Raw genomic sequence first — 49,186 nt, forward strand, 5'->3', positions numbered from 1 at the left:
GTTCGCCTTCCCGGCCCGCGCGGTCGTGCTGCTCGCCCCGCGCTCCCGGGCCCGCCGGAGCGCGCGGCGCGGCGGCGCACGCCGGGTGGTCGGCGAGCTCGCCCTGCTCGCCGTCACCGCCGCCGCCGTCGTCGAGGTCCGCCGGCGCGGCGCCGCCCCGCCCGGCGCCGGGATCGACCCGCTGCTGGTCGCCGCCCCCCTGCTGATCGCGCTCGGCACCGGCCTGCTGCTGGCCCGCCTCCGGCCGCCCCTGGTCGGCGCCCTCGCCCGGGCGGTCGGCCGGCGGCGCGGCGCGGTCGGCTTCCTCGGGCTGGCCGGTGCCGCCCGCGGCACCGGCGCCCGCCCCCGCCCCTCCGTGCTGCCGATGCTCGCGCTGCTGCTCGCCGTCACCACCGCCGGGTTCGGCGCCACCGTGCTCGACGCCGTCGGCACCGGCCGTACCCGCGAGGCCAGGACCGCCACCGGCGGCGACGTCATGGTCAGCGCCCCCAAGGGCTTCGGCCTGGCCGCGTCCTTCGTCGAGGCCGCCGGCCGGCTGCCCGGCGTCCGGGCCGCCACCGCCGTCACGCTGCTGACCGACGCGGCGGTGCTGCGCCCCGGCCGACGCCACCTCACCATCAGCCTGGTGGTCGCCGACCCGGCGGCCTACGCCGAGATCTCCCGCTCGGTCGGCCGCGGCGCCTTCGACCCGGCCCTGCTCGCCGCGGACCCCGCCCCCGGCGGCCCCGTCCCGGCGCTCTACTCCCGCGGGCTCGTGGAACAACTCGGCGGCCACGCCGGGTCCGAACGGATCTACCTCACCAGCACCGGCGAACTGCGCGCCCGGTACGCGGGCACCGTCGACGCGACCCCCGCACTGCGCGACTCCACCCAGCCGTTCATCGTCCTGCCGGCCGGACCGGCCACCGCCGAGGTCCCCGGACTGGCCGACCACGGCCACTGGTTCGCCGTCGGAGACCCCGACGGGACGGCCGTCCGCGCACTGCTGCACGACCTGCCGGTGCACCCGTTGCTCGCCGACACCGCCCGTCTCACCGGCATCCCGGTCGTCGGCCCGGGGCCGGCGGACATCCCGGACGGCTATCTGGTGAACACCTCCGACGCCCTCGTCCGCTCGCTCGCCGACGACCCGCTCCAGCAGGCCGCCGTCCGGATCTTCCGGGCCGGCACGGTCGGCGCCGGCGTGTTCGCCCTGCTCGCCGCCCTGCTCACCCTGCTGCGCGCCGCCCCCGACCGCGCCGCCGCGCTCGCCCGGCTGCGCACCATGGGCCTGCGTCCGCGCCAGGGACTGGCACTCATCCTGGTCGAGGCCCTGCCGCAGACCCTGCTCGCGGCAGCCGGCGGCGCCCTAGCCTCGCTCGCGGCCGTCGCCCTGCTGGGCCCGGCCCTCGATCTGTCCGCCCTGCTCGGCACCCCAGTGCCGCGGGGACTGCCGCCGCGCCCCGCCGCCGTCCTGCCGCCGGCCCTCGGCCTCACCGCCCTGGTCGCGGCCGGCGTCCTCGCCGAGGCCCTGCTGACCGGCCGCCGCCGGATCGCCACCGCCCTGCGGATCGGCGACGCACCCTGACGGCGGCCGGGTGTCTCAGCCGACCGTGGCGAGGTACGCGCCGACCAGCTCGGGTGTGGCGAGCCAGGCGGCGTAGTCGACGGGATCGGCATAGGTGTTGGCGAGCCGGCGGGCCACCGACTCGTGCTCGCCGGCGGCCGCGAACACGGCGTGGAGGTGGTCGGGCATCGTCAGCAGCGCGGCCGTCAGTTCCACGCCGTGGCGGGCGTGGCACTCCCAGAACTCCTCGAACACACCGGCCATCCACTCCGCGGTGAACGGCCGCTCCCCGCGCTCGACGATCGCCCGCAGGTAGGCGTCCGCCGCCCGCGCCGCGCTGTTCGCGCCCTGGCCGGTGATCGGGTCGTTCACCACCACCGCGTCCGCGATCCCCAGCACCGCGATCCCGCCGCCCAGTTCCGCCACCGGCCGCCGCACCACCGGCGCCAGCGCGCCGTACAGCGAGCCGCCGGGGTCGGTGGGCTCGGCGCCGGCCCACAACTCCGCCTCCCAGGGCAGGTAGTGCGCCATCAACTCGCGCATCCTCTTCAGCTGTTCGCCCGCATCCGGCCGGTCCGCGAAACAGTCGAACGGGCTCCCCGGCAGCGCCTCCCAGAGCAGGATGTCGCACGGGCCGGACAGCGTCAGCGCCGGCTGGAGGTACAACTCCCCCACCCCGGGCACCGCGTGCATCCGCGCCCGCGGCCCGGCCGCCGGGTCGGGCGCGCCCACCCCGTGCGCGTACAGCGCCGACAACCGCCGCTGCGGCGCGTCGAACGGCGAACGGGCGGCGTCCCGTTCGAAGATCCCGGCCAAATCGCCCCGCCCCGCGGCAACCACCGTCAGGTCGTTCGCCGCCGCCAACTCCCGCAGCCCGGCGAGGTCCAGCTCCCGGTACTCCACCCGCCCGCCGCGCTCCTCCAGCAGCTCCAGCCAGCGCGCCATCTTCACCCGCTGGTCCACCGACTGCGCCGGCTCGTCCAGCGTCATGGTGAACTCCAGTGCCCGGACCCCCGGTTCGGGCACCAGCGCCGCGTCCACCGACCGCACCCCGGGCGCCTCCCCCTCCCACAGATCCAGCCCCGCCGCCCGCTCCACCCGCAACGCCGGCCCGAACATCGCCTGCGTCGACATCACCCGGCCACCCCGCACCTCCCCCGGCCGCCGCGCCGCCACCACCGTCACCGCGTACCCGCCCGCCGCCACCAGCCCCAGCCCCAGCTGCAACCCCGCCTGCCCCGCCCCCACCACCGCGATCCGCCGCACAGCACGCACCTCCATGTCGGTCACCGGGCGAGCAGCTTCCGCCGGACGCTCCCCCCATGTCCAGCCCCCGGCATGCCCGCACCGTCCGACCCGCCCGGCACACCGCCACCCGTGGGCGGACGGCCACCGTCGAAGAAACCTGTCACAGTTGGGTCAAGTGGTCCCCCGCCGGAGAGAGCGTGGAAACACTGGCAGCCATGCATCCCTCATTCGGGCGCAGGGCGGGCACCGTCCTGCGCGGACCCACCCGCCCGGCGGCTGTCCTGCTCGTCCTGGCGGCCGTCACCGCGTGCTCCGGTCAGGGCGCCACGAAGACCACCGCCACCGGCGCCACCACACGGACCGCCGTCACCCTCACCGCGGGTGCCACCGCCACCAAGGAGAACCTGGAACAGAGCGCCTCCCAGCTCCGCGCGCGGGCGGCCGCCCTGGGCCTGACCGACGTCACGACCACGATCCAGGGCACCACCATCACCGTGACCGCACCCGGCGACGCGGGCGAGAAGCTCACCGCCGTCACCAAGCCCGGGCGGCTGCTCATCCGCCCCGTCCTGGCGCTGGCACCGTGCCCGACGGCACCCGCTCCGACCGTCTCCCCGGGCAGCCCGTCCGCCGCCGCACCCGCTCCCTCCGACCCGACGGACGCGCTCCCCCAAGGCACCGTCCCGCCCGAACTGGCCGCCCGGTTCGCCGCCCTCGACTGCGCCGGCGACCGGAACCTCCCGGACCTCCGGGTCGCCGCCTCCGCACCCGCCCTCGCCTTCGGCTCCGCAGCGGAACACGATGTCCGGTACAAGTTCGCGCTGGGTCCCGCCTCCGTGAACAGTGCCGACATCGTCGGCGCGGAAGCGGCTTTCGCCCCGCAGGAATCCGCCAGCTGGCAGGTGCGGCTGTCCTTCAACGACGCGGGCACCAAGGAATTCGCCGCCAGCACCGGCAGGCTCGCCGCCCTGCCCGGCCCCGGCAACGAGTTCGCGATCGTGGTGGACGGGGAGGTGGTGTCCCACCCCTACGTGAGAGAGGCCATCACCGGGGGCGAGGCGGTCATCAGCGGCTCCTTGACCCGCGAGGTCGCCGAGCAGCTCGCTTCGGCGCTGGCCCATCAGCTGCCGATCGAACTCGACCGATCGACCGTCACCACGCTGCCGCCCGCCGGAGCGACCCCGTAAGACCTTGCCGCGGCCGCGCCGGGCCCGTTCCGTCGGCCGGGCACCGGCTCCGCCGAGCGCCGACCGCGGCGAACGGACGGCAGGACGCGCACGCTCCGCATGACGGTGCGGAGGCCGGGTGGACGTCACCCGGCCGCCGGCACCGGGATCTTCACCGGTGCGGCCCGCGCTCGGCCCGGCACCTGCCCGGCCGCCGGAGCCCGCGGCTCCCCTTCCAGGACCGGGACCTTCCCGCCCGGAGGGGGAACCGCGGGTTACGTGACCGTCCTGCCGGCGTACGCCGCCGTCGGCCGGGAACGGTCGGCGCTTCCGGCCCCGCGCGGACCGTCGCCATGACGAGGCGCACCGCTGGGTGTCGCACACGGCGGCCGGGTGCCGGTGGGCGTGGGGCGCGCCCCCGCACAGGGGGTCGGACGAACGGGCAGGGAGTCCATGCGGCCGGGGCCCCTCCCGGCCGCCGGGCCGGGGGCCATCGGCGACCGACGACAAGCCGTCGCGGCACGTGCTCCGGGGATCGGGTCAGGGGGACGGCGGGTGGTGGGCGGAGCTGGGGCGGACGACGAGCTCCGCGGGGAGTTCGAGGCCGTGGTCGGGGGTGGGGTCGCCGCGGAGTTGGGCGAGGAGACGGGTGACCAGGGCGGTGGCGATGGGGCGCAGGGGGAGGCGCAGGGAGGTGAGGGGTGGGCGGAGGTGGCGGGCGAGCGGGGTGTCGTGGAAGCCGGTGACGGCGAGGTCGCGGCCGACGTGGAGGCCCTCGGTGCGGGCGGCCTCGTAGATGTCGAGGGCGGCGAGGTCGTTGTCGGCGGCGAGGGCGGTGGGGCGGCCGGGGGAACGCAGCAGGGTGCGGAGGTCGCCGTCGGCGGGCGGGGGGACGAGGGTGAGGCCGAGGCGGGCGGCCTCGCGGTGGAAGCCCTCGCGGCGGGCGGCGAGCCACGGCAGGGGCGAGGCGGAGCCGACGAAGGCGACCCGGCGGTGGCCGCGTTCGGCGAGGTGGCGGGCGGCCTCGGCGGTGGCGGCGGCGTTGTCGATGTCGGCCCAGTGCTGCGGGAGCCCGGGACCGGTGCGGCCGAAGGCGGCGAAGGGGATGCCGAGGCGGGCGGCGTGGTCGGCGCGCGGGTCGTCGGGGAGGACGTCGGCGAGGACGAGTCCGTCGACCTGCCGGGCCGCCACCACCGCGTCGATCGCCGCCCGGGCGTGCTGCTCCCCCGCCGCCGGGCGCAGCAGCAGCACGTGGTGGCCCTCGGCCCCGGCGGCGTCGACGAGGGCTTCGAGGAAGCCGGCCATCAGCGGGTTGGGGTCGTGCGGGTCGTCGACCGGGGCGAGGTAGCCGACGGTGCGGCGTTCGCCGGTGCGCAGCGAGCGGGCGGACTGGTCGGGCCGGTAGCCGAGCCGTTCGATGGCGGCGGTGACCCGGGCGAGGGTGTCGGGGTGGACGCGGTGCGGGGCGTTGAGCGTGTTGGAGACGGTCTGCCGGGACACCCCGGCCTCGCGGGCGACGTCCGCGACGGTGGTGGCGCGGCGGGCCGGACGCGGTGCCGGGGTGGTCATCGGCGCTCCTCGGGCGGGGGCGGGGCCCTCAGACCCGGCGCAGGGTCAGCAGGCCGCCCCGGGGGACGTGGACGGTGGCCCCGCCGTCGAGGCGGACCGTCGTGGTGCCGACGGTGCGGCCCCGGGCGTCCTGGACGGTGACCTCCACGATGCCGAGCCCGCCGGCCAGGCGGACGTCCGGGTCGGCGTCGGCGTTGGCGACCAGCAGGGTACGCCACTGCCCCGCCGCGGCGACCGGCAGCGCCGCGTAGCGGGCGACGATCACCTCGTCGTCGCCGATCGCGGTCACCATCGGGTAGCCGAGGTCGGGCCGGGCCGGGAGCAGTGCGCCGAGCTGCAGGGTGTCGAGGTGGGTGCGGGCGATGCCCAGCCAGAAGGCGAGCGCCTCCCGCTGCCCGGGGTTCTGCGCGGCGAGGTCGACGGAGATCTGCGGCACGCCGAACAGGACGTTGATCAGGTGGCAGGCGACCTGTTCGGCCGGTTCGGCGGGGTGCCACATCAGCATGTCGGCGTGGACCGCGAGCGGTCCGGCGGTCAGCCGGGTGTCCACGATCCGCTGCCGGTTCTCGTGCGGGCTGAGCGGGCAGTCGGTGGCCCGGACCATGGTGGCGTAGGGCCACAGGCCGGGGCTGACGTAGGGCTGGCGGTGTTCGATCATCGCCTCGGGGCGCGCGGCGTCGATCCGGCGGCGGATCTCGCCGAGCAGCAGGTGCACGCCCTCGTCGACGGTGGCGCAGTCGGCCTCGGGGCCGGGTGCGGGCGGGTCCTGGACGCCGAACCAGTCGACGAAGTCGACCTTCAGCCCGTCCATGCCCCACTCCTCGGCGGCGCGGGCGAGCCGGTCGGCGAGGTGGGCGCGGACCTGCGGGTAGCGGGGGTCGACGACGACGGCGCCGAGGTGGCCGGCGTCGGCGAGCGCGAACCGGGAGAGGGTGTCCCAGGCGGCGCTGTCCTTGCCGACGAAGGGCAGGGCGTACCAGAGGAGGTAGCGCACGCCGAGGTCGTGGACGCGGGCGACGTGGGCGGCGGTGTCGGGCAGCGAGTGGGGTTCCCAGTCGCCGCAGTGGGCGTAGCCGCGGGTGCGGTCGGTGGTCATCCAGCCGTCGTCGACGATGATCGTGTCGAGGCCGAGGTCCTTGCCGAGCGCGGCCTGGCGTTCGACGGCCTCGGGGGTGATGTTCTGGTGGAGCGCGTACCAGGTGGAGTAGGCGGGCAGGCGGGCGGCGTCGGGGACGCGTGCCGGGCGTCCGGCGAGGGCGGCCCACCAGTCGGCGAGGTCGGCGAGACTGTACGCGAAGTGCCGGCCGGAGGTGTCGATGCGCACGGTCAGCCGGCCGGCGGCCTGGACCCAGAAGCGGAACTCCCCGCTCTCCTCGACGACGCCGGCGCTGGCCAGGGCGTCCTCGCGGTCGGCGGCGAACGCGCAGAGCGTGGTGTCGCCGGTGCCGACCAGGGCGGCGACGGGGGCGCCGCGGGAGAGGGTGGTGCGGCGCGGGGCGCTCCAGGCGGCGGGCAGCCAGCCGGTGCCGCGCGGTTCGGGGGTCCAGAAGGAGGTGGCGTCGGTGCAGGGGACGCGCCATTCGATCCGGACGTCGCCGGTGCCGTCGGGGCCCGGGTCCTCGGCGGTGATCTCGACGACGTCCGCGGCGACGGCGCGCACGCCCGGGGTGCCGGCGACCAGCAGTTCCAGCCGGCCGGGGGCGAGGCCGGGCACGGCGAGCGGACGCGGGCGGGCGGTGGTGGCGGTGGCGGCGTGCGGCTCCCAGACCTCCGCGGCCGCCGCGGCTTCGGCGTTCTCCGTCATGGTTCGGTTCAGCCCTTCGTGGCGCCGGCCAGCAGGCCGGAGATGAACTGCCGTTGGAGGACCAGGAAGAGGACCATCATCGGCAGGGTGGACAGCGCGGTTCCGGCGAGGATCAGGCCGTAGTCGGTGTTGGTCTTCATGCCCTGGAGGGTGGCGAGGGCGACCGGCAGGGTGTGCATCGCGGGGGTGCGCAGGGCGATCAGTGGCCAGACGAAGTTGTTCCACGAGCCGAGGAACAGGAAGATCCCGAGCGCGGCGAGCACCGGCCGCATGACGGGGACCACCACGCCGAACAGCACCCGCAGTTCGCCGGCGCCGTCGACCCGGGCGGCGTCGAGCAGTTCGTCGGGCATGCTGCTGAGCGCCTGGCGCATCAGGAAGATGGCGAACGGCACGCACAGGCCGGGCAGGATCAGGCCCTGGTAGCTGTCGAGCAGGCCGAAGGACATCATCATCCGGAACAGCGGGACGAGCATCACCTGGTCGGGCACGACCAGGGTGGAGAGCAGCACGGCGAACAGCACCGTGCGGCCGCGGAAGCGGAACTTGGCGAAGGCGTAGCCGGCGAGCAGCGCCACGACGAGTGCGCCGACGGTCTGGATCCCGGACACCAGCAGGGAGTTGAGCACGACGCGGCCGAGGCCCACGCGTTCCTGGAGGTGCGAGAGGTTCTCGCCGAGGTGGGAGCCGGGCAGCAGGTGGGGCGGCCAGTCGAAGATCTCGGTGTCGCTGTGGGTGGCGGAGACCACCAGCCAGTAGAAGGGGGCGACGGACAGGCCGGTGACGGCGGCGAGCAGCAGGGTCATCGGCCAGCCGCGCAGCCGGCGGCGTCCCGGCCGGGCGGCGGGGGCGGCGGGGACACCGGGGGCCGTGGGCGTGACGGGCGTCATTCGCGTTCTCCCATCAGACGCATCTGGAGGGCCCCGAGCACCGCGACGATCAGGGTGAGCGCGTAGGCGATGGCGGAGGCGTAGCCGAAGTCGAAGTAGCGGAAACCGTTGTCGTACAGGTACATGGAGACCGTGAGGGTCGCGTTGTCGGGGCCGCCGCGGGTCAGCACATAGGGCTCGTCGAAGAGCTGGAGGGTGCCGATGGTGGAGAGCACCACGGTGAACAGCACCACCGGCCGCAGTGCGGGCAGGGTGACGGAGAGGAACCGGCGCACCGGTCCGGCGCCGTCGACCATCGCGGCCTCGTACAACTCCCGGGGGATTCCCTGGAGTCCGGCCAGGTAGATGACCGCGTTGTAGCCGGTGTAGTGCCAGGTCAGCACGAGGACGATCGCCATGCGGGACCAGAAGCCGCTGCCGAACCAGTCGACGGCGGGCAGGCCGATCGCCTGGAGCGCCTTGTTGACGGCGCCGTTGTCCGTGTTGAGCAGGAAGGAGAACAGGATGCCGGTGGCGACCAGGCCGGTGACGGTGGGCATGAAGACGCCGAGCCGCCACACGGCGCGCCAGCGGACCAGGGCCGTGTTGAGGCCGACCGCCAGCAGCAGGGCGAGCGCGAGCATCACCGGGACCTGCACGACGAGGATCCGGGCGGTGTTGCCGAGCGCCGTCCAGAACAGCGGATCGTCCAGCAGCCGACGGTAGTTGGCGAGTCCGGTGCCGTGGGTGACGCTGCCCGAGCCGGGGGTCAGCGACAGCAGCATCGAGGAGACGACGGGATAGGCCTTGAAGAGTCCGAAGAGCGTCAGCGCGGGTGCCAGCAGCAGGTAGGGCACGGCCCGGCGGCGCAGCCGGGCGCGCCGGACCGGTCCGCCCGGTCGCGCGGGCCGGGCGGCCGCGCTCGCGGCGGGGGCCACCGAGGGGGCGGTGGTGGTCACTTGATCTTGCGCCCGGTCTGCTGGGCGAGCTGCTTGGCGGCCTCCTGGAGGGCGTCGGCCGGGTCGGCGCCCTTGGTGAGCACCCTGGCCTGGGCGTCGCTGACGAGCTTGAGCGCGCGGGCGTAATCGCCGGAGTAGTTGGTGGCGTCGCCGCCCTCGGCGAGCAGGTCGGTGAAGGTCTTCAGGACCGGCTGGCCGCCGTAGTAGGCGCTCGGCTCGCTGTAGACCGGGTCCTGGTAGGCGGCGGTGAGCGCGGGGAAGACGCTGCCGGCCTTGAACATGGTGTTGACGGCGTCGGGCCGGGTGAGCGCGTACTCGACGAACCTCCAGGCGGCGGCGCGGCGCGGGCTGGAGGCGGAGACGGCGAGGTGGGTGGAGTTGACCAGGGCGGTGCGCTTGCCGCCGGGGGTGACCGCCGGCGGCCGGGTGAGCCGCCAGTTGCCGCTGAGGTCGGGGAACTTGCTCTCGATGAAGTGCGCGGCCCAGGAAGGCTGCGGTCCGGCGCCGAGCTTGCCCTCCTTCATCTGGGAACGCCAGACGGTGGCGCCGGGCGTCTCGACGACGACGCCCGCCTCGTCGAGGCGCTTGAGCAGGGTGAGGGCGCGCACGCACTCGGGGGAGGTGAGGGTGATGTCGCCCTGGAGGTCGAAGAAGAAGGCGCCCTGCTGCTGCATGAGGGACTGCAGGAAGTCCAGGTCGGGGCCGGGGGTGCCGGTCCGGTTGATGCCGACCAGGCCGACGCCGGGGTTGGCGGCCTTGAAGGCCCCGGCGGCGGCGATCACGTCGTCCCAGGTGGCGAAGGTGGTGGGGTCGAGCCCGGCCTTGTCGAACATGTCCTTGCGGTAGAAGAAGCCCTGGGCGTTGACCTCCCAGGGCAGGGCTCGGGCGCGTCCCGCCTTGTCGGTGACGACCGGCCACAGGCCGGGGGTGAACTGGTCCTTGTGGGCGTCGGCGCCGAGGGCGGAGAGGTCGGCGAAGCCGGAGGGGAATTTCTCCAGGTAGCCGGGCAGGTAGTCGCAGCCGATGTGGAGGACGTCGGCGAGGCCCTTGCCGCCGGCCGCGAGGCCCACGGTGATCTTGTCCCAGATGGCCGGGTTGCCGACGTCCTGGACGTCGACCTTGATGCCGGGGTTGTCCTTCTCGAAGACGGGGACCACCCCGCGCAGCGCCTCGGCGGCGTTGGTCCAGGACCAGACGGTGACGGTCCCGGTGGCGGCGTCCCCGCCGGAGGAGCCGGCGCCGTCGGAGCCGCCGCAGGCGGCGAGGGCGCCGCCCGCGGACAGCGCCAGCAGGCCGGCGCCGGAGGCGCGCAGCAGGTCGCGGCGGGTGAGGTGTGACATGGCAGGCCTTTCCGAGGGGGGGTGAAGGGCTGGACGGAGGATCGGCGCGGCGGTCCGCTCAGGCGGCGCGGACGCCCCGCCGGAGGTGGTCGAGGGCCTCGGCGAGCGGCTCGGCGGCCGAGGGGTCGGTGCTGGCGTGCGGCGACAGCCGGATCCAGCCGCCGCGCAGGGTGGTGGCCAGACCGGCGGCGGTCAGCGCCCGGTGGACGGCGGCGGGGTCGGCGCCGGGCAGCCGCAGCCGGCCGATGCCGCTGCCGGACGCGCCCGGCTCCCCCGGTCCGCCGGCGGTCTCGGCCCCGGCGGCGCGGGCCGCGGCGAGCAGCCCGCCGAGCACCTCCCCGATCCGGGCCTCGATCCGGGCGGCCCCGGTGTCCCGCACCAGACCGAGCGCCGCGCCCAGGGCGGCGACGGCGGGTCCGTCCGGGTTGGTGAGGGTGTGGGCGACGGCGCCGGGCCGGGGCGGGCACGGGTGGTCCGGCGCCTCCAGCGGGTCGAGGACGCCGGACCAGCCGCCGAGCCCGGGCCCGAGCCGCCCGGCGACCCGGTCACGGACCATCAGCACGGCCGCGCCCCAGCCCGCCCGCAGCCACTTCTGGCCGCCGGCGGCGAGCACGTCGGCCGCGTCGACGGCGAGGTCGACGGCGCCGAGGGCCTGGACGGCGTCGACCACCAGCACCCGGTCCGGGCCGATCAGCTCCTTGAGCGCGGCCAGCGGCGCCCGGTAGCCGGTCGCGGCGTCCACGGCGCAGACCGCGACGGCGCGCACCCGGTCGTCGAGGTGGGCCCGGACGGTGTCGGCGGTGAGCGGCCCGTCGAGCAGGCGGACGGTCAGTCCCCCGTGGTCCTCGGCGCGCAGCCACGGGTAGAGCGCGCCGGGGAAGTCCGTCCGCGCCATCAGCACGGTCCCGTCCGCGCGGCCGGCCCGGTGCGGGAACGCCGGGCCGGCCGGCCGCGCGGGAGCCCCGGCGGGCGGCCGTGCGAACGCGTGGGCGGCGGCGAAGAGCCCGTGCGAGGTGGAGCTCACGAAGGCGACCTCGTGCGGGGCGCAGCCCAGCAGGTCGCCCGCCGTCCGGGCGGCCGCGTCCGCCTCCGCGTCGAGGCGGTCGAGCGCGGCCCAGCCGCGCCGGTGGAGCCGGTCGGCCTCGCGGACGAGCACCCGGCGGACCGGGTCCGAGACCGGTCCGAACCGGGCGAAGTCCAGATAGCCGAACGGTTCGGCGAACTGCGCCAGGTAGTCATGCATGACCATCCCCCACCTCTGGGGCGATTTGAACGTTCAAATCACACACAAATCAACAGAAGGGATCAACATCGAACGAGCGGGAGCCAGCAAACGCCCCTGGTCGAGTGCGCGTCAAGACCCGTGCAGCCGGAAGGCCCGGTCGAGACCCTCTCGTTACCCGCGCCCGGAGCCCCGGGCGACCACCTCTTGCGCAATGCAATTTGACATTACTATTTTACTGAACGACGGGCCAGAGAACCCCTGCCGGAAACCCACGCCGGTCCCGTCGCCCCCGCAACCGCCGTGCGACTCCGCGGTCCTGGCGCTCCCCCACGCCCTCGGCCGGCACCACGCCCAGCGCCGTGCACCCCCACACCCTCACTGGAGAACCGGTGTCAGCCACCCCACGTCTGCGCACAGTCCTGCTCTCGGCGGCCCTCGCCGTCACCCTCGCGGCCCCGCTCGTGCAGAGCGCCCAGGCCGCCACGCCCGACCCGCTCCCCACCGCCCCGGCCGCCGCCCCCGCTTCCACGTTCGGCACCACCGGCGACGTCGCCCACGGCACCACCGGCGCCGGAATCCCCGGCCCCGAGGGCGCGCCGGGCAACGAGACCCGCCGGCCGACGACGACCGCCGGGCAGCCGGTCGCCGACCCGTCCGACCTCACCACCGCGACCGCGGCCCCGGCCCCGCCCGCCGCCGACGCCCACGCCGCGTGCTCCGTCGCCTCCTTCGCCGCCCTCTCCCCCACCGCGCTGGCCGACTTCCTCGCGGACGGCTCGCACGGCTACGAGAGCTGCCTGCTGCCGCTGCTGCGCACCTGGAGCCCCGAACTCGCCAAGGTCCTCACCCCGGCCCACGTGCAGGCGGTCGCCGAGCGGATCACCGCCCTCGCGCCGCGCTTCGACAGCGCCAACACCCTCAACCAGCAGCAGCTCTGGTACTTCCTGCACGTCGCCGTCCTGTTCGACTTCGACCACGCCGAACTCGACCTCAACGACGACGCCACCAAGGCCGCGATCGAGCGCGCGATCGCCGCGTACACCGCCAACCCCCGGGTCTTCGACCCCACCGAGGCGGCCGGCAACGCCATGGGCGAGCTGCTGCAGACCTCCACCGCCCCCCGGCTGCGCCCCGGCCGCCTCCCGCTCACCGAACGGGTGCTGCGCCAGTACGCCTCCGCCACCAGCCCGTACATCGGCAACCGCGGCTGGAACTGGGCGCTGCAGAGCGCGCTGCAGATCAACTTCCAGGGCGTCAACAACGTCAGCGAGGACGGCGGAGCCTTCCGGACCGCCGCCGTCGACAACCCGGGCTACCGCCACGCCATCCGCGACTTCGCCGGCTACACCCACCTCAAGGGCACCGACACCGAGTGGGCCGTCGGCGACGCCATGAACGAGTACGCCCGGCTGGCCACCGTCGAGGCGCTCAAGCCGGAGATGAAGGCCGAGGTCGGCGGGGTCATCACCACCCTCCGCGACAACTTCGGCCGGCTCAGCCGCCCGTGGATCAACGTGGCCGTCCCGGTGAACGACTTCGGCCTCTGCCAGGCCTACGAGGCCTGCCGGGCCGACCTCGTCCGGCAGTACTTCCCCCACACCTTCAGCTACGACAACGGCACCCTGGTCATCCGCACCGTCCTCGACAAGGCCACCGCCGACCAGCTCTACTACGCCACCAAGCAGGTCAAGGCGCAGTTCTTCCGCACCATCGGCACCGACCAGCCGCTCGCCGACGACACCCACCCCGTCCTCACCGTGCAGCTGTACGACACCAAGACCAACTACAAGTGGCTGCAGTACCTGCTGTTCGGGATCGGCGACGTCGAGAACGGCGGCATGTTCATCGAGCAGGACTCCACCTTCTACACCTACCAGCGCACCAGCGCCGAGTCGTACTTCAGCCTGGAGGAGCTCTTCCGGCACGAGTACACCCACTACCTCAACGCCCGCTGGGCCATCCCGGAGACCGGGTACACCACGCGCTGGCCGAGCGACGCCACCTTCGCGATGAACGAGGGCACCGCCGAGTACTTCGCCGGCGCGACCGCCAAGGACGGCGTGAAGGCCCGCAAGTACATGGTCGGCCAGGTCGCCTCGGACGTCCGCGACGGCAACGCGCGGCTGACCGTCGACCAGATCCTGCACGCCACCTGGCGCGGCCTCGGCTTCCGGGCCTACCCGTACGCGGCCACCTTCTTCAACCTGCTCGGCGAGCGTCACCCCGACCAGCTCGCCGAGATGTACCGGCTGCTGCGCGCCGACGACCTCGACGGCTACAACGCCTGGCGGGACCGCCTCGGCCGGGACGCCGGACTCCAGCGCGAGTACGACGCCCACCTCGACGCCGAGATCCCGCGCGCCGAGGACCTCTACGTGCCGGCCACCACCTACACCCCCAACGGGCAGCTGCGCTTCGCCTACGCCCACGAGGTTCAGGACGCCTTCGCCCGCGCCACCCAGAACACCCCGGTCTGCAAGGACAACGCCGACTGGAACAACGCCGTGCGCTTCACCTGCACCGGCCGGATCACCGCCAACCTCACCAACTCCCTGAGCGCCGGACAGGTGCGCGAGTCGATGGCCGACACCGTCGACTACTTCCTGCTCACCCGGGCCGGGGCCGCCGCCAACAACCTCGCCGACATGACCTGCTGGTTCGGCAAGGTCGACGTCTGGCCCGACGGCCGGGCCGGCAGCGCCGACTACACCTGCGAGGGGCCGCTGCGCCGCTGACCCCCCGCGGGCGGGAGGACCGGGTGGTACACCACCGGCCCGGTCCTCCCGCCCGGCGGGGTGCCCCGGGACGCCCCGCCGGGCTCAGAGCGCGAGGCCCGTGGCCCACACCGAGACGCCGCAGCCGGGGGCCGGGAGCGGGAGGAACCCGCGGGCGACGGTCGCGGCCGGGTGGCCGCAGATCCAGCCGGAGGAGTTGAAGACGGAACGCAGCGCGACGCCGCGGCTGTTGGCGGCGGAGTAGTCGGCGGTGCGGAAGGCGTGCCAGAGCTGGTGGCCGTAGGCGGTGGCGACGAACGAGGAGCTGATGTTGTTCGAGGCGTCGACCGGCGCGATGCCGTCGATGCGGCGCAGGGCCAGCGGGCCGGGCGACTCCACCGCGGTGCCGTGGCCCCGGTACACCTGGTCGACGTAGAGGCCGACCGAGTACGGGAACACCACGTCGTCGTCGTTGAGCAGCGGGTCGGTGCCGCGGTCGCCGCGCGGGCCCGTGGTCACGCAGGCGCCCGGGGTGAGCAGCGCCGAACCGCCGCCGAGCGCCTTCAGGAAGGCGTGGCGGGAGTCCGAGGTCGCCTGCGGCAGCACGGGCTTGATGGTGGCGTTGGCCAGGGCCGGGTCGATCTGGTTCCACGTGGTGACCACGCACTGGTAGATGTCCCTGAGCTGCGCCGTGGTCAGGTTGGCGGGCGCGTGGCCGCCGGGCTTGGCCGCCCAGCTCACCGCGTCGCGCGCGAACGCCACGAAGGTGTACGGCTGGGGGTTGATGTTGGACACCGGCCCGCGCGAGGTGCGGGCGTAGTCCAGGGTCGCGGCGGTGGTGGCCACCAGTGCGTTGAAGCCGGCCAGGCTGCCGTCCGGCCGCGCGATGGGCGTCGCCCCGGTCTTGGTGGTGATCGGGCCGGCTCCGGTCGCGTCGATGCTGTAGAGCCGGGGCTGCGTCCCGATGATGGCCGCGTCGTAGTCGGCGGACGTCTGGTTCATGAATCCCTGCGTGGTGTCCGCCCCGGCCCCCACCAGGTCGGTGGCGGCCGGGATGGTCCCGGGCGGCGGATCGGCCGCCGCCGCCGGCGCCAGCAGTCCCGCCGCGCACACCGCGGCCGCGAGTCCCGTCGTCACACGGGCAGCCATCGAACGCATCGAAGATCCCTCCCGGGTATCAGCCCGCCCGGCCCCACCGGCCGACAGGCCCGCCCATCTTCACGGCCGGGCCACCGGCCGAACAGCCGCCGGTCCGTCAAGTCGTGTCTCCGCCAAGCGCATTGGGGCGCACGACCAGCCGACATCCGGGCCTGCTCCGGCCTCCGACCCCAAGAGTTCTTCCCCCGGCCACCCCTCCCTTCCGGCGGCCCGGGCCGGCCGCGGGGCGGCGGTGAACTCCGGGCCCGCGACCGCCACCGCGTCTCCCGGACGCCTCAGACGCCGGAGAGCGCTTCCAGCAGGTCCTGGAGCAGGGTGTCGTCGAGGGGTGTGCGGTGGGCGAGTTTGTTGCGGGCCCGCCGGAGCGTGCGCAGCCGGCCGAACTGCTCCTCGGTCAAGGCAATGTCCCGGTGCACCGCCGCGGCGTAGAGCTCGCCCAGTTCCATCGAGGCCGGATCCGCAGCCGCACCCCTGGCCTCGCGCAGCGACTGCCGGACGTAGGTGTCGACGAGCCGGGTGACGCCGCGCACCGCTATCTGCGGAAGGATCTCGACGAAGCCGAGGCGGGCGTCGTCGATGAGGGGCAGCAGGATGCGGTTCTGGGCCTGCCAGACCAGCTTGTCGAGTTCGGGGCCCCCGGTCGGCCACCCACCGGAGCGGGGGCTGTGGCGGACCTGCCCCTCCCAGCTGTCGACCAGCCCGGCCGACCACGCCTCGCGCAGGCCGCTCTCGGGGAGCGGCGCGTACGCCGCACCGGGTGCGCCCCGGCCCTGGGAGCCCTGCGCGACGGCGGCGTCCACGGAACGGCACGCGTGCAGGGCGGACGCCAGCTCACCGACCCGGCCGCTCCAGACCCGGCCCAGTTCCACCGCGAGACCGAGGTCCGGCCCGGCCGTCTGCACCACGGTCTCGCGGCGCAGGGCGTGCCGGATGAGCTTCGTCGGCGTCATGCGGCTGTGGGCCTGCCCGAAGCCCGCCCGCGGCATCGCGTCGGCCACCACGGTCGCCGTGTCGAGGTGGCTCCAGACGCCCCACCACCAGTGCGGCCGCGACACCGTTCCGTCGAGGAGGCCCACGGTGTCGGCCTCCAGGTCCTGGAGGCGGGAGGCCACCAGCAACCGCGGACGGTCGCCCGGCCGGAGGCCGGCCTCCTTCACGGCCGCCTGGAAGCGGCGGACCAGCCGGGACACCGCGTGCGGGTCCGCCTCCGTCCAGGCGCGCACGACGAGCACGGGCGTGCGGCGCTCCGCGGCGCCGGTCAGCTCGGCGACCAGGTCGCCGTCCAGGCCGAGACTGCGGGCCAGGCGTGCGGCGATGTCGCCGTCCCCGCCGTCCCGGCCGTCACCGTCCCCGCCGTCGCCGACCCGGCCCCCGGGGAACCGGGCGTCGGCGGCGGCTGCGAGCGACGGTCCCCCGGCCCCCGGGAAGCCCCCGTTGCCGGAGACGCCGAACGGGTCCCAGCCCCCGAAACCGTCGTCGATCTCCAACGCGTCCTCGGAGCCGTGGACCGCCGCCCCGCCCCCGCCGCCGGGTTGCTCCCAGAAGCCCCGCACCTCCGGCGCGGCCCCGACCGGCACCGGCCGGTGAGCCGTCTCCTTGCCCGGCACCTCCACGGCGTCGTCCAGACCGTGGACCACCTCCGCGACGGCCCGGTCGGCGCGGTCCGACTCCACCTCGGCGTCCGGGAACAGCCAGACGCAGCTCAACCCGGCACGCAGGTCGGCGAGCACCCCGGCGCAGTGGCGCCGGGCGCCCGGCAGGTGGCGGACCGCCTCCGGCGACAGCACGCCCGCCGGATCGAGGATCTCGGTCACACCGCCCTGCCCTGCGCGCCCGCCACGGTCCTGAGCGCCAGGAAGGTGACGCTGTCCACGGTGAGGACCTCGCCGTCGTCGTCGAGGACCCCGAGCGCCTCCAGGTCCGCCAGCAGAGCCTCGGCCTCGTCCAGGTCGTCGTCCAGCACCACGGCCAGGTCCTGGGGGACGGCGTGGGCCCTGCCCTGCCGGTGCTCCTCCGGACTGAACATGTCGGCCCAACCGGCCATCTGCTCGACCCGGCGGTCGGACAGACCGACCCGCCGCAGGTGCGCACGGGCGAACTCCGGGTCGTCCGTGCGGGACCGCAGCACCGCGAAGAGCCGCTCCCGGGGAGCGCCCTGGAGGTACTGGGCGATGGCCCGTTCGACGAAGCCGGGCCAGCCCCCGGTCGCCTCGATCAGGTTGCGGCGCTCCTGGACCGAGACGAAGGGCTGCTCCGGCCAGGCCCGCAGGCTGGTCGTGTTCCAGCGCTGCGGCTGCGCCCGGAACACCGCCGGGAAGTCGGGACGCAGCGCGGTCAGCGGGTCGACGACGACCAGCGCGCGCCGGCGCGGGATCTCCTTGCCCTCCTCCTCCGAGGCCGAGGTGTACTTGGCGAGCCGCTCGACGTCGGCCCGCACCTGCTCGGCGGGCACGCCCCGGAGGTCGGCGAGGAGCAGGTGCGGCGAGCGCTCCCGGGCCCACCGGGTGACCGTCTGGGTCAGCTCCGCGGGCGCCACGGGCACGACCTGGCGCGCCCGTCCGACGTGCTGCTCGGCCGCCTTGGCCAGGAGGTCGGCACCGAGCGCCGCCGTGGCCGTGATCACCGCCGTGCGCCGGGACAACGCGTCGTGCCACTGCTCGTCGGTCAGCGGGCTCATCCGCATGACCCGTTCGCGGTCGACGCCGATGGAGCGACGGGCGACGCGCGGGTTGTAGTCGTACTTCTGGGTGAACTCGCTGGTGCGCAGCTCCGCCTTGAGTTCGTCGCGGGTGCCGAGCATGTTGACGAGGTTCGGGCTGCGCATGACGAAGCTGTTGCTCCGGCCCGGGAGCGGGAGGACCAGTCCGAGGCCCTCCATCTCCACCAGGTCGGTGCGGACCTCGTCCACGCCGTTCTGCTCCGGGAACCCGTCGGGCCAGATCCGGTGGGCCTCCTCCTGCAGTTCCTGGGGCGTGTAGCCGCGGGCGTAGCCGTCCGTGAGGCTGCGCAGGGCCAGGATCAGCGTCAGGACCCGGTAGCGGTCCTCCAGGTCGATGGTCAGGCGGAGCCGGTCGCGGATCTTGTCCCGGATGCCTCCGTTCTCGACGACCTTCTGCACGTCGGCGTTGGTGATCCGGGGGCGCCCGCCCTCCGGGGACAGGGCCCGGCCCTGCATCTCCTCGACCAGTCCCTCGCAGACGATCTGGACCAGGTTGGCCTGGTTGTTGGTCAGGGCCAGGATGCTCCAGACCAGGTCGGGGTTCTCGAAGAAGAGCCCGGTCGCGGCCAGCGGCTCGACGACCAGGTCGATCGCGGCCTTCGCCCGCAGCGGACCGACCAGGACCGGTTCGCCGCCGTGCCCGGTGATGGAGTTGGTCAGCCGGTTGTAGCGCTGCACCTGGTGCAGACCCGCGAACACGATCTTGAAGCGGCGTTCGGTGTCGGCCATCAGCTTCATCAGGCCGGTGAGGGTGCGGAAGGTCGACTGCGCCCCCGCCGTCTCGACCGGCCGGGCGTCCGCGTTGAGGAAGGCGTCCGCCTCGTCGGCGAGGAAGAGGATGCGGCGCTCCTCGCTCTCGTTCAGCCACTGCTGGACCTGGTCGCCGATGGCGGTGGCGCTGGCGTGCTCCGAGACGCTGCGGTCGAGCACCCCGGCGGCCTTCAGCTGCTGGGCCAGCACGCTCCAGATCTCCTGCGGGAGCCGGCTGAGCCCGATCTCGGCGAACCGCAGATCGGTGTAGACCGCGACCTGGTTGCCGCCGTGCCCGGTCCGGAAGCTGTCGGCCACCTGCTGGAGCAGCGAGGACTTGCCCAACTGCCGTCCGCCGTACAGGAAGAGGCCGCCCTCGCGGGCCATGATCGTGCGCTTCTCGTCGTCGCGGCCCTTGAACACCTCGGCGGCGACCTGGCCGGCCTGGAACGGCTCGTACGGCCGGTACGCGGCCCAGGGCAGCGTCACTCGCTGCACCGCGCGGAAGGAGCGGGCCTCACCGGCGGCGATCCAGCCGAACACCGCCGGGTCGACGACGATGGCCTGCTGCGGCTTCTGGTGGGAGGCCTGGGCGAGCCGCCGCCGCCCGGCGATGCCGAGCGGCTGCAGGTAGAGGATGATGTTGGCCCCGAGCGCGGACTCGGGGAGGTGGCGCAGCAGGGCGTCCGGGCCGACCTCCTCGGTGCCGACGATGAGGACCCGGTAGACGCCCTTGGCGCGGGAGCCGATCCGGGACACGTAGCCCGGGACGTTGTCGCTGATCTCCGCGGTGATCGAGAGCGTCATCACCTGCCAGTCCTTGCGGTCCTGGTCCACCAGCCGGACCGGTCCCTTGACGCTCAGGCCGAGCATCCGCAGCACGCTGGGGACGTGCTTCTGGAAGGAGTTGCGGCGCTCGTTCAGCCGCCCGAGCGACTCCCAGGCGGCCAGGGCGACGGTGACCGCGTCGGTCTCCGCCTGACCGGAACGCCCGCGCGCGTAGTGGTCGAACCACCAGCGCGCGTCGGCCCCGGTGCTGCCGGCCCTGGGCGAGTCCGGGTGGCGCACGCCCTCCAGGAAGGCCGCCAGCTCGGTGCCGGTCTCGACGACCTGTTCCGGAATGCGCTCGCCCTTGCGGGCGAAGGAGAGCAGTTCCTCGGCGGTGGCGACGTCGCCGCCGTCGATCAGGGCGCTGACCCGGACGAGGTCCGCCCCTTCGAGCTTCAGCTCGACCAGTTGCGCGCGGAGCTGGTCCGTCTTCTCCAGCATCCTGGCGTTCAGCTGGGCGACGACGCCCCGCACCTGCTCCAGGAGCGGGCGGAACCGCAGGCCGCGGTCCGAGGTCTTGAGGTCGAGGAGCTGGGCCGCCAGTTCGCTCTCCTGCTCGGGGGTGAGCAGGTTCTGCAGGCGGACCTGGGCGAAGAGGATGTCGGCCCGGTTCAGGGCCGTGCCGGCCTTCTCGCGCCAGTGGGCCTCGGCGTCGGCGAGCCTGCGCCGCCACGCGTCCAGCTGGTTCGCCTCGGGTGCGGGGGCGGAGCCCGGCCGGCCGGTGGCCACGAGGTCGAGCAGTCGCCCGGCGATGTGCAGGTCACCGCGGTCGAGGTGGGCGGCGAAGGCCGTCCCCGGGTCGGCCGGCTGCAGGACCTCCAGCAGGGCGTCCAGGGCATCCGGGGCGTCGAGGTCCGGCACGTCCTGGCCGTCGGCCGTCGCGGTCCAGGCCAGGCGCGGCAGGACGAGCAGCGGGTCGGTGCCGGGCGGACCGGCCGGCACCCTGGAGACGCCCGGGGCCGCCCCGTCGTCGATCCAGTCGAGCAGCAGCCGGACCGCCTCCCCGCCGGGGCCCGGGAGCAGCGCCTCCTGGCGCGCCGCCCGGCGGGCGGCGAGCAGTTCGCTCCCGAGGCGGCGGCTGTCGCCGCGCGGCGGCATCTCGGCGACCTGGACCGCCTCGCGCAGCAGCGTCATCACCTCGCCGATGCGCCCGCGCAGCTGGTCCAGGGCGGTGGCGATGATCTTGGTCTTCCGCTGGTTGGGCGAGCTGACCCGGCGCGTGGTCTCCCGGATGATCCGGTCGATCGCGTCGTCCTCCCCGTAGGTGTCCTCCAGGTCCTGGCGGAGCTGTTCCGCGGTGGCGAGGCCGGTCGACCAGGCCACGATCAGGTTGAGGCTGTGCCCGAGCTCGGCGTCGTCCTTGAGCATGGTCTGCAGGACGCGCGAGGCGAGCTGGTACGCCGTCTTGCTGGTCCCCAGCCGGGCCTTGAGCGCCTCCGCGCGGTCCCGCAGGTCCGCCGGGTCGACGGTGTCGTCCGGTCCGAGCCTGGCTTCGTCGCCCGGCTGGAAGGGGACCCCCTTGCGGATCTCCAGGGCCAGCGTCCGGAAGAGCTCGTTCCAGACCTCGGGCAGCCCGGGGAGCTGGGCGAAGTCGTTGACGATCGGGAGCGCCCACCCCGCCTGCAGCCCGCTGCGGACCGCGGCCGCCAGCGCGATGAGGTAGCCGTCCCGGTCGTCCGCGGCCGGCAGCGCGCGGTCCTCGACGCCGACTTGCAGGGATATCGCCGCCTGCTGCCCGGGGGCCAGCCCGAACGCCGACGAGGCGAAGGCCAGGGACCGGCACCGCTCCCGGCGGTCCCGAGCGGCGCGGGTCAGCCAGTACGCCTCGGTCAGCCTGCCCCCGGCGATCAGCTGCTCGACCGGCGAGGCCGTCGCGCCGGTCCGGGTCCAGACGTCGGTCGGCTCGACGGCGACCGGTGCTTCGACCGCCTCCACGGCCTCGGCCGCGGAGGCGGCCGCGGAGGCGGCCGACGTCTGCTTCGGGACGCCGGGCCGGTGGAGGGGCCGCGCCACCGGCTCCGGTGCGGCCGGCGGCCGGCCGGCCTCGGCCGGGGCTCCGGCCGCACCGGCGGGCCCCGGCTCCAGTCCGGTCGTGCCGTCGACCACGGCGGGCTCCGCCGGTCCGGCCTCCGGGGCCGCACACGCGCGCTCGGAAGACTCGGAGGGCTCGGAGGGCTCGGCGCCCTCGGAGACCGGCGCGCAGGGGGCGTCCTCGACGGGCGGCACGGGCGACTCGACCGTGGCCTCCGGCGGCGGCACCTCCCGCTCGGCCACGGGCCGGGGGGCTTCCGCGGCCACCGGACGCGGCCGCTCCTCCGGACGGGCGGCGTCGAGGGGGCCGCGTCCCGGCTGCCGCTCCTTCAGCGCCCGCAGCTCGCCGATCCGGGCGTTCTTGGCGTCGACCTCCACCTGCAGTGCGCTGCGCACCGCCGGGTAGCTCACCGCCGCGGCCGCCATGGCGACGAGTTCCTCGCGCTCGGCCTCGACCCTCGCGATCTCCTCGTCGACCCTGGCCGAGCGGACCTCCGCCAGGATGCGGTCGAGGTCGTCATGGGTCTGGGCGGGCTCCCACCGGACGCCACCGCCGAGGCCGAGCGCCAGCTCGGCCGTGGCGGTCCGCCGGCCGAACCAGGCGTCCACCGCGGCGGCCAGATCGGCGTCGCGCCGCCCGGCTCCTCGCCGGACGTCCGCCGCCAGGCCCTCCAGCCGGCCGGCCAGCACCTCGCCCTCGCCGCGCAGCCGGTGCGCGGCTGCTTCGAGCTGCTCCGCCAGGTCGTCGGACACCGCGTTCCCCCCGTCCGCGGCGTCGGGCCGCGTGCTGTGCTGATCTCCGTACGGAGCCTCCTGCGAGGCCGTGCCGAGCGCCGGCGCCTCCGCCCGGCTCCCCCGGAGGCGCCGCTTCGGCTCGGGCCAGTCCGCCGAGGTCGCGGCGGCCTCCCACAGGGAGTCCCAGTGCTCCAGGACCCGGCCGCGTTCGGGTGCGTCCTCACCGGCCAGCGGATACCAGTGGAGCGCGAGGCAGGCGAGCGAGGGCGGCAGGGTCGTCAACGCCCCCCGCAGGCACTCGGTGTCCGCGCCCTGCAGCCCCTGCTTCGCGGAGCCGTGCTGACGGGCCATCCGGTCGGCCACCTCGTGCCCGACCTCGGCGATGCGCAGCAGCATGTCCGAGGGTGCCCTGGCGACCCAGGAACGCATCCCGGCCGCACTGGCGCGGGCCTGCCTCGTCGGCTCGCCCTTGTAGGCGAAGGGGTGGCCGTGCACGACGGCCAGGAAGGCGAGCAGGTGCTGAAGGGCGTCCGGTGGCTGACTGGAGAGCCACCGGCGGAGTTCGGGAGCTGACGACACGCCGGACATCTTCACACGGCCCGGAACCCGCCCGCAGCGGAATCGACCAGTTCAGCAGCAGTTCCCGGATTTCAAACATCGAAATTGACAAGAGATCGAACGGAGCTTGACAACGGCCGCCGGGCGCCGGCCGCGCGCAGGTTCCGGGGCTCCGCGACAGGGAAAAATTGGTCTACTCCAATTCTGTCCGGAATACGTCGTCACAACAGGCGTTGGTGTGCCGTTCACTGTTGCCCCCGAGCGGCCGGGTTCACCGGCCGCACGACTGCAGGGTGGAGAAGTCATGCGAAGGGCCGTACGTGGTCTCATCGTTGGGATCGCGGCCGTGATCGGTGCCGGTGTGGTGACGGCCGTGCACGCCGGTGACGGGATGCCGCTGGTCCCCGCCCTGTGTGTGGACGGGTTCGTGCTGGTGAGCTGGTTGTCGATCGCCGCGATGGCCTTCCCGCGCCGACAGCCGCCGGTCGACCCGGTGGACGACTGCGCGGCTCCGCCGCTGCTCGCCGCCCTCCCCTACCGGGCGGAGAACGAGCCGCGCATCGCCGCGCGCTGGAGAGGGCGCCACTGGCCCTGAGCCCGACGTCGGTAACCGGCCGAGATCACTCCGCGCCCTTCCGGCGGCGGGGCGGCGCCTGCCACGATGGCGCGAGACCCCAGAAGCGAGGGAGAGCCACGGTGCGTACGGTGCGCGTGAGTTCGGCGGTCATGACCCACCCGGTGCGCCTGGTCCAGGCCCGTGAGCTGGCCGAGCGCCTCGGGCTGGACGGGCTGGCGCTCGACCCGGAGCCGGACGGTCCGCCCTCGGCCCTCCGGACGGCCCTGGTGGCCTGGGCGGCGGCGGAGACCGGCGGGAGCCACCACCTCGTCGTCCAGGACGACGTGTCCGCCCCGGAGAACCTGGTGGCGCTGGTCGGCCGCGCGGCCGCCCGGTTCCCCGACGAGGCCCTGGTGTTCTACACCAACTGGCACGCGCGCAACGGCGGCGCCTCCCGGCTCGCCGCGCTCGCCGGCGCCTCCTGGGTGCGGGCCGTGCCCGACGAGTTCACGCCGTCGCTGGCCGTCTGCCTGCCGCTCGGCACCGCGGAGGAGTTCCGCCGGTTCGCCACCGGCAGCGCCGAGCGCCACGACGACGAGCTCTTCTCCGTCTTCTTCCGCGCCCGCGGGCGGATGGCCCTGATCGCCGTGCCCAACGTGGTGGAGCACATCGGCACCAGCAGCATCAACGGCCACGCCACCCAGGGGATCCGGCTCGCCGTCTGCCCCACCGACGCCGCCGACGCCGAACCGCTCCTGGAGCACGGGCGCGTCCTGGAGGAGCCGGGCTGGATCCCGTACATGCGCTACGGCGAGGGCTACATCCGGCTGGTCGGCCAGGAGCACGGCGCGGACGGCGGGCGCGGCCACCACCGGTGGCGCGACGCCCTGCCGGCGACCGGCCTCACGGAGCGCGCGGTGCTCGACGCGGTGGCCGAGGGCATGCCGGAGGACCTGGCGGCGCAGGTGGCCGGGCGGTTCGGCCGCGACTTCGCCGAGGAGCTGTGGATCCACTGCCTGCTGCTCGGCCGGCAGGCGGCCGAGGCCGCCCGCCGGCTGGGCGACGGCCCCGGCGACGTACCGCCGGCCGTCCTCGCCCGGCTGCGGGACGCGGCGGTGTCCACCGCCGGTCCCGCCGGCCTTCCGCCGGAGCGCCGCCCGGAGGCCGGGCCGGACGAGGTGCGGCTGATGTCGGCCTTCGCCTGGACCGCCGTCAGGGCCGGGGAGAAGTGGCCCCCCGCGTGACCCGGACGGCGGCCCCCGGGCGACCCACCGGGTGGCCGCCGGCGCGGCCCACCCGGTGACCTCCGGCGTGACCTACCCGGTGACGTCCGGGGTGACCGGGTGGGTGATCCACACCGCGGGCTCCCAGTAGGAGCCGAGGTCCCGCTCGCGCTCGATCCGCAGGGTGGACAGGCCCGCCGGGAAGACGTAGTCGCCGTCCTCCGGGTAGGCGAGGCCGGTCCAGCGCTCCCATTCGGCCACCGTGCCGGTGATCCGCGAGGAACGCTCGGAGGCGCCGGCGATCGCGCCGCCGGCGCCCACCTGGGTACGGATCCACGGGTCGAACGGAGCCCCGTCCTCACGCCGCCAGGCCGCGTAGCGCTCGATCGGCACCAGCGGGTAGCGGTCCTTCCAGGTGGGCCGCACGGGCACCAGCACCGTCGACAGGCCGGCCCGCCGCGCGACCTCGCGCATCCCGCCGAGGAGCAGGCTGGACAGGCCCCGGCGCTGGTAGTCCTCCGCGACCTCGATGCCCAGCGCGCACAGGGCGCCGGGGGTCCGGCCCGCCTCGCGGTCCGCGAAGGCCCGGGCGATCGAGTCGTCCAGCCCGGGGCCGAGGTCGGCCCCGGTGCCGTCCCAGGTGCGCGGCAGCGAGCGGCCGGCGCCCGCCACCTCCTCGCGCTCGTCGTCGTACAGGACGAACTGGCACTCCGGGAAGTCCGCGAACAGCCGGTCCCAGTAGCCGTCGTTGACGTCGCCGTGCAGGTTGTACTCGGGCACGATGCCGGCGAACCGTTCCGGCATGCGGTCCCACAGTTCGGGCTTCTCCGCGTGGGTCACCACGACCAGGGCCATCTCGTCGTCCTCCTCTTCTCTTCTCGTGTTCCTAGGCCGGGACTTCGACGTCCCAGACGATGACGATCGGCAGCCCGTCCCAGGCCGCGCGGGCCGCGTCCGCGATGAACTCCTCGTAACCCCCGGGTGCCAGGCGGCCGTTGAAGAGCGGCTCGTGACAGGCCCGGACCCGCAGCCCGGCCGACGTGAACGCCTCCAGGTACGCCCCGGGCAGATGGACGTGGTTGCGCACGAACGCGAGCTGGTCGGAGCCGTGCACGAAGACGCACTGCCCCTGGAGGGCGATGACGAACGGGTGCAGGTCCGAGACCAGGATCCGCCCGCCCGGGCGGACCACCCGGGCCAGCTCGGCCACGCCTGCCGCGAGGTCCGGCAGATGGGTCATGGCCAGCGAGCAGACGGCCAGGTCGACCGAGTCGTCGTCGAGCGGCAGGCTCTCCAGGCGCCCGGTGCGGAACTCGGCCTGCGGGGCGTGCTCAGCGGCCTTGGCCAGCATCTCGGGCGACTGGTCCACGCCGATGGTGCGGTGTCCCCGCGCGACCAGCGCGCCGGCCTGGCGCCCGGTGCCGCAGGCGGCGTCCAGGGCGGTGCCCACGGGGAGGGTGTCGACGATCCCGTGCAGCACGGGCTCCTCGACCTCGATGAACGAGTTGGGCAGCGAGTCGTAGATCGTCGACCAGGACGCGTAGCCCTCGGACAGGCCCAGCTCGCTGACGTCGGTGCCCCCGGCCGGCAGCTCGGCGTCACCGGCCACGAAGCGCCGGATGTCCTCGACGCGTTCCTTGAGGAACTTCTCGTCCCCGTCCATGGCGTGGCGCAGCAGCGCCAGGCCCTCGATTCCGAGGACGAGTTCCCTCACCCGGAATTCATTGCTCATGCGAAGCCTCGTTCCTGGCCTGAGCCGAAGGATTTGCGACAGCCGGGCCGGCCCGGCTGAATTCCGGTTACCCGGCCGGGCCGTAGAGGATTCTCCCGGTCCGCTTCGCTGTCCGAAAGGCGGCGCTGAATGTCCGGTTCCACGGCACCGATTGCCGGGAATTCCCGGCACCGCCTACGATGGCGGGCCGAAGCCGCCGGACACCTATTCACCGGCCGCTCGCTCTGCTGGGAGGCGGAATGACAGAGGGATATCTCGGCAGGGAAAGCGTCGTCCCCGGGGAGGAGCTGACCGTCCACGTCTCCACCGACGCCGCGCGGTTCCGGCTGAGGTTCTACCGGCTGGGCGAGGGCGTGGAACTGCTCGCGGAGAGCGGCCCGTACCCGGGGTCGCGGCACCCGGCGCCCCCGCACCCCGACGGCGTGCCCGGCCGGGTCTCGCCCGCCCACGACTGGGACTGGCCGCCGCTGACCGTGCCCGTGCCGGAGCACTGGACGCCCGGCATGCACCTGGTCCAGTTCGTCGAGGACGGCGAGGACCCGCCGCTGCTGGACGCCGCGAGCATCGAGGGCCCCGCCCGCGAGTTCTTCGTCGTACGGCCCCGGCGGGCCGGCAGCGGCTCGCGCATCCTCTACAAGAAGTCGACGTACACCCGGCACGCCTACAACCGCTCCGACCGCCCGGGCGAGGAACGCGCCGTCAGCCTCTACGACCACCCGGTGTACCTGCCGGACGGCGATCCCCCCGGGCACAAAGTGAGCCTGCACCGGCCCGGCGGAATCATCGACCTGGCCTACTGGGACGCCCCTTTCATCGCCTGGCTGGAGCGCAACGGCTACCCGGTGGAATTCTGCACGGATCTCGATCTGCACGAGGATCCGGAGCTGCTGTCGTCGTACGATCTGCTGCTCAGCGTCGGCCATGACGAATACTGGAGCGAGGCGATGCGCGACCAGGCCGAGCGATTCGTCCGGGGCGGCGGGAACATCGCTTTCCTGAGCGCCAACACCTGTTGGTGGCGCATTCATCCGACCGACCGGAACACCGCTTTCGTCTCGGACACCGACCACCACGTCGGGGACGCGTATCCGCACCTTCCGGCGACCGACCAGTGGTGGCCGGAGCCGCCGAACGGCGTGGGCCGCCCGGAGAACTCCCTCACCGGCGTGAGTTTCCGCAACGGCGGCATGTGGGCGAGCGCCGGGGGGTGGCCCGGGGACCGTCCGCGCGAGGGGTACACCGTGCAGCACGCCGACCACTGGGTCTTCGCCGGCACCGGGCTGCGCGACGGCTCCGACGGCGGTGAGCCCGACCGGCTCGGCGCGGGCACCACGCTGATCGGGTACGAGTGCGACGGCGCCGCCTACGCCCGGGACGAGCACGGCGTCGCCCGCGCCACCGGCGAGGACGGCACCCCGGACTCCTTCCTCATCCTGGGCATCCACGTGCTCGAACCGGTCCACGAGGACTTCCACGACTTCAAGTGGAGCCACTGGAACGGTCCGGCCCGGGAGGCCGGCATCACCAGCCCCCGGGCCGCGACCATGGGCGTCTACACCGCCGGCGGCACCGTGTTCTCCGCGGGCACCACCGACTGGCCGGTGGTCTGCGGGAACGACCAGGACGCCGGCGTCGTCCGGGTCACCCGCAACCTGCTGGACCGGCTGCGGCACCGCTCGGCACGAGACTGAGCAACTCGTCCAGCCCGCGGATCCGGGCCGCCCCGTCCGGCAGGGGCGGCTCGGAGCCGAGCACCGCCGGGTCGGGCCGGCACAGGTGAACGGCCCGCATCCCGGCCCCGACCGGGCCGAGCACATCGGGCGCCCACATGTCGCCGACGAACAGCACCTGCCGGGCCGGCAGGGCGCACCGCTCCAGCAGCACCCGGTAGATCAGCGGATGCGGCTTGCGCGCGCCCGCCCGGGCGGAGCCCACCACGACGTCGGCCGCCCCGCCGAGGCCGACCTCCTCCAGGCAGTCCTCCAGGTTCCAGAACCAGTTGGAGCAGATGCCGACCAGCAGCCCCCGGGCGCGGAGCTCCCCGAGGACACGGCGGGTGTCCTCGAAGAGCTCCAGCCGGACGGCCTTCATGGCGCGGTCGAGCTCCCCGACCAGTCCCTCCAGTTCCCGCTCCGGCACCCCACAACCGCGGGCCCTGCGCCGGAGCCGGTCCAACTCCCAATGGTGGTAGGCGGATTGGCTGACCGAGTGGGCCGCGTGATGCTCGCCCTCGGCGGGGCCCACCGTCCACTGGTCGCCCCAGCGGGCGCCCTGGGCGGACAGGCCCCGGCGGTCGAAGATCGCACGGTGTTCGGGCGGCAGCGGCTCGACCATCCGCGCCAGCGTCCCGTAGAAGTCGAAGACGACGGCGCGGACCTGCGGCGGCGCGTCCGGAGACGCCCCGGGCGGCACGACGGGCCGGGCGGGAACCGGAGGCACGGACGGCACCGGCCCGGCCTCAGTACCGGCCGTGCCGGCGCGGGAAGTAGTCCTGCAGCGTGCCTTCCCGTTCGATGTCGACGGTCGCACAGTGCAGCCCGCCGCCGAACGGCCCGACCGCCCGGAACGGCACCGGCACGATCTCGAAGCCGTAGGAGGACAGCTGCTCCGAGAGCCGGACCTCCTTCTCCTCGATGCACAGGGTGTTCTCGTCGATGTTCAGCATGTTCCCGGCGAGCCACGGGCTGCAGAACGACAGCTTCGGCGGGTGGTCCCAACTCGCCGGCTGCACCGCCTCGATGATCTCCCAGTCGTTGAGCCGGAAGAACTCCATCAGCTCGGCGTCCGCCAGGCGCTCGCCGCAGTGCAGCACCAGGCCGGGGCGCAGCGGCACCCAGGTCGCGTCGATGTGCAGCGGGTGGGTGTTGGTGGAGGTGACCGCGTGCACCCGGTGGTCGGGGAAGTGGCGCTTGAGCCACTGGTAGCCGCTGCGGTTGGTGACGAAGGACAGCTGGACGAAGAGGTCCTTGCCGAAGCGGGCGACGTCGGCGGCGTCGAACAGCGGCTCGGCCTCGGTCAGCACCAGGTCGTAGTCGCGGACCCGGGCCAGCTGCTCCTCGGTCGGCAGGTCGTTGTAGGTGTCCCAGAACTTGGTGTTGTAGGAGGCGTCGGTGAGCCGCGGCTTGGGTGCGGCCTCCCAGCGCATGTGCTCGTCGGAGTCGAACAGGTTCTGCAGCAGGGGCCGGTAGGCGAGGTACTCGTGCCAGCGGCTGCGGTAGGACATGGTCGCTTCCAGGACCTCGTTGCCGACGGTCAGCAGCAGGTCGCGGGGCGGCATGCAGCCGAACATGGAGTCCTGGCTCCACTCGGGCGTGGACACCTTCTGGTTGAAGTCGATCGGGGTGGGGCGGTCCACCCGGATGCCGCGGCGGGTCAGCATCCCGGCGAAGTTGTCGAGCTGCTCCTCCGCCTCGGCCACCATGTCCTCGGGCATCGGGCCGAAGGTGCCCAGGGGGAAGCCGTCCTCGGGGTAGTCCCGGCGCACCGCGGGCTCGGGGGCCTGGACCACGGTGCCCTCGGCGCGTCCGACGATCACGTGGCGCAGCGGGTCCCAGCCGTTCCAGGCGTTGACCCGGATCGGTCGGGCGGCGGCGTCGGGGGTCTCTTCGGGGGAAGTCGTCTGCTCGGACACGTAACAGGCCCTTCGTATCGGGATCACGTGGGTGCAGAGGCCTAACCTGCGGGTACCGCCCGGGAGGCGTCAAGGGTTGATCTCTATGCGGGACACTGAACGTCATCTTCCGGCCGAATGTCTGGACCTCTGCGAGTCTTGGCGATCAGACGGGTAATCAGATGGGTACCCCCATAGCGAACTTGGAGACCTCATGGCCATTCGCATGTCCTATCGCCCCCTTGTGCTCACGTTTCTCCTGTCCCTCGCCGCCACCGGCTGCAGCTCCGGGTCGGGTGGCGGAGGCGATGAGGGCGGCAAACTGACGGTGTGGCTGGCGGTGGACGCGCAGGAGAGTTGGCCGCAATTGGTCCAGTCCACCAATGACCGGTTCACCCAGGCCCACCCCGGGGTGCAGGTCGATGTCCAGTACCAGCAGTGGACGACCAAGAACCAGAAGCTGGACGCCGTCCTCGCCGGGAAGAACGTTCCCGACGTGGTCGAGATGGGCAACAGCGAGACCACCAACTACATCGTCAACAACGCCTTCGCCCCGGTGGACCCGGCGCGCTTCGACCACTCGGCCGAGTGGCTGCCGGCGCTCGCCGACGCCTGTCGTGCCAACGGCAAGACCTACTGCGTGCCGTACTACGTCGGGGCCCGGATCGGCATCTACCGCACCGACCAGTTCGCCCGCGCGGGTGTCGCCGGAGCCCCGAAGACCTACCCCGAGCTGCTCTCCGCGCTCGACAAGCTGAAGGCCACCCTGGGCCCCGAGGACCCCAACTACTCGGCGCTCTACATGCCCGGCCGCTACTGGTACGCCGCCATGGCCTTCGTGAAGGACGCCGGCGGCGAGATCGCCGTGAAGGAGGGCGACAAGTGGAAGAGCTCGCTGGCCTCCCCCAAGTCCGTGGCCGGGCTCACCGAGTGGAAGCGGCTGATCGACACCTACTACGTCGGTGACCGGGCCAAGGACAACTCCGACCAGCCGGCCGTGGTCGGCCAGGGCCGGGTGGGCGTCTTCTACGGCAACACCTGGGAGTCCGCCATGGCCACCGACGAGCGCTCCGGCGGCGACCCGAAGCTGAAGGACAAGTTCGGCACCTTCCCCTTCCCCGGCCCGTCCGGCAACCTCCTGCCGCCGTTCCTCGGCGGTTCCACCCTGGCGGTGCCGGCCAAGTCGAACCGCAAGGACCTGGCCTCCGACTGGATCAAGATGTTCACCGACACGCAGTCGCAGAAGACCCTGATCGAGGTGGACACCCTGCCCAACAACACCGTCCAGCTGGCCGAGGTCGCGGCGGGCGGCATCAACGGCCCGGCGGCCCAGGCCGCGGCCACCGGGGGCTGGATGACGCCGTTCGCGCCCGGCTGGACGTCGGTGGAGAAGTCCAACATCCTGCCCGAGATGCTGGAGCGCATCGCCAACAACAAGCAGTCCGTCGAGGAGGCCGCGCGTGAGGCCGACCAGCGGATCAACGAAGTGATCAATGAGCGCTGACCGGCGCCGGCAGCAGCGGCGTCGCCCGCTGCTGCCGTACCTGCTGATCGCCCCCACCGTCCTGGCGCTCGTCCTGGTCCTCGGCTACCCGCTGGTGGACATGGTCGTGCTCTCCTTCCAGGACATGACCCGTGAGCAGCTCTTCAGCGGCGAGGCGCCGCCGTGGGCCGGGCTCGACCAGTTCACCAAGATCCTCGGGGACGGCTTCTTCTGGACGGTGGTGGGCCGCACGGTGCTCTTCACCGCGGTGACCGTGGTGGTCACCGTGGCCCTCGGGCTGTTCACGGCGCAGCTGATGCACCGGGTCTCCCCCTGGGTGCGCGCCGTCATGGCCGGGGTGCTGGTCACCGTGTGGGCGATGCCCGCGATGGTCGCGGCGTCGATCTTCCGCTGGCTGTTCGACACCGACTACGGCGTCACGAACTGGGTGCTGTCCAAACTGCCGGGGGTCGACATGACCCACCACAACTGGTTCATCGACCCCTGGCAGGGTTTCACCGTGATCGTCGCGGTGGTGGTGTGGGGCTCGCTGCCGTTCGCCGCCATCACGCTGCGGGCCGCGCTGGCGCAGGTCCCGCACGAACTGGAGGAGTCCGCGATCCTGGACGGCGCCCGGCCGTTCCAGGTCTTCCGGCACGTCACCCTCCCGGTGATCAGACCGGTGCTGCTCATGGTCACCACGCTGAACGCCATCTGGAACTTCGGGGTCTTCAACCAGATCTGGCTGATGCGCGGCGGCCAGCCCGAGCGGGAGTACTACCTTCTCGGCGTGTACTCCTTCATCGAGTCCTTCGCGGTCAACCGGTACAGCACCGGAGCCGCGATCGCGCTCGTGACCGTCGTGCTGCTGCTCGCCGGATCGGTCGTCTACCTGCGTCAGATGCTCAGGACGGGAGAGCTCGAATGAGGCGTCAACGGTCGCTCGGCCGCGACCTCCTCGGGCTGCTCGTCGCCGCGGTGATCGGCTTCCCCATCTACTGGATGGTGCTCACCGCCTTCCGGCCGGCCTCCGAGATCCTGAGCATGCCGCCGAAGTTCTGGCCGGGCCGCCCCTCCTGGGACAACTTCTCCCGGGCCCTGGGGTCGGAGCTCTTCTGGGACAACGTCCGCTCCAGCGTCGTCATCGGCGTCGGCACCGTCGTGGTGTCGCTGATCGTCGGCACGCTGGCCGCGTTCGCCCTCTCCCGGTTCCGCTTCACGGGCCGCAAGGCCTTCGTCGTGGTGATCCTCGTCGTCCAGATGGTGCCGCTGACGGCCCTGATCATCCCGCTGTACCTGCTGCTGAACGACGCCGGGCTGACCGACAGCCTCAGCGGGGTGATCCTCACCTACCTGGTGTTCACCCTGCCGTTCACGGTGTGGATGCTGCGCGGGTTCATCGACGGGGTCCCGGTGGAGCTGGAGGAGGCGGCCATGGTCGACGGCTGCGGCCGCCTCGGCGCGTTCCGCCGGGTCGTGCTCCCGCTGCTCGCCCCCGGCATCGTGGCCACCTCGGTCTTCGCACTCGTCCAGGCCTGGAACGAGTACGTCCTCGTCTACATCCTGTTGTCCACTCCCGAGAAGCAGACCGTCAGCATCTGGCTGGTCTCCTTCACGACCAGCCGCGGGACCGACTACGGCGGCCTGATGGCGGGAGCCACGCTCACCGCCCTGCCCGTCGTGGTCTTCTTCCTCGTCATCCAGCGCAGGATCGCCTCCGGCCTCGCGGCCGGGGCGGTCAAGGGCTGACCCCTCACGACGAACACCCTGCCCCGGTCGCACCCCGTTCACGTCCACAGGAGGACTCCGTGACGCACGACCGTCTCGATCTCGTCTCCAAGCTCTACCAGCCCTCCGGCTGGCCCCGCATCCTTCAGGCGGCCGAAGGGGCCGCCTCCGACGCCCCGCTCGTCGTGGACCTCGACCCGACGACCTTCTGCGACCTCGCCTGCCCCGAGTGCATCAGCGGCAAGCTGCTCAACCAGGGCCGGTTCACCCCCGAGCGGCTGGCCGCGCTCGCGGAGGAGCTGGTCTCCATGTCCGTCCGGGCGGTGGTCCTCATCGGGGGCGGCGAACCGCTCGCCCACCGGGGCACCCGCCAGGTCCTGCGCATCCTCGGCGGGGCCGGCATCGCCGTCGGGGTCGTCACCAACGGCACCATGATCGACAAGAACCTCGACGAACTGGCCACCTACGCCTCCTGGGTCCGCGTCTCCATGGACGCCGGCACCTCCGGCACGTACGGCCTCTTCCGCCCCGACCGCAAGGGCCGCAGCGTCTTCGACAAGGTCGTCGCGAACATGCGGCTGCTCGCCGGGGCGAAGACCGGCGCGCTCGGCTACTCCTTCCTCGTCATGACCCGCCAGGAGCCGGACGGCCGGCTCGTCAGCAACCACACGGAGGTCCTGCAGGCCGCCGAACTCGCCCACGACATCGGCTGCGACTACTTCGAGACCAAGGCGATGTTCGACGACGACCACCACGTCATCCAGGTCTCCCAGGAGATCCTCGACTCGGTCGACGACCAGCTCGCGCAGGCCGCGCGGCTGGAGAGCGACACCTTCCAGCTCATCAACTCCTCGACGCTCACCTCGCTGCGCCGGCACACCGGGCCGGTCCAGCCCAAGGACTACCACCGCTGCGCGGTCGCCGAACTGCGCACCCTGGTCACCCCGTCCGGGGTGTACATCTGCTCCTACCACCGGGGCAACCCGCTGGCCCGGATCGGCGACGCCGTCACCGACAGCCTGGCCGACATCTGGAAGACCTCGGACCGCGGCATCGTCGACCCGAGCCGCGACTGCCGCTTCCACTGCGCGCGGCACCGCTCCAACCTGGAGCTGGAGCTGATAGGACAGGGAACGGGCGCAGTCCCCCCGGGGGAGGACTACGACCCGTTCCTGTGACCGTCAGTCGGCGCTGACGCCGACCCGCTCCCCCGTCCGGGCACTCCGGCTCCCCGGAGCCGCCCGGGCGGGGATCACGCGTGCCCCGGGGAAGGGGCCGCGCAGGGCGTCGGCCAGCCGCGCCACCACGGCGGGCAGCTCGGCCGACGGGCACACGCCGACCAGCGAACCGCCGCCGCCGGCCCCGCTGAGCTTCAGCGGCAGGCCGGCGGCGTGCAGCGCCAGCGTCCGCAGCTCCTCCAGGAGCGGGGTCGACATGCCCTGGAAGTCGCGCATCGCCACGTGCGCCCGGCTCATCGCCGCCCCCAGGGCCTCGTGGTCGTGCCCGCGCAGCGCCGCCCAGGCGGCCTCCGAGGCCCGGTCGGCCTCGGCCCGGTACGCCGCGAGGGCCGGATCACCGGCCGCCAGCTGCGCCCGCACCGTGCGGATGTGGTCGGCGGTGTTCTTCCGGGTGCCCGAGTCCACCACGACCACCCCCCAGTCGTCCGGGAGCTCCAGCCGTTCCCGGACGAGCGGCAGTCCGCGCTCCCGGCCCTCGATCAGCAGCGCCCCGCCCTCGGCGACGGCCAGGTGGTCCATGCCGCCGCCGTTGAACCGGGCGAACTCGAACTCGTACGCCCACTGGACCACCGAGGCGTCCGGCACCGGCACGCCGTCCGGCGTCCCGGCCACCCGGGCGAACGCCCGGAACAGCGCCACGATCAGCGCCGTGGAGGAGGACAGGCCGCTCGCGGAGGGCGCCTCGCTGCCGACGCGCACGGCCGGCGCAGGGCCGTGCACGTCGGGGAGCCGCTCGCCCAGGAACGCCCACACCTGCTCCGGCCAGCCGTCCTCGGCCGGCGGCCGCGCCCCGGGCGTTCCGGCGGGCACCACCTCGACCGTGGTCGGCAGGTCCAGGGCCAGGCTGACCGAGCGGCCGTCGCCCAGCCAGTCCAGGTCCTCCCCCGACAGACACGCCCGGCACGGCACCGCCACCCGGATCACTTGCTCTTCGTTCACCTTGCCCGGAACCTCCCGTCCGTGAGGAACGCGCGGTACATCTCCAGTACGACCCGCGTGGGCGGGTGCAGCGGCTCCGGCGGATCGTCGAGCGGCCGGAACCGCGCCCGGACCACCTCGTCCGCCCCCGGGGAGAGCTCCCCGGACCAGCGCCGGGCCGCGAAGCACAGCGCGAAGCAGTGGTTGACGTCCCCGTTCGGGTAGGTCACGGTGTGCACGGCCGGGTCGGACAGCGAGCCGAAGGCGACCAGGTCCTCCTTGTCGACCCGCAGCCCGGTCTCCTCCGCCAGCTCCCGGACGGCGGCGTCGGCGAAGCCGCCGTCCTCCTCGCAGGCACCCGCGGGCAGCTCCCACAGACCGTTGTCGGCCCGCTGCTGGAACAGCACGCGGCCCTCCCCGTCGATCAGCAGGACCTGCGCCCCCGGGACCAGCAGCCGTCTGCCGCCCACCTTCTGACGCAGCGACCAGACGTAGGACCCGACGTAGCCCATGCGCGCACCACCTCCCTCGGCGTCCGCCCCGCGGCGGACGTCCACGAGGTCGCAGACTGTCACGCGCCGTCCTCGGTGAGCCAGCGCGGCACCGCCTCGGGCGTGCTCTCCAGCCACCGCACATAGCGGTCGACGCCCTCCGCGACGTCGATCCGGGCCTGCCAGCGCAGCAGCTCCCGGGACCGCTCCGTGTCGGCGTACCCGCCGAGCGGGTCGCCCTCGGGGCGCGGGGTGACGATCCGCTGCGCGTCGGGGAAGTAGGGCATCAGCAGGTCCGCGACGTCCCGGACCGCGGTCGGACGCCCGGTCCCCACGTTCACCGTCCGGCCGGCCATCCCCTCCTCGACCAGCGCGAGCGCCGTCGCCTCGGCCACGTCCTGGACGTGGATCATGTCGCGCACCTGGACGCCGCCGCCGTTCAGGCGCATCGGACGGCCCAGCTTGGCCTGCAGGGACAGCCACGGCACCATCCAGGAGTGGCTGCCCGGCTTCGGGACCTGCGGCTCGCCGTAGACCGAGAAGTACCGCACGATCGCGTACTCGGCCCCCGACGCGGCCCCGAGCATCAGCCGGGTCTGGTGCTCCGCCCACAGCTTGCCGTTCGCGTAGACGGACAGCGGGAACAGCGCCTGGTCCTCGTGGAACATGTGCGGACCGGGCGAGTCGGTGGGGCCGTCGCCGTACACGGACGCGGAGGAGACCAGCACCAGGCGGCGCACACCCGTCCGGGCCACCTCCTCCAGGATGACCTGGGTGCCCTGCACATTGGCCCGGAAGGCGATGTCGGGGTTGCGGGTACAGGCGGCCACGTCCGCGTAGGCGGCGGCGTGGACCACGTAGTCGGCGTCCCGGAGCAGTCCGGCGACCACCTCCCGGTCGCAGATGTCGCCGACGACGAGCCTGGCCCCGGTCTTCTCGACCCCGAAGATCGTGTGGACGTCCCCGGGGTAGGCGTCCATCCGGTCCAGGACGGACACCTCGGCGCCGGCGCGGACCAGCAGGGCGGTGAGCCGGCTGCCCACCAGGCCGCCGCCTCCCGTCACCACGATGCGGGCATCACGCAGTTTCTCCAACCGGGCCTCGACGCTCTCACCGCCGCCGGTTCCGGTCTCGTTCATCGGTGCATGCGATCCAGCGGACATAAGGGGTTCCCTCCGTGAAGACGGCGAACTCTCGAAATACGCGCTCACGCACAGCCACTCGCTTCACACAGAAGGTGGTGTGCCAGTCCAGCATCCTTTGGCCACCAACCGTGACACCAGTGTGAATTCGGCACTCTTGCCAGCCCCGGGCTCGATCCGTACTGTCCGGAATCGATGGCACCCGCAGTAGCAGATTACGACACGAGTGCCATCAAGTCCCCCACACCCCAACAGAAAGAGGGAAACGACGTGACGCGCCATCAGCTCAGCGGGGCGGTCATGACCCACCCCAAGCGCCGGCACGCCGCCGAGCGGATGGCCCAGGCCGCACCTCCGGGCGCCCTGCGCGTCGTCATGGACCCGGACCCGACCGGCACCCCGTCGGTGCTGCGCACGGCGCTCGCCGCGTGGGATTCCATCGAGGACGGCGCCACCCACCAACTGGTGGTCCAGGACGACATGCTGTTGTCCGAATCGTTCTTCGAGCGGGTCGACCAGGCGGTCGCCGCGATGCCGGACGCGGCATTGGCGCTGTTCGCATTGTGGGACTCCCGCAACGGGGCCGCGATCCGATTCGGTGCGATGGCCGGCGCCCGCTGGGTCGGCGCGGTCAACGAGTACTTCCCGTGCGTCGCGATCGTACTTCCCCGAACCGTCGCCGAGGGCTTCGTCCGCTACGGCCGCGAGCGCCTCGGCGGCTGGCCCGACGACATCCTGATGCACCGCTACCTGACCGACCTCGGCGTTCCCCGCTACGTCTCCGTCCCCAATCTCGCCGAACACCAGGACCACGGCTCGATCTCGGGCAACGCCTTCCGGGGGCCGCGCCGTTCGGTCTGCTTCCTGCCCGACGACCGGGCCGGCGACGAGGACCGGCGGCTGACCGGCCTGAGGGTCCTGCCGTTCTTCAAGTACGGCGTCGCGCGCTGCGCGGTGCGGGTCGACGGCCCGGGCCCCGAACGCTGGCTGCACATGGACTGCGAGCAGTACCTGCGCGGCCTGGAGCTGCCCCGCACGCTGCTCGTGCCGCCCACCGGGCCGCAGGCGGACGCGCCCGACGTCCGGGGCACCTGGCTGACCGCCCTCGCCATGGGCCACGAGGCCGCCCGCCTCGGGCTGGACCCCGACGGCTCGGCACCGGCGGTGCGGCCCGAGGTGTACGCCGAGGCGATCGCGACGATCGGGTCCGGCGGCATCAGCAACACCAGCACCGAGGAGCGGATCGCCGAACGCCGCGAGGTCCTGGCGGACGCGGCGCGGCGGGCGCTGGCCGCCGGGCACGAGGCCGCCGCGCACGGTGCGGCCACCGGGCGGACCGGCACCCGCCGGGCCCACCGCCCCGGCGGCCTCACCGTGCGCGGCGGCGCCTCACCGCTCGGCGAGCACCTGGTGCGCCGGCTCACCGACCTGACCGGCCCTGCGGGCGCGGACGGCGACGGGCTCCCCGAGGCCGTCCTCGACCTGACCGGGCTGCGCGAGGGCGGACCGGCCCGGGAGCTGAGGATCCAACTGCCCGACGACCCGCGCCCGTACACCCTGGCCGTGGGCGAGGTCTACGGCCCCGGCTGCTCCCGCGACACCCTCATCGGGCGCATGGTGTGGGACGCCCTGCGCAGCCTGCCGGTGACCGTCCAGGGCAGCCCCGAGGCCGAGGTGCACCCCGTCTACGTGGACGACCTGGCCGACGCCGTCCTGACGGTGATCCGCACCCGACCGGCGGCGCGCACCCTGACCGTCGCCGACGAGAAGCCCACGACGCTCGGCGCGTTGGCGAACGCCGTGCACGCCGCCGTCCGCCCGGTGCCGGTCCTGCACGGCCCGTCGGACGTCGACCTCCCCGCCGTCGCACCGGAGTTCGCGGACGGCTCGCGCCCGCCCGGCTGGGCGCCGGCCACCGCGCCGGCGAAGGGGCTGCACGCCTACTCGCAGTGGCTGGCGTACGAGGGAACCCTGCTCACCGTGGTCTGACCCCTCACCGTGGTCTGACCCCGGCGCACCGGCCCCGCGTCCCTCGCCGCGGGGCCGGTGCGCCTGCGGTCCGTCCCCCTTCCCCTCCCGTCCGCTCCCCCCGCTCCCCCGCGCTCCGTTCCCCGCGCACCGTTCAGGGGCGGAGGGCGACCGCCCCGTAGCAGGAGGCCTCCGCGTCGCTGATGGACTCGGTGTCGTCCGGGTCCGGGCGCCAGCGCGTGGTGGCGACGACGCCCGGCTCCAGGAGGTCCCAGCCGGTGAAGAACCGCGCGAACTCCTCGCGGGTACAGGCGGCGACCGGGGTTCCGGCCGCGGTGTAGACCTGGATGAGGCGGGCGGTCTCCCCGGGCGCGAAGTCCGGGGTGACGTGGCTGATCACCAGCGCGGAACCGCTGGGCAGTTCCGCCTTGAGCCCCTCGGTGATCCGGTGGGCGTCGAAGGGCACGAAGTGCATCAGCGCGTTCATGCTGAGCGCTATCGGCCGGCTGAAGTCCAGCACGGCGCGGGCCGCCTCCAGGAGGTCGCCGGGCTCGCGCACATCGGCCTGGACGTAGGCGGTGACGCCCTGTTCGGTGCCGCGCAGCAGCGCCTGGGCGTGCAGCAGCACGATCGGGTCGTTGTCGGCGTAGACGACCTTGGCGTCCGGTGCGACCGACTGCGCGACCTCGTGCAGGTTCGGCGAGGTGGGGATCCCGGTGCCGATGTCCAGGAACTGCCGGATGCCGGCCTCGGCGAGCCACCGCGTCGAGCGGCGCATGAACGCGCGGTTGGCCCGCGCGGCGGTCCGGGCGAAGGGGAAGACCGCCAGGGCCCGCCCGGCGGCCTCCCGGTCGGCGGGGAAGTTCGTCGTGCCGCCGAGGTAGTAGTCGTACATCCGCGCCGAGTGCGCCAGGTGGATGTCGAGTTCGACCTCCACCTCGCCGTTCCTGGCGGTGCCGTCCGTCATGTGCTGCCCCCTGCTGGCTGGATCGTCGCTGGCGCCGCCCCCTGGCGCGGCCCGATCACTATGCCCACAGGCCCGAACACCCAATCAAGGGCCACGACCCACGGCGGCGGGACCGCACAGGAGGACGGCTGAATTCGATCACACGACGACCCGTTCCGACCATGTTCGATCAGATTTCTGTCACCGTCCGGCGCGCGTTCTGTCTGACCTTCAAACCCTTTGCCCCGCCTTAACATCTCGGCACCTAATACGCCTTAATCTTCCTCCCGGGGACGCGCGTTCCCGCTGTGACCGCCGTACGGCCGCGGGTGCCCCGCGGCCGGCGGCCCGCACCGGGCGGCGGCCGACCAGGACGCCGCGGGGGAGGATGGAACGTGAACGAGAGCGACTGGGTGGTCGGGGACCGGGACCGCCTGACGTTCGACGCGTTCTGCGACACGCACGGGAAGGCCTGGCTCGGGTTCGCCCGCGCGCGCCTGCGGGACGAAGCCGTCGCCCACGCGGTGGTGGAACTCGCGAAGGTCCGCGTGTGGGAGGGGTGGACGCGCATCCTGCGTGAGAAGATCCCCCCGTTCCACGCTTGGGCGATTCTCAAGGAAGAGATCGGGGCCTCCTTGGCGGGCATGATGATGAACGGCGAGCCGCTGCCGACGCAGACGAGCGTCCCGGCCTGGGTCCGCGCGGTGCGCACCGCCGCCGAGCGGGCGCAGCACCTGACGGACACCGAAGGCAGCGACGAACAGCTCTACGCCGCGCTGCGACGGCTCTCCGAACGGCGTCACGACGTGATCGTGCTGCGCTACCTGCTCGGCCTGCCGGACGACCGGATCGCCGACTACCTGGGCACGACCCAGGCCGGCGTGCGCTCGACCGTGGGCCAGGCCCTCGACCGTCTGGCCGCCTCGCTCGGCGGCCGGAGGGGAGAGGGCCGGTGACCACCGAACCCGACAGCGCCCTGCACCCCACCCGCGCCCCGCGCCCGCAGCCCGGCGGCGCCGGCGTGTCCTGGGACCGGCTGCTGACCGCCCCGAGCCCGGCGTCCTCCGACCACCAGCAGGCCGCCCACGAACTCGACCTCGCCGTCTCCCTGGTCCTCGCGATGCCCTCCGCCGCGGACTCCCTGGCCCTGCTCGTCGACGGCGACCGGATCCACCCCGAGGGCGCCCTCGTCCTCGGCGCCCTCCTCCACGTCGCCGGCCACCGCGACGGCGCCCAGTTCTGGTGGCAGTTCGCGGCCGGCGGCGGCTCCTACACCTCCGCGTCCTTCCTCAGCCTGCTGCACCGCAGCCTCGGCGAGTTCCTGGACGCCGAGGTCTGGCGCCAGCAGGCCGAAGCCCTGGCCACCAAACCCCGCACCCCCCAACGCGTCCTCGGCTCCACCCGCACCCTGCTGCCCGCCGGAGTCCTCACCGACATCCTCGCCCGCTGCCACCACGGCCTCGACGTGCGCCTGCCCCCACGCCTCGCCGCCGTCATCCACCAACTCCCCGTCGCCGGCGACGACCCCGAGTACGGCGAACTCCCCCAACCGAGCAGCACCCTCGTCCACGACCTCACCGTCGAGCCGTGATCCCTCCGCTCGCGATCGCGGGCCTGCGATGCGACTACCGTGCCCCGGGGCTCCCGAGATGGATCGCGGTGATCGTCGCCGCGGCGTCGAATCCGAGCACCGCGTCGGGCCGGCCGGAGAGCAGGCTGGCGTAGAGCGGGCGGTAGTGGGCGACCTTCCGCGCCGTCCGGCCGTCGTTGCCGAAGGCGGCCAGCAACTCCCCCTCCCGGGCGGCGAATCCGGTCATGGCGGTGTGGTCGATCCAGATCTCCACACCGGAGCGGCCGAGCACCAGGCTGCTCTCCTTGCTGCTGGAGCCGGTCAGCCAACTGCTGCGCAGCCGGGCCGTCCCGGCCTCGCCGCGGGAACGGAAAGCCACCGTGCACCACGCGCTCGCGCCACCGTCGGACTGCCGGGCGGACGCGGGTCCGGTGAGGTCCACGAAGCGGGTGAGCATGCTGAGCTGGTTCACCCCCGAGTCCGTCCAGCTGGACACGTACGTGGCGAAGGCCTCGGGTCCGCGCAGGACGTAGGGGTCGTAGAACGCCGAGGTGATGGCCGTGACCGGGCCCCATTCCGGGTGTGCGGCGAGCAGGTCGGACGCCCAGTCGACCTCGGGCGAGAACGCGAAGTGGTGGGCCGTGAACAGGCGCTCCTGGGCCCCCGCCCCGCCGTCCGGGTCGCGCAGCCCGGCGAGGGAGGCGAGATCGTGCACGAGCGGCTTCTCCACCAGGATCCGGGCCTTCGACCGGGTGAGGGCCAGGGCGGCCAGTTCGGCGTGGGTCTCCGTCGGGGTCGCGAGCACGACCAGGTCCGGTCGGTGCACGTCGAGCGCCTCGGCGAGGCTGCCGTAGTGGGGCGGCGTGGCGCCCCGGAACACCACCGGCTCCACCGACCTCGGGTCGGCCGTGAAGTCCAGTTCCACGTCCTGCCGTTCGGCGAGCACGGCCAGGTGGGTCCCGGCGATGACGCCGACCCCGACCAGGCCGACACGCACCGGCCCGACGCCCGCCCGGTCGGTCATGAAGCCTCGTCCCCTCGCCCGTCACGGCCCACCCCGGGCCCGGTGTCCGTCGATCGTCGCACAGCCACCTCGGCCCACCGGCCCAACGACGCGGCCGGGCCGTCGACCCACTCGATCCCCGGGTCGTGCCCCACCGCCGTCGGGACACCGTCGATCCAGCTCGTCACGATCGGCACCCAGTAGGTGTTGCCGCCCGACCTGCGGGTGCGCGCTTCGAGCTCGGCCCGTGTGCGACGGGCTCCGTCGTGGTCGCCGCCGAGCACCCCGAGCAGGATCTGGGCCACGTCGGCCAGATTGTGGCCGCCGCGGTAACCGATGCCGTCCGCCAGCCGCCGGGTGCCTTCGACGGCCTCCGCGGCGGCCCCGGCGTCACCGGCCACCGCCAGCGCGACCGCCTCGGCGGAACGGATCTTGACCAGCTCGACCGGGTTGGGCACCAGGTCGAGCAGGTCCCGCGCCCGGGACGCCGCGTCCGAGAGCGGTTCCGCGGCGCCGGACCAGCAGGCGGTCTGCGCCAGGTTGGCCAGCGCCTTCGCCTCCGCGGCGGCCAGCCCCTCGCGCCGGGCGAGGTCGATCGCCTCCGTGTACGAGGCGGTGGCTTCGTCGAAGCGGGCGTTCACCCGCCAGATGTGCCCGATCAGCCGGAGCCGTTCGCCCTCGGCCTCGGGCCCGTGGCTGCGCTGCTCGCGCAGCGGGCCGAGCGCCGCGCCGAAACGCCCGTTGAGGTACTCGAAGTCGCAGAGCCAGTAGCGGGCCGCCGCGTCGAACTCGCCTCCCACCAGGACGCGGTAGATCTCCGCCGCCGCGGTGTAGTCACCGTGGTTGCGCAGCGCGTGGGCGAGGTGGATCTGCACCAGCTGCGCCGTCGCACTGCCCCGCCGGACGCCCTCGCCCGCGCCGGAGAGCAGTTCGACGGCCTCCGCCGCCCGGCCGGTTCGGCGCAGCTGAACGCCCCGTATGGCGGCGATCAGGGCTCGGCACTCCGGAGTCGCGGCCCGTTCGACGGTGAGCCCGGCGCCCAGGTCCGACCACTGCCCGGCCTCGACGAGGCGCTGCGTGGCGCGGGCCATCCAGTCCTCGAAGACCCCGTACGTGGCGGCGAGCCTGAGGGCCGATTCGAGGGCGTTGGCGGCGGCGACCCGCCCGGCGGACGGCCCGAGCCGCTCGCCCAGCCAGGCGAGCAGCCGGGCCGCGACCTCGGTGCGGTCACGGTCGGACCAGCCGTCCGGGAGGGTCCGGTCCGCCTCGACGATGGCGTGGCGAAGCGCCGCGTGCAGGGAGTACGGCAAGGCGTAGGCGTCGTCGTGCATCAGGAACGGCCGGCGCAGGAACCGGGCCACGCTGCCGTCCGGGACGCCGGGTTGGCCGGCCCGCAGGAGCTCGGCCCCGACGCGGTCGGTGAGCGCCGCGGTACGGACCAGGTCGCGTTCCTCCCGGGGCAGGTCCCGGATCGAGCGGGTGGCCACCGCCGTGAACGAGCCGCCGAAGTCCGTGGCGGACGGCTGCCCGCCCCGGGCCAGGAGCGCCGCGAAGTGCGACACCGACAGGTCCAGGTACAGGGGCAGGCCCTGGCCGCCGGCGATGATGCGACGGCGGACCTCCTCCGCCATGGCGGGCTCGCGGTCGCGGACGAGCGCCTCCCGGAGGTAGCTGTCGGCGTCGGATTCCGAGAGGTAGCCGACCAGGTGCTGCCGCGGCTCGACGGTGTCGTTGCTGAAGTGCAGATGGGGCCAGCACTGGGGACCGGTGAAGTCCAGCTCACCGCCGACGGCCGCGTCCGCCCAGTCGATGCGGTTGCGGCCCGTGATCACGAACAGCACGTTGGGCATCAGGTAGACACAGCGCTGGATCAGCCGCTCCACCGTCCGGTCGGCGCGGCCGTTGACCACCTCGAAGGTGTCGAGGAAGACGCACACCGTCGGCCGCCGGGCCGGCCTGCCCCGTCGGGGCAGGTGGTCGAGGTCCCAGGCCAGCAGGTACGGGAAGTACGACAGCGTCTCGTAGTCGGCCTCGGCCTCGACCAGTTCGGCGAACAGCTCGCAGTGGGCGAGCAGACGCCCCTCGCGCACCCGGTCGCGCACGGCCCGGTAGGTGGCCAGGGCCGCGCGGTGCGCCAGCCCGGCCAGGCCGCCGAGCCCCGCCGGGTCGACCTGCCGCACGCTCTCGGCGATCTGGTCGCCGAGTCCGACGCTGCGGGAGGCGCGGCGCAGCGCCGGCGACGAGTCCAGGAAGTCCTGGAGCGTCTCGCCGGGGTGCGCGCGGACCCAGTACGAGGCGAGTGCCAGGTCGAAGGCCTGCCACCTGCTGCCCAGCTGTCCGAGGCCGGCCCGCAGGCGCATGAGCAGGTTCTCGATGTCGCAGGCACCGTCCTCGGAGAGGTCGACCCGGACCGCCACGACGTCGTCGCGCCCCTCGGCGGCCGCATCGGCGAGCAGCCGGCGCTCCAGCTCCTGGGAGAGCGTCGTCTTGCCTATGCCGCCGACCCCGTAGAGCGTCAGAACATTGCGCCGGCCCTGCCCGCGGTCCACGACCGGCGAGACCTCGGCCTCGTCCAGCGTCCGGCACAGGCTCTCCACCGACCGGTTGAAGGCGGCCACCTCGTCGACGCGGTTGGTGAAGACCTGTTGCGCCGTGACGGTGGACGACAGGCCGCTCATGAACGCGGCTCGCAGGTTCACCCGTGCCATCCCGTCTCCCTCTCCGCGCCGCCCCGGCCGATGTCCGATCCGCACCGTCCGGGAGGTGCACGACCTGAGATCCTGTCAGTTAACGTCCGGGAGCCACAAGAAGTCATCACCGCAGGCGGAGCGGACCGGGTGTCAGCTGTGGCCGACGATGACGGAGATGCCCCAGCCGATCGACGCGAGCACCACCGCGAAGAGCAGGCCCGCCAGGGCCTGGCGGGCCGGGCCGGCGGTGGGGTGTGCGGCTGCGGGGCCGGTGGCGGGGCCGGGTGGGTTGAGCAGGCGCAGGCCGAGGGCGAAGAGTGCGGGCAGGCCGGCGCCGGTGAGCAGGCCCACCACGACGATGCGCCAGACCGCGTCCAGGTTGATCCAGGAGTTCACGAGCCCACCTCGTCCTTGGGCGCGACCGCGACCTCGGCGGGGTCCGGGACCACCGAGCCGGTCCACGCGGCGTTGACGTTCTCCGGGGTCACGGCCGGGTGGCGGGAGGCGACGAAGAAGGCGGTCGACGCCAGCACCAGCACGGTGAAGACCACGACCACCCCGGCCGTCCCGCCGATCCCGTTGGCGACCCAGTAGGCCGCCGCGCCGACCAGGGCGGCGGCCGGCAGGGTGAACAGCCAGGCCGTCACCATCCGGCGGGCGAGCTGCCAGCGCACCTCGGCGCCCTTCCAGCCGACCCCCGAGCCCAGGATCGATCCGGTGGCCACGTGGGTGGTGGACAGCGAGTAGCCGAAGTCCGTCGAGCAGAGGATCACGGCGGCCGACGCCGACTCGGCGGCCATCCCCTGCGGCGGCGCGATCTCCACCAGCCCCTTGCCCAGGGCGCGGATCACCCGCCAGCCGCCGGCGTAGGTGCCCAGGGCGATCGCCAGCGCACAGGAGACGATCACCCAGTCGGGGGCCTTCGCCCCGGGCGCCAGGGTGCCGTTGGCGATCAGGGCGAGGGTGATGACGCCCATGGTCTTCTGGGCGTCATTGGTGCCGTGGGCGAGCGACACCATGGACGCCGAGCCGATCTGGCCCAGCCGGAACCCGTGCTCGCGCGGGCCTTCGGACACCTCCCGGGTGATGCGGCCGATCAGCCAGGTGCCGACCACGGCCACCAGGCCGGCGATGAACGGCGACAGCGCGGCCGGCACGATCACCTTGGAGACCAGGCCCTGCCACTTGACGGCCGAGGAGCCGGCCGCCGCCATCGTCGCCCCGATCACCCCGCCGATCAGCGCATGCGAGGAGCTGGAGGGGATGCCGAGGTACCAGGTGGCGAGGTTCCACAGGATGCTGCCGGTCAGACCGGCGCAGACCACGGTCAGGGTGACCGCCCCGCTGGAGACCAGGCCGTTGGCGATGGTCGCCGCGACGGCGGTCGACAGGAACGCGCCGACCAGGTTCAGCACTGCCGAGACGGCGACCGCGACCCGCGGCGGCAGGGCCCCGGTGACGATCGAGGTGGCCATCGCGTTGCCGGTGTCGTGGAAGCCGTTGGTGAAGTCGAAGCCCAGCGCCGTGAGGACCATCAGCGCCAGGACCGCGTCATTGCCGGTCACGCCCCCGAACCTAGCCCGCCCACCGGGGCGCCGCGCCGAACGACGGACGCCTGACCTCCGATCGGCCCAACACCGCGCACGTTTCCCGGCGCCCGTTCGACCGGTCGGGCTCCCGGCGCGTCCCCCCTCGAAGATCACGGCGGGCTGCCGGCCGAGGCCTCCGGGTCGACCGCTCCGGCCTCGGCGGCGGTGCCCGTTCAGCGGCGGGAGCCACGGCTGCGGTCTGCTTTGATGACCGGGACAGACAGCGACACCGGGCGAAGGAGATCGTGTGGGTACGTGGGGCAGCGGGAACTTCGAGAGCGACACGGCCCTGGACCACCTGTCGGCCGTCGTCGGCCGGCTCGTCGCCGAGGTCGCCGAGGCGATGGCGGGCGATCCCGTCGAGCTGGAGGCCGACGAGTACTGGGGCGTCGCCGTGCCGTGCAACCTGGAGCTGCTGCACACCCTCGTCCGGGCCGGCTACGGCGCCCAGGACCTGCCGGACGCCGGGGTGATCGCGCAGTGGAAGAGCGCGTTCATGGCCGCCTGGGAGCGGAGCATCGACGATCTGGAGCCCTCCCCGGCCTTCAAGGAGGAACGCCGGGCGGTCCTCGGCCGCACCTTCGACCGGCTGGCGGAGGCCACCACCCGGGACGCGGTGGCCGGCCGGACCGGGCCCGGGAAGGAGCCGGCGGGGTGACGGACCGCGGCCTCCTCACCGGACCGCGGCCCCGTCACCGGGCGGCACCGAGCAGCACCGGCAGCGCGCGGTGCCCGTTGGAGATCAGCGAGTCGACCGGCTCCAGCCGGGCGTCCGGGGCGAACGCGAGGTCGGGGAACCGCGCGAACAGCCGGCTCAACGCGATGCGCCCCTCCAGACGGGCCAGCGGCGCGCCGAGGCAGAAGTGCGGACCGTGGCCGAAGGCGAGGTGGTCCTTGACCGGCCGGGTGACGTCGAACGCGGCGCCACCGTCCCCGTACCGCACCGGGTGGCGCCCCGCGGCCGCGTAGCCGCCGAGGATCGGCTCCCCGCGTCGCACGGTCACCCCGCCGGGCAGCTCGATGTCCTCCACCGCGAAGCGCAGCGGCAGGTGGGCGAGCGGGGCGTCCCGGCGCAGCGACTCCTCCACCACGTCGTCCCAGCCGGCCTCGCCCGCGCGTACCAGGGCGAGCTGGCCGGGGTGGGAGAGGAGGTCGGTGATCCCGTTGTCGATCAGGTTGACGGTGGTCTCGTAGCCGGCCGTGACGATCAGCAGCAGGGTGTCGCGCAGTTCCTCCTCGCTCAGTGCGGCGCAGCCGGCGTCGGACTCGGTGTCGCGGGCGGCGATCAGCAGGGAGGTCATGTCGTCGCCCGGCACGCGGCGCTTGTCGGCGATCAGCTCCTCCAGCAGGGTCTGGAACGCCGCCGCGTTGGCCGCCGACTCCTCGGGGGTGAGGGTGGTGGCGAACACCTTGTCGACGACCTCCCGGAAGCCCTCGGTCACCTCGTACGGAAGGCCGAGCAGCTGGGAGATGACCCGGATCGGCAGCGGATGGGCGAAGCGGTCGCGCAGGTCCACCACCTCGCCGGGGGCGCTCTCGGCGAGGTCGGCCAGCAGGCCGTCGGTCAGCGCCTCGATGCGCGAGGTCATCGCGGTGACCTGGCGGGGCGTGAAGGCGTTGCTCACCAGGCGGCGCAGCCGCCGGTGGTCGGCGCCGTGCGCGTTGAACATGTTGCGCACGCTCACCCACAGGGCCAGCGGCCAGGTCCGCACCGCCTCGTCGAACGCGGGCCAGTGCTGCCGGCCGTCCTTGGAGACCCGGGGGTCCTTGAGCAGTTCCTCCAGCAGCACGGGGTCGGACACCGACCAGGCCCGGACGCCCAGGATGTCGACCGGTGCAGCCGGGCCGCGGGCGGACAGCTCGGCGGTCTCGGCCTCCCGGGCACGGCCGGTCGGGTCGAGCACCAGCGGGTGGGGCGCGTCCAGCTCGGGCGCGTGCGGGTCGGGCGCGTGCGGGTCGCTCGCCATCGGGTCGAGCGGGTGCGGGTGCGGTGCGAGACGCTCCACAGGGGTCCTCCAGTCGGTACGGCGGGAGCGGTGGGGGGGGTGCGGGGGGGGTGGGGGCGGGTGGCCCCCCCCCC

General features: G+C 73.7%; 36 protein-coding genes and 1 pseudogene. 14 read left to right on the plus strand and 23 right to left on the minus strand.

Translation table 11 applies throughout. From position 1 onward, the window contains the following. Positions 1-1,567: pseudogene (locus ACFXAM_RS14050) on the plus strand (hypothetical protein); the annotation flags it as partial. Positions 1,568-1,582: 15 nt separating this feature from the next. Here ACFXAM_RS14050 and ACFXAM_RS14055 read toward each other — a convergent pair. Continuing rightward, the gene (locus ACFXAM_RS14055) at positions 1,583-2,827 is read right to left on the minus strand and encodes a styrene monooxygenase/indole monooxygenase family protein (protein ID WP_380290805.1); all 1,245 of its coding nucleotides are present in this window, start codon (positions 2,825-2,827) and stop codon (positions 1,583-1,585) included. 182 nt (positions 2,828-3,009) lie between these two features. On the opposite strand from ACFXAM_RS14055, the gene ACFXAM_RS14060 reads away from it, so the two are divergent. Beyond that, positions 3,010-3,981 (plus strand): hypothetical protein, encoded by a 972-nt coding sequence (locus tag ACFXAM_RS14060; protein ID WP_380290807.1) that lies wholly within the window; start codon positions 3,010-3,012, stop codon positions 3,979-3,981. A gap of 519 nt (positions 3,982-4,500) precedes the next feature. Here ACFXAM_RS14060 and ACFXAM_RS14065 read toward each other — a convergent pair. The 6 genes from ACFXAM_RS14065 to ACFXAM_RS14090 all read right to left on the minus strand — a co-directional run bounded on the left by ACFXAM_RS14065 (position 4,501) and on the right by ACFXAM_RS14090 (position 11,744). Beyond that, positions 4,501-5,529, minus strand: a complete 1,029-nt coding sequence (locus tag ACFXAM_RS14065) for a LacI family DNA-binding transcriptional regulator (protein WP_380290809.1) — start codon at positions 5,527-5,529, stop codon at positions 4,501-4,503. A gap of 28 nt (positions 5,530-5,557) precedes the next feature. Next, positions 5,558-7,333 (minus strand): glycoside hydrolase family 36 protein, encoded by a 1,776-nt coding sequence (locus ACFXAM_RS14070; protein WP_380290811.1) that lies wholly within the window; start codon positions 7,331-7,333, stop codon positions 5,558-5,560. An 8-nt stretch (positions 7,334-7,341) separates the two neighbouring features. After that, positions 7,342-8,139, minus strand: coding sequence for a carbohydrate ABC transporter permease (locus tag ACFXAM_RS14075; protein WP_380290868.1), 798 nt, complete (start codon positions 8,137-8,139; stop codon positions 7,342-7,344). Between the two features lie 80 nt (positions 8,140-8,219). Next, positions 8,220-9,140 (minus strand): carbohydrate ABC transporter permease, encoded by a 921-nt coding sequence (locus tag ACFXAM_RS14080; RefSeq protein WP_380290870.1) that lies wholly within the window; start codon positions 9,138-9,140, stop codon positions 8,220-8,222. 17 nt (positions 9,141-9,157) lie between these two features. Continuing rightward, on the minus strand, positions 9,158-10,501 hold the full coding sequence (locus ACFXAM_RS14085; RefSeq protein WP_380290813.1) for an extracellular solute-binding protein: 1,344 nt from the start codon (positions 10,499-10,501) through the stop codon (positions 9,158-9,160). Positions 10,502-10,559: 58 nt separating this feature from the next. Then, on the minus strand, positions 10,560-11,744 hold the full coding sequence (locus ACFXAM_RS14090) for an aminotransferase class V-fold PLP-dependent enzyme (protein ID WP_380290815.1): 1,185 nt from the start codon (positions 11,742-11,744) through the stop codon (positions 10,560-10,562). Between the two features lie 371 nt (positions 11,745-12,115). Between ACFXAM_RS14090 and ACFXAM_RS14095 the strand changes: the two genes are divergently transcribed. Beyond that, positions 12,116-14,461: a collagenase gene (locus ACFXAM_RS14095; protein WP_380290817.1), complete on the plus strand. Its 2,346-nt coding sequence runs from the start codon at positions 12,116-12,118 to the stop codon at positions 14,459-14,461. A gap of 84 nt (positions 14,462-14,545) precedes the next feature. Here the strand turns inward: ACFXAM_RS14095 and ACFXAM_RS14100 are convergent, their stop codons facing one another. The 3 genes from ACFXAM_RS14100 to ACFXAM_RS14110 form a co-directional block, all read right to left on the minus strand. Continuing rightward, positions 14,546-15,589 carry a substrate-binding domain-containing protein gene (locus ACFXAM_RS14100; protein ID WP_380290819.1) on the minus strand — a complete coding sequence of 348 codons (1,044 nt, stop codon included), beginning with the start codon at positions 15,587-15,589 and terminating at the stop codon, positions 14,546-14,548. Positions 15,590-15,873: 284 nt separating this feature from the next. Then, entirely contained in the window at positions 15,874-17,412 is a 1,539-nt protein-coding gene (locus tag ACFXAM_RS14105) for a hypothetical protein (protein WP_380290821.1), read from the minus strand. Then, the gene (locus ACFXAM_RS14110; RefSeq protein WP_380290822.1) at positions 17,409-23,240 is read right to left on the minus strand and encodes a hypothetical protein; all 5,832 of its coding nucleotides are present in this window, start codon (positions 23,238-23,240) and stop codon (positions 17,409-17,411) included. The genes ACFXAM_RS14105 and ACFXAM_RS14110 overlap by 4 nt, the downstream gene beginning before the upstream one ends. A gap of 325 nt (positions 23,241-23,565) precedes the next feature. Between ACFXAM_RS14110 and ACFXAM_RS14115 the strand changes: the two genes are divergently transcribed. Both ACFXAM_RS14115 and ACFXAM_RS14120 read left to right on the plus strand, forming a co-directional pair. Beyond that, a complete protein-coding gene (locus ACFXAM_RS14115; protein ID WP_380290824.1) occupies positions 23,566-23,814 on the plus strand; it encodes a hypothetical protein in 249 nt (82 codons plus the stop codon). Between the two features lie 101 nt (positions 23,815-23,915). Next, complete coding sequence (locus tag ACFXAM_RS14120) at positions 23,916-25,019, plus strand: hypothetical protein (protein ID WP_380290826.1); 1,104 nt, start codon at positions 23,916-23,918, stop codon at positions 25,017-25,019. Positions 25,020-25,091: 72 nt separating this feature from the next. Here ACFXAM_RS14120 and ACFXAM_RS14125 read toward each other — a convergent pair whose 3' ends face one another. Together ACFXAM_RS14125 and ACFXAM_RS14130 are read right to left on the minus strand one after the other, a co-directional pair. Beyond that, on the minus strand, positions 25,092-25,853 hold the full coding sequence (locus ACFXAM_RS14125) for a GNAT family N-acetyltransferase (protein WP_380290828.1): 762 nt from the start codon (positions 25,851-25,853) through the stop codon (positions 25,092-25,094). A 31-nt stretch (positions 25,854-25,884) separates the two neighbouring features. Further along, positions 25,885-26,730, minus strand: a complete 846-nt coding sequence (locus ACFXAM_RS14130) for a class I SAM-dependent methyltransferase (RefSeq protein ID WP_380290830.1) — start codon at positions 26,728-26,730, stop codon at positions 25,885-25,887. Positions 26,731-26,969: 239 nt separating this feature from the next. On the opposite strand from ACFXAM_RS14130, the gene ACFXAM_RS14135 reads away from it, so the two are divergent. Further along, a complete protein-coding gene (locus ACFXAM_RS14135) occupies positions 26,970-28,421 on the plus strand; it encodes a N,N-dimethylformamidase beta subunit family domain-containing protein (RefSeq protein WP_380290832.1) in 1,452 nt (483 codons plus the stop codon). On the opposite strand, the gene ACFXAM_RS14140 is transcribed toward ACFXAM_RS14135, so the two are convergent. Next, positions 28,372-29,169, minus strand: a complete 798-nt coding sequence (locus ACFXAM_RS14140; RefSeq protein ID WP_380290834.1) for an HAD family hydrolase — start codon at positions 29,167-29,169, stop codon at positions 28,372-28,374. The two genes, ACFXAM_RS14135 and ACFXAM_RS14140, sit on opposite strands and share 50 nt — an antisense overlap. A gap of 19 nt (positions 29,170-29,188) precedes the next feature. Beyond that, a complete protein-coding gene (locus tag ACFXAM_RS14145) occupies positions 29,189-30,361 on the minus strand; it encodes a serine/threonine protein kinase (protein ID WP_380290836.1) in 1,173 nt (390 codons plus the stop codon). Positions 30,362-30,584: 223 nt separating this feature from the next. Between ACFXAM_RS14145 and ACFXAM_RS14150 the strand changes: the two genes are divergently transcribed. Genes ACFXAM_RS14150 through ACFXAM_RS14165 form a run of 4 tightly spaced genes read left to right on the plus strand, consistent with a single transcriptional unit; the run spans position 30,585 to position 34,729 of the window. After that, entirely contained in the window at positions 30,585-31,844 is a 1,260-nt protein-coding gene (locus ACFXAM_RS14150; protein WP_380290838.1) for an extracellular solute-binding protein, read from the plus strand. Then, positions 31,834-32,751, plus strand: coding sequence for a carbohydrate ABC transporter permease (locus tag ACFXAM_RS14155; RefSeq protein ID WP_380290840.1), 918 nt, complete (start codon positions 31,834-31,836; stop codon positions 32,749-32,751). Before ACFXAM_RS14150 ends, ACFXAM_RS14155 begins: the two co-directional genes overlap by 11 nt. After that, positions 32,748-33,572, plus strand: coding sequence for a carbohydrate ABC transporter permease (locus ACFXAM_RS14160; RefSeq protein ID WP_380290842.1), 825 nt, complete (start codon positions 32,748-32,750; stop codon positions 33,570-33,572). Before ACFXAM_RS14155 ends, ACFXAM_RS14160 begins: the two co-directional genes overlap by 4 nt. Before the next feature lie 59 nt (positions 33,573-33,631). Then, complete coding sequence (locus tag ACFXAM_RS14165; RefSeq protein WP_380290844.1) at positions 33,632-34,729, plus strand: radical SAM protein; 1,098 nt, start codon at positions 33,632-33,634, stop codon at positions 34,727-34,729. Between the two features lie 3 nt (positions 34,730-34,732). On the opposite strand, the gene ACFXAM_RS14170 is transcribed toward ACFXAM_RS14165, so the two are convergent. From ACFXAM_RS14170 to ACFXAM_RS14180, 3 genes are read right to left on the minus strand one after another with little or no spacing between them, the layout of a single operon-like run. After that, positions 34,733-35,728 carry a mevalonate kinase gene (locus ACFXAM_RS14170; protein ID WP_380290846.1) on the minus strand — a complete coding sequence of 332 codons (996 nt, stop codon included), beginning with the start codon at positions 35,726-35,728 and terminating at the stop codon, positions 34,733-34,735. Then, positions 35,725-36,282 carry an NUDIX domain-containing protein gene (locus tag ACFXAM_RS14175; RefSeq protein WP_380290848.1) on the minus strand — a complete coding sequence of 186 codons (558 nt, stop codon included), beginning with the start codon at positions 36,280-36,282 and terminating at the stop codon, positions 35,725-35,727. The genes ACFXAM_RS14170 and ACFXAM_RS14175 overlap by 4 nt, the downstream gene beginning before the upstream one ends. Then, the gene (locus ACFXAM_RS14180) at positions 36,279-37,337 is read right to left on the minus strand and encodes an NAD-dependent epimerase/dehydratase family protein (protein ID WP_380290850.1); all 1,059 of its coding nucleotides are present in this window, start codon (positions 37,335-37,337) and stop codon (positions 36,279-36,281) included. Before ACFXAM_RS14180 ends, ACFXAM_RS14175 begins: the two co-directional genes overlap by 4 nt. A gap of 273 nt (positions 37,338-37,610) precedes the next feature. Between ACFXAM_RS14180 and ACFXAM_RS14185 the strand changes: the two genes are divergently transcribed. Further along, positions 37,611-39,329, plus strand: a complete 1,719-nt coding sequence (locus ACFXAM_RS14185; RefSeq protein WP_380290852.1) for an NAD-dependent epimerase/dehydratase family protein — start codon at positions 37,611-37,613, stop codon at positions 39,327-39,329. A gap of 133 nt (positions 39,330-39,462) precedes the next feature. Here ACFXAM_RS14185 and ACFXAM_RS14190 read toward each other — a convergent pair whose 3' ends face one another. After that, a complete protein-coding gene (locus ACFXAM_RS14190; protein ID WP_380290854.1) occupies positions 39,463-40,275 on the minus strand; it encodes an SAM-dependent methyltransferase in 813 nt (270 codons plus the stop codon). A 374-nt stretch (positions 40,276-40,649) separates the two neighbouring features. Between ACFXAM_RS14190 and ACFXAM_RS14195 the strand changes: the two genes are divergently transcribed. Beyond that, complete coding sequence (locus ACFXAM_RS14195; protein WP_380290856.1) at positions 40,650-41,210, plus strand: RNA polymerase sigma factor; 561 nt, start codon at positions 40,650-40,652, stop codon at positions 41,208-41,210. After that, entirely contained in the window at positions 41,207-41,845 is a 639-nt protein-coding gene (locus tag ACFXAM_RS14200) for a hypothetical protein (RefSeq protein ID WP_380290857.1), read from the plus strand. The genes ACFXAM_RS14195 and ACFXAM_RS14200 overlap by 4 nt, the downstream gene beginning before the upstream one ends. A 34-nt stretch (positions 41,846-41,879) precedes the next feature. On the opposite strand, the gene ACFXAM_RS14205 is transcribed toward ACFXAM_RS14200, so the two are convergent. The 4 genes from ACFXAM_RS14205 to ACFXAM_RS14220 all read right to left on the minus strand — a co-directional run bounded on the left by ACFXAM_RS14205 (position 41,880) and on the right by ACFXAM_RS14220 (position 47,082). Beyond that, entirely contained in the window at positions 41,880-42,848 is a 969-nt protein-coding gene (locus ACFXAM_RS14205; protein WP_380290859.1) for a Gfo/Idh/MocA family oxidoreductase, read from the minus strand. Continuing rightward, positions 42,845-45,535, minus strand: coding sequence for a tetratricopeptide repeat protein (locus ACFXAM_RS14210; RefSeq protein WP_380290861.1), 2,691 nt, complete (start codon positions 45,533-45,535; stop codon positions 42,845-42,847). The genes ACFXAM_RS14205 and ACFXAM_RS14210 overlap by 4 nt, the downstream gene beginning before the upstream one ends. A gap of 132 nt (positions 45,536-45,667) precedes the next feature. Next, positions 45,668-45,913: a hypothetical protein gene (locus tag ACFXAM_RS14215; RefSeq protein WP_380290862.1), complete on the minus strand. Its 246-nt coding sequence runs from the start codon at positions 45,911-45,913 to the stop codon at positions 45,668-45,670. Beyond that, positions 45,910-47,082 carry an anion permease gene (locus ACFXAM_RS14220; protein WP_380290864.1) on the minus strand — a complete coding sequence of 391 codons (1,173 nt, stop codon included), beginning with the start codon at positions 47,080-47,082 and terminating at the stop codon, positions 45,910-45,912. Before ACFXAM_RS14220 ends, ACFXAM_RS14215 begins: the two co-directional genes overlap by 4 nt. Positions 47,083-47,353: 271 nt before the next feature. Between ACFXAM_RS14220 and ACFXAM_RS14225 the strand changes: the two genes are divergently transcribed. After that, positions 47,354-47,764 carry a DUF4259 domain-containing protein gene (locus ACFXAM_RS14225; RefSeq protein ID WP_380290866.1) on the plus strand — a complete coding sequence of 137 codons (411 nt, stop codon included), beginning with the start codon at positions 47,354-47,356 and terminating at the stop codon, positions 47,762-47,764. A 34-nt stretch (positions 47,765-47,798) separates the two neighbouring features. Here ACFXAM_RS14225 and ACFXAM_RS14230 read toward each other — a convergent pair whose 3' ends face one another. After that, positions 47,799-49,073 carry a cytochrome P450 gene (locus tag ACFXAM_RS14230; protein ID WP_380290872.1) on the minus strand — a complete coding sequence of 425 codons (1,275 nt, stop codon included), beginning with the start codon at positions 49,071-49,073 and terminating at the stop codon, positions 47,799-47,801. Between the last annotated feature and the right edge of the window lie 113 nt (positions 49,074-49,186).

This window comes from Kitasatospora sp. NPDC059462, from assembly GCF_042749955.1.
Lineage (GTDB): Bacteria > Actinomycetota > Actinomycetes > Streptomycetales > Streptomycetaceae > Kitasatospora.

Bases quoted from the DNA above. Each gene is read 5' to 3' on its own strand.
- ACFXAM_RS14180 (WP_380290850.1), bottom strand. From the start codon at position 37,337: ATGAACGAGACCGGAACCGGCGGCGGTGAGAGCGTCGAGGCCCGGTTG.
- ACFXAM_RS14130 (WP_380290830.1), bottom strand. From the start codon at position 26,730: ATGAGCAATGAATTCCGGGTGAGGGAACTCGTCCTCGGAATCGAGGGC.
- ACFXAM_RS14060 (WP_380290807.1), top strand. From the start codon at position 3,010: ATGCATCCCTCATTCGGGCGCAGGGCGGGCACCGTCCTGCGCGGACCC.
- ACFXAM_RS14090 (WP_380290815.1), bottom strand. From the start codon at position 11,744: ATGCATGACTACCTGGCGCAGTTCGCCGAACCGTTCGGCTATCTGGAC.
- ACFXAM_RS14205 (WP_380290859.1), bottom strand. From the start codon at position 42,848: ATGACCGACCGGGCGGGCGTCGGGCCGGTGCGTGTCGGCCTGGTCGGG.
- ACFXAM_RS14065 (WP_380290809.1), bottom strand. From the start codon at position 5,529: ATGACCACCCCGGCACCGCGTCCGGCCCGCCGCGCCACCACCGTCGCG.
- ACFXAM_RS14190 (WP_380290854.1), bottom strand. From the start codon at position 40,275: ATGACGGACGGCACCGCCAGGAACGGCGAGGTGGAGGTCGAACTCGAC.
- ACFXAM_RS14085 (WP_380290813.1), bottom strand. From the start codon at position 10,501: ATGTCACACCTCACCCGCCGCGACCTGCTGCGCGCCTCCGGCGCCGGC.
- ACFXAM_RS14160 (WP_380290842.1), top strand. From the start codon at position 32,748: ATGAGGCGTCAACGGTCGCTCGGCCGCGACCTCCTCGGGCTGCTCGTC.
- ACFXAM_RS14125 (WP_380290828.1), bottom strand. From the start codon at position 25,853: ATGGCCCTGGTCGTGGTGACCCACGCGGAGAAGCCCGAACTGTGGGAC.
- ACFXAM_RS14070 (WP_380290811.1), bottom strand. From the start codon at position 7,333: ATGACGGAGAACGCCGAAGCCGCGGCGGCCGCGGAGGTCTGGGAGCCG.
- ACFXAM_RS14135 (WP_380290832.1), top strand. From the start codon at position 26,970: ATGACAGAGGGATATCTCGGCAGGGAAAGCGTCGTCCCCGGGGAGGAG.
- ACFXAM_RS14075 (WP_380290868.1), bottom strand. From the start codon at position 8,139: ATGACCCTGCTGCTCGCCGCCGTCACCGGCCTGTCCGTCGCCCCCTTC.
- ACFXAM_RS14210 (WP_380290861.1), bottom strand. From the start codon at position 45,535: ATGGCACGGGTGAACCTGCGAGCCGCGTTCATGAGCGGCCTGTCGTCC.
- ACFXAM_RS14055 (WP_380290805.1), bottom strand. From the start codon at position 2,827: ATGGAGGTGCGTGCTGTGCGGCGGATCGCGGTGGTGGGGGCGGGGCAG.
- ACFXAM_RS14155 (WP_380290840.1), top strand. From the start codon at position 31,834: ATGAGCGCTGACCGGCGCCGGCAGCAGCGGCGTCGCCCGCTGCTGCCG.
- ACFXAM_RS14100 (WP_380290819.1), bottom strand. From the start codon at position 15,589: ATGGCTGCCCGTGTGACGACGGGACTCGCGGCCGCGGTGTGCGCGGCG.
- ACFXAM_RS14230 (WP_380290872.1), bottom strand. From the start codon at position 49,073: ATGGCGAGCGACCCGCACGCGCCCGACCCGCACGCGCCCGAGCTGGAC.